This is a genomic window from Elioraea thermophila (ex Habib et al. 2022), from assembly GCF_003336755.1.
GTDB classification, from domain to species: domain Bacteria; phylum Pseudomonadota; class Alphaproteobacteria; order Acetobacterales; family Acetobacteraceae; genus Elioraea; species Elioraea thermophila.
The window spans coordinates 114,751-170,715 of sequence record NZ_QMDI01000005.1; the positions used below are offsets into that span (position 1 = coordinate 114,751).

Consider the following 55,965-nt stretch of genomic DNA (forward strand, 5'->3'; position numbering starts at 1 on the left):
GGCGTGCCGGGTGTCTTGTCGGCGCCTTGCCCGTCTCCGCGGGCACCCTGCCCTGCACGCCATGACGGGCCCCAGGGGCTGATGCGGCCCTCGCTTCACCCCATCTCCGCCGACGTGACCACGCACAAGCCTGCCCGGCGGCTCCATATCCAGACCTGGGGCTGCCAGATGAACGTTTATGACAGCGCCCGCATGGCGGATGCGCTCGCCCCCCTCGGCTACACCCCGCACCCCACGCCCGAGGGGGCGGACCTCGTCATCCTCAACACCTGCCACATCCGCGAGAAGGCGACCGAGAAGGTGTTCGCCGAACTCGGCCGGTTGAAGCGGCTGAAGGACGCGCGCGCCAAGGCGGGGGAGCGCATGCTGATCGCGGTCGCGGGCTGTGTCGCCCAGGCCGAAGGGGCGGAACTGCTGCGGCGGGCTCCGTTCGTCGACATCGTGCTCGGGCCGCAGACCACGCATCGCTTGCCCACCCTGGTGGCGCGCGCCGAAGCGGGTGAACGCGCCCTCCTCGACACCGAGTTCCCGCCCGAGGACAAGTTCGACCACCTGCCGGAGGAAGCGGCCCCGCAAGGCTTCACCGCCTTCCTCACCGTGCAGGAGGGGTGCGACCGCTTCTGCTCCTTCTGCGTGGTGCCGTACACCCGCGGGGCGGAATTCTCCCGCCCCGTCGCCGCCGTCCTCGCCGAAGCCCGCCGCCTCGTCGCCCAAGGCGCGCGCGAGATCACCCTGCTCGGGCAGAACGTGAACGCCTATCACGGCGAGGCGCCCGACGGGTCGGAGTGGGGGCTTGCGCGCCTGATCCGCGAACTCGCCGACCGGATCCCGGGGCTGGCGCGTCTGCGCTACACCACGTCCCACCCGGTCGACATGGACGAGGCGCTGATCACCGCCCATCGCGACGTGCCGATCCTGATGCCCTTCCTGCACCTGCCCGTGCAGTCGGGGTCCGATCGCGTGCTGAAGGCGATGAACCGCCGCCACACGCGCGAGGATTACCTCCGCCTCGTCGACCGCCTGCGCGCCGCACGGCCCGACCTCGCCCTCTCCTCGGATTTCATCGTCGGCCACCCCGGCGAGACGGAGGAGGATTTCGCCGCGACCCTCGACCTCGTGCAGCGGGTCGGCTTCGCTTCGGCCTTCTCCTTCAAGTATTCGCCCCGCCCCGGCACGCCGGCCGCCGACCGCCCCGACCAGGTGGACGAGGCGACGAAGGAACGCCGGCTCGCCGAACTGCAGGCGCTCCTGCGCGACCAGCAGGCCCGCTTCAACGCCTCCTTCCTCGGCCGCACGATCGAGGTGCTGTTCCTCGAGCCGGGCCGCCACCCCGGCCAGCTGGTCGGTCGAAGCCCTTGGCTGCAGCCGGTGCACGCCCAAGCCCCTGCCACCCTCGCCGGAGACCTCCGCCCCGTGACGATCACCGCCATCCATCCCAACTCGCTTGCCGGCCGGCTCGCCGAACCGGCGCTGGATGCCGCATGAACCACGTCCTGCCGGGCACCACCGCGCCCGCGCCGTCGGTGACCCTGCACGTCACCTTCCCCGACCACACCTTGCTTCCTCTCCTTTTCGGCGCGCACGACGCCCACCTTGCCCGCATCGAGCACCGGCTCGGGGTGCGGCTCGCCTCCCGCGGCAACCGGGTGGCGGTGACCGGCCCGGCCGAACAGGCGGAGTGCGCGCGCGACGCGCTGTTGGGGCTCTACGCCGCCCTTGGCCGCGGCGAGCGCATCGGCGGGGCCGAGGTGGATGCCGCGCTGCGCATGGCGCGCGCCGCCCGCGAGACGGTGGAGCCGGCCGAAGAGCCGCGCCTGCCGCTCTCCGACATCCCCTCCATCCGCACCCGCAAGGCGACGATCGCCGCGCGCTCGCCGGCGCAGGCGCGCTACATGGAGGCGCTCGCCTCGCACGAGCTCGTCTTCGCCCTCGGCCCCGCCGGCACGGGCAAGACCTACATCGCGGTCGCGCAAGCCGTGGCGATGCTGACTTCGGGCAAGGTGGAGCGGATCATCCTCTCCCGCCCCGCCGTCGAAGCGGGCGAACGCCTGGGCTTCCTGCCGGGGGATCTGCGCGACAAGGTCGACCCGTACCTACGCCCGCTCTACGACGCGCTCGCCGACATGCTGCCGGCCGATCAGGTGCAGCGGCGGATGAGTACGGGCGAGATCGAGGTGGCCCCGCTCGCCTTCATGCGCGGGCGCACGCTCTCGCACGCCTTCGTCATCCTCGACGAGGCGCAGAACACCACGCCGGTGCAGATGAAGATGGTGCTGACTCGGCTCGGCGAAGGCAGCCGGATGGTGGTGACGGGCGACCCGAGCCAGATCGACCTCCCGCCCGGCCAGGCTTCGGGCCTCGTCGACTCGCTCGCCACGCTGGAGGGCATGGCCGGGCTCGCCGTGGTGCGCTTCGACGAGCGCGACGTGGTGCGCCACCCGCTGGTCGCGCGCATCATCGAGGCCTATGGGCGGCGTGCGGCGGCGGAGCGCGAGGCGCGCCGCCGGGCAGCGGCCCCCGGAGGGGGCGATGCTCGCGCGAAGTAGCCTCCCCGCCCGGCACGCCGGAGCGGGGATCAGCATCACCGTCGCCGACCCTCAGTGGCGCGCCGCCGTCCCTGGGGTGGAAGCGCTGGTGCGCCGCGCGGCGCGGGCGGCGCAGCGTGCGGCGCGGACGCGGGGGCCGCTCACCGTCCTGCTCGCCGACGACGCCACCCTCGCCGATCTCAACGCGGCCTTCCGCGGCAAGACCTACCCCACCAACGTGCTGTCCTGGCCCCGGCCGGGCGGCGGCGGCGACATCGCCGTCGCGCTCCAGCGGGCGGCGCGCGAGGCGCGTGAGACCGGCCGCCCGCTCGCCCACCATCTCGCCCATCTCGTGGTGCACGGCACGCTGCACTGTGCGGGGCGCGACCACGAGGACCTGAAGGCGGCGCGCTGGATGGAGCGCGAGGAGGCCTTGGTGCTGCGCCGGCTCGGCCTGCCCGACCCCTATAGGAGGAAACGATGAGCGAGGGCGGGGGCGGCCTGCGCGCCCTCTTCCGGCGGCTCCTGCGCGGCCGGGGCGATGACGGTGCGCTGCGCGACAGCCTCGAGGAACTGATCGAGAGCCGGGTCGAGGAGGCGAAGGAAGCCGGCGAGAAACCGCCGCCGGCGCTTGATCCGCACGAGCGCGCGCTGATCGCCAACGTGCTGAAGCTGCGCCGCGTCACCGCCGACGACGCCATGGTGCCGCGTGCCGACATCGTCGCCGTACCCGAAACGATCACCCTCCCGGCGCTGATCGCGGTGATCAAGCGCGAAGGCCACTCGCGCATGCCGGTCTATCGCGAGAGCCTCGATGACATCGTCGGCATGATCCACATCCGCGACGTGTTCGCCCATCTCGAACGCGAGGGCGAGTTCCGCATCACCGACATCCTGCGCAAGCCGCTGTTCGTGCCGCCGTCGAAACCGGTGCTCGACCTCTTGCTCGAGATGCGGCAGGCGCGCACCCATCTCGCCATCGTGGTCGACGAGTACGGGGGCACGGACGGGCTCGTCACCATCGAGGACGTGATCGAGCAGATCGTCGGCGACATCGCGGACGAGCACGACGAACCGCTGGCCGCCCAGGTGATCACCCGCCCCGACGGCACGCTCGATGTCGATGCACGGCTGCCCGTCGAGGAGTTCGAACGCCATGTCGGCGCCGTGCTGTCGGAGGAGGAGCGGGAGGGCGAGATCGACACCGTGGGCGGCTTGATCCTGGCCATCGCCCATCGCATCCCGGCCCGCGGCGAGACCATCGCCCACCCGTCAGGGCTTGAATTCCGCATCCTGGAGGCGGACTCGCGCCGCATCCGCAAGGTGCGGGTGGTGCCGCCGCCGCGGGCGGAGGCGGCGTAGGCCGCAGCGCTTGCCCAAGAGCGGCCGGGCGTGGATAATCCGGTCGCGATCCGATCTCCTGCCGTTCCGAAGGCGGCAGCGGCAAAGGGCCAAAGGGGCAAAGGCGTAAACCGACGCAGGGGCGGGGCGCGCGGCGGCGGGGGGCGGGACCGCTCAGCCGCCGAGCAGCACGTCGCGCGCTTGGTTGATGCGTGCCGCCAGCCAATCCGACCCGCCGCGATCGGGGTGCGCGGTCTGCATCAGCCGCCGATGCGCCGCCCGGATCTCCTCCTCCGTCGCGCCCGGCTTGAGGCCGAGGATGGCGTAGGCCTCCTCGCGCGTCATCGGCCCCCCCGACGCGGCCTGCGACCGACGCGACGAGCCCCGCTCCTCTCCGGCCGCATCCTCCGCCGCATCGCGCCAAGCCTCGCCGAAGGCACGATCGAGCCAAGCCTCGAGCAGCGGCACGGACTCGGGGTCTTCGGCGCGGCAATCGAGCCACAGCGCGATCAGATCAGAGAGCGCGAGTTCGGCGAGCTCCCGCCCCTTGTAGGCGCCGCGCAGCACCGTGCCCGACATGGTGCCGGTGTCGTGATCGAGCCGCATGCGCAAGGTGGCGGTTTCCACCTCGCTCGATCGCGCCTCACGCTGCGAGCCCGCACCGAAGGTGCGCGAGGCCTGCCACTGGTTCCAGAAGCGGATCAGCACAGGGGCGAGCACCGCGCCAAGGAACAGGAGCTGGCCCCCCTTGCCGGTGAAGACGAGCAGGAGCCCAAGCGCGATGCCGAGCCCGATGGCGAGCCACTTCAGGATCGCCTTGATGGTCTCGATGCGCGCATTGGCGAAGGCGTGCGCCGACCACAGCAGCAGGCCGACGGCCGCCACCCCGGCGAGGAACCAAGTCATCGCCGGCCCGAAAGCTGGTGGGTGAGCAGGGCTGCGGCCCCCGTGCGCGAGGGCGGCAGGCGGGACAGCGCCTCCCGCCCGCCCGCGGCATAGACCGCGACGGCGGAGAGAAGGTCGCGCAGCATGTCGGGCGAGTTGAGGTCGAACGGCGCATAGGCCCCGCCCGAGAGGCGCGCGAAGTCGCGGAAGGCGCGACCCGCCAGCGCGTCCCCTCCTTCGTGGAAGAAGAAGCCCGGGCAGCCAAGCATGCCGAGCTCGCCGGCGCGATGGCAGAGCGGGTCGATCGGCTCCTCCATCGCATCCCCGATGAAGACGAGGGCGTTGACGCGCTCCTTGCGCGTCTCGCGGATCGCGTGCTCCAGCACCTTGCCGATCTGCGTCTGCCCGCCGAGGCAGGTGACGGTGGTCATGCGCCGGCGGATCTCGTCGACGTCGGAGAGCCACGGTGTGGCCATGAACTCCCCGTAGCCGCGGTAGTAGCAGAGGCTCATCGACAGCCCGCCGAGGCCCTTGGTCGCCTCGAACATGTGCCCCGTCAGCGCGCAGGCGCGATCCCAGGTCGGTTGGCGCGAGGCGGTGGCGTCGATCGCGAACAGGAGCCGGCCGCGCCGGCCGGAGCCCGCGCGCACCGCGGGCATCGCGCGCACCCGTTCGAGGAAGGCGGCGACTTGGGCGGAGGCGGGCGCCTCCGTCAGGCTCTTCTGGTCCCGGCTCATCGGCCCCTGGGAGATAGGGGCTCCGTCAGGCTTGGGAAAGCCGCGCCAGCCGTTCGGCGAGGTGGGCGAACAGCGCGTCCGCCTTCACCGCCACCACGAGGTCCAGCATCGGCGCTGCCGTGTCCTCGCGGCAGCGCCCGGCCTCGTCGACCGCGATGCGAGCGGGGCGCGTGGCGTAGAGGTCGGGCCGATCCAGGATGGCCACCGCGTGCAAGTCGGCGACCATCGCGCCGGCAAGCCCGTGGTGGAAGCGGTCCTGTTCGGCATAGCCCGCAAGCATCGGCGCGATCCGACGCCCGATCGGGCAGGCGCGGGCGAGGGCCTCGATGCGCTCGGGCGTGGCGAGGGCTTCGCGGGCAAGGTCGAGAGGGACGAGGGTGGGGCGTAGCCCGGCGGCCAGCACCGCGGCTGCGGCGGCCGGGTCGGCGGCGAAGTTGTATTCGGCGCCCGAGGGCGTGTTGCCGGGCCCGATCGCCCCGCCCATCACCACCAGCCGTCGCCAGCGCGCGCCCGGCGCGAGCGCGCGGGCGAGGTTGGTCAGCGGGCCGAGCGCGACCAGGATCCCGTCGAAGCCTGCAAGAGCCGCCGCGGCCTCGGTGCCGTCCGGCGGACGCGACGGCGGAGGAAGGTCGAGCCCCCGAAGCCCATCGGCGCCATGCACCACGGCGTCCGGCACCGCGCGGTCCTCGCCGGCAATGACGGGAACCTCCGCCCGGCCGGCGAGATCGAGCAGCCGGCGCGCGTTCGCCGCGCAGACGGAGGCCGGGGCATTGCCGGAGACGGTGGTGACGAGGCGGAGCGCGAGGCTAGGGGCGGCGCAGGCGAGCAGGAGGGCGAGCGCGTCGTCCACGCCCGGGTCGCAGTCGAGGGCGAGCGGAAGCGCAGCCGTCACGTCGCCGGATGGCGGTAGGGCGAAGGGTCAGGCGGGCTCCAGCCGGCCAGCGTCGCGGGGTCAGGGGCCAGGATCTCGACGGCAAGCGGAAAGCAACGCGCCGCGTCCGAGGAATGGGTAGCGGAACAATCCCCGCCCGGGCAGGCGGAAAGGGCACCCAGGAGGTCGATTTCGGCGAAGAACTCGAGGAAATCGCCCGGGCGCACCGGGCTCGCCTTCATGAAGTACTGGTGGGTGTCGCGGATGAAGCCGGTACACATGAACACGTTCAGCACGTCGTGCACGGCGAACTCGGCCTCCTCGAGGCGCGCGCCGGTCGCGGTCGCGAAGGCGCGGGCGAGGTTCGAGTGGCAGCACTGGTGATAGTCCTCGCCGCGCAAGAGGCGGTTCGTGTAGGGGTCGCAGCGCGTGCCGATGACGTCGTGCACGCCCGCCCCGTCGGCATCGAAGCCGTACCAGGCGAGGCTGTCGGCCGTGATGGTCGCCATCGGGTGGAGATACGGAAGCGTGCTCCACAGCCTGTCGCCTACCGTCAGGTGCGTGCGGTGCAGCGCCCGCGTCTTGCCGGAGAAGAAACGCTCGCGGGTGTCGTGCGCGTTCCAGAGGTTGAGGTCGCCGACCTGCGGGCCCTCGATGCAGACGATGCGGAACAGATGGCCGGCGGGGACGCGGAAGGCCCTGCCCTCGCGCGGCGGCACGAGCACGGTCTCCACAGGGCGGGCCGAGGCGCGGACGCGGTCGTAGAAGGCGTGATCGACGGCGGGAAGGCGATCCACTTCGTACACCACCACCGGTGGGGCGGCGCGGCGGGTCGCGGCGTCCGGGGGTTCGGGCGGGGTCGTCGTCATCGCTCCTCCTTGCGCGTCGCGGCACCGAGTGGGCGGCAGGCTTCCTTGGCGAGCACGCCGATGCGCGCGATGCGCTGCGCCGCGACACCGGCGATCCCGGCGTCCGCGAGGCCGGGGATGGCGCCGACCGCGCGCGCCGCCGCCGCCGCCACCGCATCCGCCGCCCCGATCGCCCCCGCCTCGCCGAGCACGCGCCGCGCGAGACGCCAAGTCGCCGCCGCCCCCGGCGCAAGGCCGTAGATCGCGGCGATGCGTCTGATCAGCCCGAGCCCCTGTACGGCGAACCAGAGCGTGTCGAGGAGAGCCGAGGGCAGGATCAACACGCCCCCCGCCATGCGCATCGACGCGCGGCGGATGGCACGCTCAGCCTCGGCATCGAGGGGGGCGAGCACGTGCCTCTCGAACAGGGCGGCGCGTCGGTCAGGGTCGTTCACCCCGCGCACGAGGCCACGCCAGACCGCGATCGGGCGCACGAGGCGAGGGTCCTTCTCCATCGCGGCCGCCGCCCGATCGGGGTCGCCGCGCACCGCCTCCACCGCGGCGAGGCGACGGATCCCCCGCCACTCGCGCCACGCGAGAAGGCCGAGGGCGGCGGCGAGGGCGAGGACGAGAACGAGCGCCGCCCAGCCCTGCACGGGGCTTGCGGCGAAGCGCGCCTCGACGAAGGCCCAAAGGTCGAGGGCGAGGAGTCCAACACCGGCCGCGGCGGCGAGCCCGATCAGCCAGCCGAGCCCCGCCCCCGTCTTCGGCGCGGGTGGCGGCGGCTCGGGCGGGAGGGCGGCGAGATCGTCCGCCACTCGCTCGGGCGGTGCTTCGAGCGGCCGACGCCGCGCCCCGGGAGCCTCTGCCGCCCCGCTCACCCGAACACCCCGGGCAGGGCGGCGGCCAGAGCGCGATCGAGGTTGACGTGGCGAAGCCCGCCGTCAGGCCCCGGCGTGGGGGGAAGGAAGCGCGGCACCTCGTAGCGGCGGTCGAACCACGCCTCCTCGGGGCTTTCCGCCGGCACCCCGCCCGCGAACCAGAACGCCTCGCGCCCCCCGCCCTCGACCACGCCTTCGACGGCGTCCTGCACCCGGCCGCGGTCGTCGGTCAGCGTGATGTCGCGCGTGCAGGCGACGGCGGCGAGCGCGATCGCCGCGCCGTTGCCCCCCACCAAGTGGCGCAACAGGGCGGCGAGCTGGCCGCGCTGGCTCGCCGGCACGTAGTCGGCCTTGGTGGCACAGAAGACGGGGCGCGGCGGCGCGCGCTCCAGGCCGAGGCGCGCGAGAAGCCCCGGTTCGGGCCGAAGGGCGGCGGCGATCGCGGCGAGGGCGGCTTGCGTGTCGGCGAAACTCGCCGCCCCCGAGGCGAGGGCGCGGAAGAGATCGACCAGCACGACCTGGGCATCGAAGCGCGCGAAGTGGGGGGCGAGGAACTCGGCCCGCGTGCGGCGGCGGTACTCGTCCCAGTGCGCCCGCATCCGCTCCCAGATCGACCCCGCCGTCGGCGATGCGCCGGGGGGCAGGGCGAGCGGGCAGAAGAGCAGGAAGGCCATGCCCTCCCAGGCGTCCGGATTGAGGAAGCGGCCCGGGGCGAGGTCGGCCAACGCCGCCTCGTCGCGGCAGCGGCGCAGATAGGCGGCGTAGGCCTCGGCCAGACGACGCATCACGCCTTCCTCCGCCGGCGCCTGCACGTCGAGCCCCCGGAGCAGGGCAAGCCAGGTTTCGGCGAAGCGGGCGCGCGGTTCGGCGCGGGCGCGCGCGAGTTCGCGGGCCGACCAGTCCTCGAAGGAAAGCCCGAGGAGGGGCAGATCCAGCAGCCACTCGCCGGGGTAATCGACGATCTCCAGCCGGATCGTGCGGCGGAGCGGCCCCACCAGTCGGCCGACATGGCCCGGCACGGGGGAGAGCACCTCGAGGTCGAGCGCGAGCTTGGCGAGACGCCGCGTCGGCTCCGGCCAGCGCGCCTCTCCGCCGAGGGCGGCAAGCGCCGCCTCGAGCGGGAACAGCGGGGCGTCGGTCACCGACAGCCCCGCCTCCTCGACCGACACGAGACGTCCTTCGGCGACGGCGGGAGCGGCGGGAAGCCGGCGCGGGTCGCGCAGCGCGGCGAGGAGGTTGGCCGCGAGAGCCGTGACGAACACCGTCTTGCCGGCCCGCGCGAGGCCGGTGACGGCGAGCCGCACCGTCTCCGTCGGGGCCCCGAGCAGAGACCGCCTGAGCCAGGAGGCGGCCGCCTCGAGTTCCACCCGTGGGTCGGGAAGGCGGATCAGGCCGCCTCCCGCATGCCGCGCGCCTTCAAGGCCGCCGGGCGGTTGAGGCAACGCTCGAGCCACGCCTTCGCCCGGGGATAAGGGCCGTAGTCGAAGCCGTTCGCCCAGGAGGTGTAGAGCACCGAGGAGACCTGCAGGTCGGCCGCCGACCAGGCTTCGCCGCAGAGATAAGGGCGGTCGGCCAAATGCTGATCGAGCACGGCGAGGCAGGCGCGCAGCTTCTCGGCCCCCTTCTCGGCCTGGGCCGGGTCGCGCTCCTCGGGTGGGAGGAACTTCGTGTTGTAGAACCAGGCTCCCTGCGCAGGTTCGGCCTCGGTCGCGGTCCAGAGCGTCCACTGGAACAGGCGGGCCTCGTCCTCGGGCGTCTTCGGCCACAGCGTGCCCGACTTGCGGAACAGGTAGAGGTTGATGGCGAGGCTCTCCCACAGGCAGAGGTCGCCATCGACCAGGACGGGGATCTTGGCGTTGGGGTTGAGCTTGCGGAACGCCTCCGTCTTGCAGCCCTCGCGGTAGTCGGTGGCGACGAGTTCGTAGGGAATGCCCGTCTCCTCGAGCGCAAGGAGGCAGCGGAAGGCGCGCGAGCGGGGGATGCCGTAGAGCTTCACCGGGGACATGGGTCTCTCGTGGTCGTCGGTCTCGGGTGTCGGGGATGCCGCAGAGACTACCCCGGCCCCGCCGCCCGCGTCAGGGGGTAGGGCGTTGCGCCCGGCCCCCACCTCGGCCATCTCCGGGGCGTGACCCTCGCCTCCTCCGGTTTCGCTCTCGATACGACTTCGGGCCGGCTGCGCGCCTGGGCGGACGCCCTGTTCGTCGATCACGGCGTGCTGCGGCTGGCTTGGCGCAACCGGGCGGTGGTCGAGGAGGGGCGTCTGTATCGGGCCAACCAACCACTGCCGTTCCAGCTCGCCGCCGAGGCCCGGCGCGGCATCCGCACCGTGATCAACCTCCGCGGCGTGCGCGACTGCGGCTCCGACGCGCTCGAGCGCGAGGCCTGCGCGAAGCTCGGGCTCGCCCTGATCGACGCACCGTTCGAGAGCCGTGGTGCCCCGCACAAGGACCGCCTGCTGCGGCTTGCCACGCTGTTCGAGACCATCGCCTATCCGGCACTGATCCACTGCAAGTCGGGGGCGGACCGGGCGGGGCTGGTCGCCGCCGTCTACCTGCTCCTGCGCGGGCGGCCCGTGGCGGAGGCCAAGGCGCAGCTCTCGGTCCGCTTCGGCCACATCCGGGCCGGCCGGACGGGGATCCTCGACGCCTTCCTCGAGGCCTACGAGCGGGCGCACGGCGAGAGCGGGATCGGCTTCCTCGACTGGGTGCGCGGGCCCTACGACGAGGAGGCGCTGCGGCGCTCCTTCCGCGCGACTCGCGCGGGCAGCTTCCTCACTGATCGGCTGCTGCGGCGGGAATAGGCTCATCGAGGAAGGCCTGGGCGGCGACCAGGCGGGCATAGGCCCCCCCGGAGGCGAGCAGAGTGCCGTGGCTGCCGTCCTCGACCACCCGGCCCCCTTCGAGGACGACGATGCGATCGGCCTCGCGCACGGTGGACAGCCGATGCGCGACGATCAGCGTGGTGCGGCCGCGGCGGATGCGCCCGAGGGCCTCGCGGATGCGCGCCTCCGTCTCGGCATCGAGCGCGCTCGTCGCCTCATCCAGCAGCAGGATGCGCGGGTCGCGCAACAGCGCCCGGGCGAGCGCGATGCGCTGCCTCTGCCCGCCCGAGAGGGCGAGGCCGCGATCGCCGACGCGGGTGGCGTAGCCCCGCGGCAGGGCGGCGATGAAGTGATGCGCCTCGGCGAGCCGCGCAGCGCGCTCGACCTCCGCGTCGGATGCGTCCAGGCGGCCGAAGCGGATGTTCGCCGCCACCGTGTCGTCGAACAGCACCACCTCCTGGCCGACGAAGCCGATGGCGGCGCGCAGCGAGGCGAGGGTGACGTCGCGGAGATCCTGCCCGTCGATCAGCACCGCCCCCTCGGTCGGGTCGGCGAAGCGGGGCACGAGGTTGAGCAAGGTCGTCTTGCCGGCCCCCGACGCCCCGACGAGCGCGACCGTGGTGCCCGGCTCGATGACGAGGTCGATGCCCCTGAGCGCAGGGCGGTCGTCGCCGTACGAGAAGGAAACGCCGCGGAATTCGATCCGCCCAGGGCCGGGAGCGAGCGCGCGGGCGCCGGGGCGATCGACCACCCGGGGCCGTTCGTCGATCAGGACGAAGGCGCGCGCGAGGGCGGCCGCGCCCTCCTGCAAGGCGACCGCGAGCGTGCCGAGGGCGCGCAAGGGCCGGGCGGCGATCAGCAAGGCGGCGACGAAGCCGGTGAACTGCCCGGCCGAGGCCGCGCCTGAAGCGATGCGCCAGCCGGCGAAGGCGATCACCGCCGCCACCGCCACCCCGCCCATCGCCTCGAGCAGCGGGTCGACCCGGGCGCGGTTGCGCACCACCCGCATCAGCCGCGCATACCAGGCGCGGAAGGCCTCGCCCGCCCGCCGACGCTCCACGCCCTCGAGCCCGTAGGCCTTCACCAGCCGCGCGCCGGCCAGGCTTTCCGTCAGCACCGCGGTCACCTCGCCGGCCTGCTCCTGCTGCGCCTTCGAGGCCTTGCGCATCCGCCGCCCGATCCGCTCGATCGGGATCACCGCGAGCGGGATGGCGAGGGCGGCGGCGAGCGTCATCACCCAATCGAGCCAGAGCATGGCGGCGACGAGGGCGATGACGGTCAACGCATCGACGACGCCGGACACCGCGCGGCCCAGGGCTTCGCGCACCACCGCCATGTCATTGGTGAAGCGCGAAGCGAGCCGCGCCGGCGGTTCCGCCTGCAACCGGGCGAGATCGGCTCCGAGCAGGCGGTCGAACATCGCGCCCTGCAGCGAGAGGATGACGCGCAGCACCACCCCCTGCATGGCCACCGTCTGCGCGTACTGCGCCACAGCCTTGACGCACACCACGGCGACCGCGACCAGCGGCACGAGCCAGACGACGCGCCCGTCGCGCGCCTCGAACAGGCGGTAGGCCCAGTCGATGACGAGCGGGTAGAGACCCGTCGCCCCCGACACCACCGCCATCAGGGCGAAGACGAGAAGGAGCGCGCGCCACTCGTCGTGCGCGTGCTCACGCCAAAGGCGGGCGCCGAGGGAAGCAAGGCGCGGTTCCGGCGCGGAACCATGACCGGCAGGATCGTTCATTCGCCCCGCTTCTAGCACCCCAGCGGCGGCGGGGCGCGAGGGGGGCTCAGGCGGTGCGGCCGACGGCGTCGCGGTTGCGCTGCCAGACCGCGAGGTTGAGCGCGGCGGCGAAGCTGACCCAGACGAGGTAGGGCGCCATCAAGGCCGCTGCGGTGAGCGAGATGGGCGCGAACAGCACGATGCAGGCGGCGATGGAAAGCCAGAGCCCGACCACCTCGACGAAGGCGAGGTCCATCCGGCGCAGGCCGAAGAAGAGCCAGCTCCAGGCCGCATTCAGCGCGAGCTGCACGCCCCAGACGGCGAGCGGGATCAGGCCACCCGCGAGCCCCGCCGCGCGCCACACCAGCCAGGCGGAGACCGCGATCATCACGTAGAGCACCGACCAGGCGACGGGGAACAGCCAGTCGGGCGGGGTCCAGGACGGTTTCGACAGCGAATCGTACCACGCCCCCGGCTTGAACACCGCGCCCGTGGTGGCGGCGGCGAAGCAGAGGAACAGGAACACCGCGAGCGAAACGAGATCGCCGACCATGGCCGCGAGGTGGGGGGCGGGTTGGTGGGGTGCAAGGGCGGGCCCGACCCTTGGCCCGATGCCGCGAGGGGCCATCTCCGACGTGTGACGGAGACCTCGCACCGCCCGATCGCCTACTGGGACAGCGCCTGCCCGGTCTGCGCCCGCGAAGTCGCTTGGCTGCGCGCCCGCCACGGGGGCGAGCGGCTCGCTTGGGTCGATCTCGCCACCTGCGACGAGGCGGCGCTGGGCGGCCTCGATCGCGACCGGGCGCTTGCGCGCATGCACGTGCGCCTGCCCGACGGCCGCGTGGTGGCGGGGGCGGCCGCCTTCGCCGTGATCTGGGGATCGATGGGGGGTTGGCTCGGCCGCCTGGGACGGCTGATCGGCCACCCGCTCGTCCGCCCCGTCGCCGATGTCGCCTACGCGGGGTTCCTCGCGCTCAGGCGGCTGTGGCGGCGGCCTCGGCGAGCCAACGCCTGAGCAAAGGCTCGTCCTCCGGGCAGCCCGCCTCCTTCCAGCGCCGTTCCACCGCGCCGAGCACCGCCCCCACCCGGGGCCCCGGCGGGATCCCCAAAGCGAGCACGTCCGCCCCGCGCAACGGAAACACAGGCCGCGGGGTCGCCGCGGCGATGGCGCGCACGGCCGCCCAATCCCCCGCGAGGCCGGCGGCCTCGGCCAGCCAAGCCAGGCCGATGATCGTCTCCGCCCCGGCTTCGGCGAGGGCGGCGCGCAAGGCGCGGGGCTCGGTCGGCGGTGCGGGGCCGAGGAAGGCGGCGAGACGCTCGGCCTCCGCGCCGGACAGGCGCAGGCGGGCGGCCAGACGCGCGACGTCGGCGCCAGGGGCGAGGGCGGCGAGGCGAAGCAGCGGGTCGGGCGGGGCGCCGATCGAAGCAAGCCGCGCCAGGCGCTCTGGGTCGGTGGCCTCGGGCAGCACGGCGGCGAGCACGCCCGTTTGCCGCATCAGCCGCACCGCGCCCGAGGGGTTGGGGGCGGCGAGGATCCGCTTCAGTTCCGACCACACGCGTTCGGCGGAGAGGCTGGCGAGGTTCGGCACATCCGCCGCGATCGCCGCCACCGCGGCAGGGTCGGGCTCGCCCCGCCCGAAGCGGGCGTGGAAGCGGAAAAAGCGCAGGCCCCTCAGGTGGTCTTCGGCGAGCCGCGTGGCGGGGTCGCCGATGAAGCGCACCACGCCGCGCGCAAGGTCTTCTTTGCCCCCGAACCAGTCCCAGACGTTGCCGGCGCGATCGAGGTAGAGCGCGTTGAAGGTGAAGTCGCGCCGGGCGGCATCCTCCCGCCAGTCCTCGGTGAAGGCCACCACGGCATGCCGCCCGTCGGTCGCGACGTCGCGGCGGAGCGAAGTGATTTCGATCGCCCGACCCTCGACCACCGCCGTCACCGTGCCGTGGTCGAGCCCCGTCGGCACCACCTTGATGCCGTGTTGCGCCAGGGTCCGCATCACCTCCTCGGGCCGGCGGGGAGTCGCAAGATCGACGTCGGCCACGGGCCTTCCGGCGATGGCGTCGCGCACGCAGCCCCCCACGGCGCGCGCCTCGGGCAGGGCATCGAGCACGCGCGCCACCGCCGGGTCGGCGAGGAAGGGAGGCGGGGCGATGCGGAAGGCGGGGGGGTCGCTCATCGGCCGGCTGTCATGCTTCGTGACATTTCGATGCATCCTCTCCCCTGCCGACTCGCCAGTCGAAGGCGTAGTATTCCTCTCGCAACGAGAGGAAGGGCCGATGCCGGACGCCGTCGTCGCCGAACGGGTGGTGAAACGCTACCGCGCGGGGGAGGTTGAGGTGACCGCGTTGCGGGGGGTCACCTTCACCCTGCCCGAACGCCGCTTCGCCGCCCTGATCGGGCCCTCGGGCTCGGGCAAGACGACGCTCCTCAACATGATCGGCGCGCTCGACCGCCCCTCGGAGGGCCGGCTCGTCGTGCTGGGCGAGGAGGTCGGCCACCTCTCGCGCCGCCAGGCCGCGCGCTTCCGCGCCGAGCGAATCGGCTTCGTCTTCCAGGACTTCAACCTGATCCCGGTGCTGACGGCAGCCGAGAACGTCGAATACCCGCTGGTGATGGTGCAGTCCTGGCCGGCGGAGAAGCGGCGCAAGCGGGTGGCCGAGCTTCTCGCCGCGGTCGACATGACGAGCGAGGCGAACAAGCGCCCCGACCAGCTCTCCGGCGGGCAGAAGCAGCGGGTGGCGATCGCGCGCGCGCTCGCGACCGGGGCGAAGCTCGTGCTCGCCGACGAACCGACCGCCAACCTCGATGGCGAGACGGCACAGCGCGTGATCGCGCTGATGCGCCGGATCCGCGACGAGGAGGGGGTGACCTTCCTCTTCTCGACCCACGACCCGCGCATCATCGGCGCGGTCGATACCATCCTGCGCATCGAGGACGGTGCAGTGCGCATGGAGGCCCCCAAGGAGGCAGCGCATGCCTAGGGTGATCCTGCTCGCCGCGCGCAACCTGACGCGGCTCTGGCGACGCAGCCTGCTGACGGGAGGGCTGGTCGCGATCGGCGTGGTCGCGGTGCTGCTGTTCGTCGCCGCCGCCGGCTCCTTCAAGGCGATGATGATCGGCCAGATCACGGACTCCTACCTGGGCCACCTACAGGTGCATCGCCGCGGCTACGTAGCGGCGGTGGAGACGCTGCCCTTGCACCTCAACATGTCGGCCCGTCAGGCGCGCACGGTGGAGGAGGTGGCGGGAACGATCCCGGAGATCGTCGCCATCGCGCCGCGCGTGAAGTTCGGCGCCCTGTTCTCCAACTTCAACGAGACGACCAACATCCGCATCAACGGCATCGACCCCGCGCGCGAGCTGCGCGTCGCCCCCGCCCTGCCCGACCGCTTCCTGCGCGGCGAACGCGAGGGCCTGCTCGAGCGCGGCGAGATCCTGGTTCCCGAACTGCTCGCGCGCGGCCTGAACGTGCAGGTCGGCGACAGCGTGGTGCTGATCGCGACCAACCGCGACGGGTCGGTGAACGGGCGCACGCTGAAGGTGCGCGCGATCATCGCCGGCGTGACCGGCCCGGGCGGGCGCGACGGGTACATCCACATCGACGATGCGCGCGCCATCCTGCGCAGCCCCGAGGCGGAGGTGAGCGAATTCGTGCTGCGCGCGCGCGACCTCGACGCCATCCCGCGCGCCGCCGCGGCGCTGGAAACCGCCTTCGCCGCCCGCGCGCCGGAGGGTCAGCGACCGCCCTTCGAGGTGCATCCGTGGGAGCGTCTCTCTCCCTTCGCCGCCATCGCCAACATGATCGACGTCATGGCTTTAGGGATCCGCGTGCTGCTGATTGCGATCGTCCTGGTGGCGGTGATGAACGTGATGATCATGGCCGTCTACGAGCGCATCCGCGAGATCGGCACCATTGCCGCCATGGGCACGCCGCCCGGCCGCATCCTCGGCCTCTTCCTCGCCGAAGGCTTCCTGTTGGGGGCGGTCGGGGTGGCGATCGGCATCGGGCTGGCTTACGGCGCGGTCGCCCTGCTCAACGTCTTCCCCGTCACCTTCTCCTTCGGCCAGCAGACGGGGCTCCTGCTTCGCCCCACCCTGCCGGCCGAGGAGGTGCTGCTGGTCGGCGGCATCGTGCTCGCGGTCGCGATCCTCGCCGCGCTGCAGCCGGCGTGGAAGGCGGCACGGCTCGACCCGATCCTGGCACTCCGCCACGTCTGACCGCACCCCGTGCCCGCCGCCCTCGATCCGGAGACGAACCGATGACCGAGCGGAACCTTTCCCGTCGCGCCCTGCTCGCCGGCCCCGCCTTCCTTGCGCTCGCTCCAGCCGGCGGCCTGTCCGCCTCCGAGGAGGCGCAGGCGCTGCTGCGCGAGGTCGACCGCAACCTCGAGCCCGCCTCCTACGAGATGTACCGCAAGATCATCAACATCGAGCCTTCGGGCGCGCGCAAGGAGTTCGTCCTCTACTCGGCGAAGAAGGGGCGCGATCGCGTGGTCGCGGTGTTCCTCTCGCCTGCCTCGGAGAAGGGCCGGTCCACCCTCCGCGTGGGCGAGAACATGTGGCTCTACATCCCCGAGGTCGGGCGGCCGGTGCGCATCACCTCGTTGCAGTCCGTCATCGGTGGTGTGTTCAACAACAGCGACATCCTGCGCGTCGATTACGACGAGGAGTATCGCGCCGAGCGGATGGAGCGCGACGGGGCGGAGATCCTGTTGCACCTGAAGGCGAAGACCGATCAGGTGGCGTATGATCGGCTGAAGATGTGGGTGGATCCGGCGCGGAAGTTGCCCACGCGCATCGACTGTCACGCCGCCGACGGCCTGCTGGTGAAGACGCTGAAGTTTTCGCAGGTGAAGAGTTTCGGCGGCGGCATCACTCGCCCCGCGCAGATCGACACCGAAAGCCCGCTCTTCCGCGGCCATCGCTCGGTTATGCTGTTCGACGGCATCCGCGCGCGCGACCTGCCGGACGAGGCCTTCACGCTCGCTTTCCTGCCGCGGGTCGAAAGTCTGCGCGGCGGGGCCTAATCGCCGCGTGCGGGCCCGCCTCGTTTTCGCCGCCGCCCTCCTCCTCGCTCCCCAAGCGGCGGCGCAGGAGGCCTTCACCTTCTCGATCGAGGAGGTGGCGCAGAAGCCCTTCGAGTGGGGCGGCTATGCGGAACTGAAGTCGGACTGGACGCGCTGGCGCACCGAAAGCCCGTTCCGACGTCTCGCCCGCCCCGGCGGCCAGCCCGCCACCTCGCTTCGCCTGCAGCCGGGGCTGACGCTGAACGGCATCCTCCGCCAGGGTCCCTTTCGCCTCGTCGCCTCCGGCAACATCACCTACCTCGCGGATTCGACCGATGTCGGGCGGGGAGATGCCCTGCTGTACGAGAGCTACGGGCTTGCCGAATGGGCGCCGGGCAACGCGGTCGCCTTCGGCAAGCGCGTGCTGCGCTGGTCGAAGTCCTATGCCTTCCAGCCGGTGGGCTTCGTCGAACGGGCGCGCGATCCGACCGACCCGGACGCGGCGCGCGAAGGTTACTGGATGGGCACCCTCGAACTCACGCGCAGCTTCGCCGAGGCGGGCCCTCTGCGCACGCTCGGCGCGACCGCCGTCTTGCTTCCCGTCAGCCCGGCCTTCAACCGGGAGTTCGCCGCCGATCGCGGACTGAACGCCGCGCTTCGCCTGACCGCCCTGGTCGCCGATACCGATCTCGACCTCTACGCCTTCACCGGGGATTCGCGGGCCAATCGGCTAGGCATCGGGGCGGGGCGCAACCTGCTGGCGGAACTCGTCGTCTACGGCGAGGCCGCCTGGACGGCGGAGGAACCGCGCCCGGTGGTGCTGGATCGCGCCACGGGGCGCATGGGGCGGATCACCACGGGCGGCATCGCCGGGTTCGTTGGCCTGCGCTGGCAGGCACCCACCGACACCACGGTGATCCTCGAATACCTGCACAACGGGACGGGGATCCGCCCGCAGGAGTTCGCCGACGCGCTCGCCCTGATCGACCGCGCGGGGGATCGGCTGGAGGCCGGGCTGCCGCCCGCACCGGGCGACGAGGTGGCGCGGCGCCTCGCCCGCGCCTACCAGCGCCCGCAGCCCCTGCGGGACTACCTCTATCTGCGCGTGTCGCACAAGGAGCCCTGGGGGCTCCTCTACGTCACGCCCGCCTTCACCGCGATCGTCGATGCGGCGAACGGGTCGGCCACGCTGCAGCCTGAGGTGTCCTATACCGGCTTCACCAATCTCGAGCTTCGCCTGCGCGCACAGGCGACCGTGGGTGAGCGGGAGAGCGACTTCGGTGCGCGTGCGGCGCGCGCGCGGGTGGAGTTCCGCCTCCGCGCCTTCTTCTGACCCCTCTATCGCGCCGGCCCGCCCGGCACGATCCGCCCGCCCTCGATTCGCGCGGGCGCATAGGTCTCGCCGGGCTTCATCGCGCGGAAGTCGGCGAACAGCATCAGCCCGACCGCGACCAGCACCACGCCGACGAAGGACAGCACCACCCACGGCACGTCGCGCCAGGCGATCGCGGACTCGCTCTCGCCGTTCGCCTCCGCCGCGCGGCGCACCAGGAACAGCCAGCCGAAATACAGCACGAAGGGAATGAGGAAGAGCAGCACCCCCTGGATGACGCCGCGCATGGAACCGGTCACACCTCCCGCAGGACGATGGCGAAGGAAGCAAGGATCGCGGCCGTCGCCCCCCAGATCACGTGGCGATCGTGCGGCACCACCCAAACGCGGGGGCGTCGGCTGCCGTAGGCCGCGCCGTCCTCGAGCCTGGGCCCCAGCGCGGGGTCGGTGAGCTGGGTGAGGGGCAATTCGAACACCTCCGCCACCTCGCGCGGGTCGGGCCGCGGCGAAAAGGGCGGCGTGACCAGCCCGACGACGGGAGTCACCCGAAACCCCGTGCCGGTGAACACGCCGGGCAGCCGGCCGATGATTTCGATCGTCTCGCGGGCGAGCCCGACCTCCTCCTCGGCCTCGCGCAGAGCGGCCGCTTCGGGCGAGGGGTCGTGCGCCTCGATCCGCCCGCCCGGCAGGCTCACCTGCCCCGCATGGGCGGAGAGGGTCGCCGTGCGCAGGGTGAGCAGGATGGTGGGTTCCGGGTGCAGGACGACGGGAACCAGCACCGCCGCCGCCCGCGCCGCGGACGGGTCGGCGCCCGGCGGTGGCTCGAGCACCGGGAGCGCCCGGCTCAAACACCCGGGCTCGGTGCGCAGCCGGGCGGCGATCGGATGGAGCGTCACGGCTCCCCCGCCGGGCCGAGCACGAAGAACCGACCGCAGGACCACACGCCGAGCACCCGCTCGCCGTGCACCGTCTCCGGCACGGCGAGGGCGACCAGCTCGTAATAGACCGCGCGCTCGATCCGCGCCTCGATCGGAAACCGGCCCTGTCCCTCCCGCACGCGGAGATACGGCGTGGGCAGGCAGGTGACGAGGTCGTGCGCAACCCGAATCGGGTGCGCGGGCCCCGCCTCGATCAGCTCGTCCACGTTGGTGCGGAACGACAGCACCTGGCGTTCGCCTTCCCCCGCGACGAAGAGTTCGACCGCGACGAAGGGCGCATCGTCCACCGTGATGCGCCCGCGCTCGGCCGGCGTCACCAGCCAGTATGAACCATCCGCCTCCCGCGTCAGGCAGGAGGCGAACAGGCAGACGAGCGCCTTGCGGCGGATGGGGCTGCCTTCGTAGAGCCAAGTGCCGTCGCGGCGGATGCGGATCGCGACATCGCCGCAGAAGACAGGCGCGCGTTCGCTGCGCGCGTGAGGCGGCGTCAGCCTGAGCCCCGGGATGGGCGAACGGTCGCCGCCGTCGGCCGATCGGTTCGGCTCCACGCGCTCATGCGCCGATCGCATCAGGAAAGACACCGCCGAAGCACCGCCCTGTTCCCGCTCGTCCTTCGCCATCGGCCGCGCGTCACGTCCGCGTGACCCTCGGAGCCGCGAGGTTCCGACACGACGGCATATAGGTAGCATCGCGGGTGCGCGTGTAGAGGCCAGGGAGAAACCGCGTGACCGAAGCATCCGCCATCGTCGAGCGTCCGCAGGCCGACGCGGGCGACCTCGTCGCCGAGGTCGAGCGCCTGACGGAGCGCATCGCGCGGGTGCGCGGCGCGATCGGTCAGGTGATCTTCGGCCAGCAGGAGGTCATCGACCAGACGTTGATCACGCTGCTCTCGGGCGGGCATGTGCTGCTGGTCGGCGTGCCGGGGCTCGGCAAGACGAAGCTCGTCGAGACGCTCGGCACCGTGCTCGGGCTTGCGGCCAAGCGCGTGCAGTTCACGCCCGACCTGATGCCGGCCGACATCCTCGGCTCCGAGGTGCTGGACGAAACGCCCGAGGGCAAGCGCAGCTTCCGCTTCATCAAGGGGCCGATCTTCTGCCAGCTCCTGATGGCGGACGAGATCAACCGCGCCTCGCCGCGCACGCAGTCCGCACTCCTGCAGGCGATGCAGGAGCTGAAGGTGGCGGTGGGCGGTGTGGAATATGCGCTGCCGCGGCCGTTCCACGTGCTCGCCACCCAGAACCCGATCGAGCAGGAGGGCACCTACCCGCTGCCCGAAGCCCAGCTCGACCGCTTCCTGCTCGAGATCGAGGTCTCCTACCCCGAACTCGAGGCGGAGAAGGCGATGCTGCTCGCCACCACCGGGGCGGCGGCGATCCGCCCGCAGCAGGCGATGAGCGCGGAGGAACTGCTCGCCGCCCAGACCACCATCCGGCGCATGCCCGTGGGGGAAAGCGTGGTCGAGGCGATCCTCACCGTCGTGCGCTCCGGCCGGCCCGAGACCTCGCCGATCGAGGCGGTGAAGCGTCATCTCGCCTGGGGCCCGGGGCCCCGCGCGGCGCAAGCCTTGATGCTCGCCACCCGCGCCCGTGCCGTGCTGGATGGCCGGTTCGCGCCCTCGGTCGATGACGTGATCGCGCTCGCTCCCGCCGTGCTGCGCCATCGCATGGCGCTCAATTTCGCCGCCCGCGCTGACGGCGTGCGATTGGCCGACGTGATCGCGAAACTGACGAGCCTGATCGAATGAAACATCCCGAGGCGCCGGCCGCCTCCGCGCGGCGCGCCGAACAGCTTGCCGCCCGTCTTCCTCCCCTTCTCGTCGCGGCGGAGCGGGTCGCCGCCACCGTCGCGCAGGGCGTGCATGGGCGGCGCCGGGTCGGGCAGGGCGACAGTTTCTGGCAGTTCCGCCCCTTCCTCGCCGGCGACCCCGTCTCGCGCATCGACTGGCGGCAATCGGCGAAGAGCGACCGCACCTTCGTGCGCGAGACGGAGTGGGAAGCCGCGCAGAGCGTGTGGCTGTGGCGCGACGCCTCGGCCGGGATGCGCTGGCGCTCGAGCCCCCGCCTGCCCGAGAAGGCGGAGCGGGCGGAACTCCTCCTGCTCGCCCTCGCCTCGCTGCTGTTGCGCGGCGGCGAACGCGTGGCGCTGCTCGGGCTCGGCATGCGGCCCGTGTCGGGGCGGGGCATGATCGAACTCCTCGCCCAGGCCGTCGCCCGGCGCGGTGATCCCGGCACGCTCTCGCCGCTTCCCCCCGCCGCGCCCCTGCCCGCCCATGCCCGGGTGGTGCTGATCGGCGACTTCCTCTCCCCGCTCGATGCGGTGCAGGCGGCGATCGGCCGCCTCGCCGCCATTCCGGTCTCGGGGCATCTCCTGCAGGTGCTCGACCCGGCGGAGGAGGTTCTCCCATTCCGCGGTCGGGTCCGGTTCGAGGGGCTCGCGCGCGAGGGGGCGGCGCTGATCGGCAAGGTCGAGGGGATCCGCGCGGACTATCAGGCGCGGCTCGCCGCCCATCAGGAGGGGCTGAAGGCGATCGCCGCCGCCGCCGGCTGGTCCTTCGCCACGCATCGCACCGACCATGCGCCGGAGACGGCCCTGATGGGCCTCTACCTGGCGCTGGCGCCGGACCGCGTCCGCGGCCGGGCGGCGTGAGAGCGGCGCGCGCATGATCGAGGCCCTCGCCGGCGTCACCTTCGCCTATCCCTGGCTGCTGGCGGCACTCGCCCTGTTGCCGGTGCTGATCTGGCTGCTGCGCGTCACCCCGCCCGCACCGAAGCAGCAGGTCTTTCCGGCGGTGCGGCTCCTGCTCGGGCTGGAGCGGCGTGAGGAAACCTCCGCCCGCACGCCGTGGTGGCTGCTGCTGTTGCGGATCCTCGCCGCGGCCTGCGTCATCCTCGGCCTCGCCCGACCGGTCCTTGACGGTGGCCGCTCGCTCGCGGGCTCAGGCCCCCTCCTGGTCGTGGTCGATGACGGCTGGGCCTCCGGCCCGCAGTGGGAAGCGCGGATGAGCGCGCTCGATGCCGCGCTCGGCGAGGCGGAGCGGGCGGGGCGTCCGGTCGCGCTGCTCACCACCGCGCCCTCCGAGCAGGGCGCTTCCCCGGCCGTCACCGCCGTCATGCCGGCGGCCGACCTGCGCGAGCGGGTCGCCGCGCTGCGCCCCCTGCCTTGGGCGCCCGATCGGGCGGCGGCGGCACGGGCGCTCGAGCGCGCCGAACTGCGCGGCGCCTCCGTGCTCTGGCTCGCCGACGGTCTCGTCCACGGCGAGGCTGAGGCCGAGCGCGACTTCGCTGCGCGCCTCGCCGCACTCGGTCCCGTCACCGTCGTCGCCCCGGCCGTGCCGGCGCCCGCCCTGCTCGCCCCACGCTCGGAGCCGGGAGGGATCATCGCCCGCGTCGCCGCCGTGCCGGCCGAGACGGAGCGGCGCGTCGCCGTGCTCGCCCGCACGGCAGACCAGCGCACCCTCGCCCGCGTCGAGCTCGTCATCCCGCCTGGGGCAGGCGACGCCGAAGCCGAGATCGCGCTGCCGCCCGAACAGCGCAACGCGCTCGCCGCCCTCGTCATCGAGGACGTCGCCTCGGCCGGCGCGGTCGCGCTGCTCGACGAGCGCTGGCGCCGCCGCCCCGTCGGCCTGATCGCGGGCTCGGCCGAGACCGCCGACCAACCGCTGATCGGCGAGCTCTATTACGTCGATCGCGCCCTCGTCCCGTTCGCGGAACTGCGCCGGGGCACGGTGCGCGATCTCCTCGCCCGCGAGATCGCGGCGATCGTGCTCGCCGACGTGGACACGCTCACCCCGGCCGACCAGGCCCTGCTCGCGCGCTGGATCGAGCAAGGCGGCGTGCTGATCCGTTTCGCCGGGCCACGCACGGCAGCCCGTCCCGACGACTTGCTTCCGGTGCGGCTGCGCGCGGGCGACCGCCAATTGGGCGGCGCCCTCTCCTGGCAGCAACCGGCTTCGCTCGCCCCCTTCCCCGAGGACAGCCCCTTCGCCGGCCTCGCCGTGCCGGACGACGTGCGCATCGCCCGCCAGGTGCTGGCCGAACCCGCGTTCGATCTAACGCGCAAGACCTGGGCCCGGCTCACCGACGGCACGCCGCTGGTCACGGGCGAACGGCGCGGGCGCGGCACGGTGGTGCTCTTTCACGTCACCGCCAACACCGATTGGTCGAACCTCCCCCTCTCCGGCCTGTTCGTCGCGATGCTGGAGCGTCTGATTCGCCTCGGGGTCGGGGTGGCGGCAACGGGAGACGCCGTGCTGCCGCCGCTCGAGACGCTGGACGGGTTCGGCCGGCTCGGCGCCCCGCCGCCCCTCGCCGCCGGACTCGCCGCCTCCGCCATCGCCAGCACCGCGCCCTCGCCGCGGCATCCGCCCGGCTTCTACGGTGCGGAGGCGGCGCGCACCGCGCTCAACCTTGGCGGCACGCTGGACCGTCTCGCCCCGCTCGCGCTTCCCGCCGGTGCTTCGGTGCAGCGACTGGGCGAAGCCCCGCTCGCCCGCGACCTTCGCCCCTGGCTGCTCGGCGCGGCACTTCTCTTGCTCAGCCTCGATCTCATCATCGCGCTCTGGCTGCGCGGCCTGCTGCGTGCCCCCGCACCTGCCCGCGCCGCCGCCCCGGCCGCGATCGCCCTCCTCCTCGTCGCCGCCGCCGCGCCGGCCTCGGCGCAGGTCGACCCGATGCGCGCCGCCCTCGAGACGCGGCTTGCTTTCGTCGTCACCGGCTCGCCGGAGGTCGATCGCGTCTCGCGCGCGGGCCTGATCGGCCTCACCGACTTCGTCAATCGGCGCACCGCGACCAACCTCGCCGAGCCGATGGGGGTGCGGCCCGGGCTCGACGAGCTCTCCTTCTTCCCCCTCCTCTACTGGCCGGTGACGGCCGACCAGCCCTCGCCCGACGAGCGTGCGATCGAGGCGCTCAACGCCTTCATGCGCGACGGCGGCATCATCGTGTTCGACACCCGCGACGCCGGGCTCGGGCGGGGGATGAACGCGGGGGCCTCGGCCGCCCTGCAGCGCCTGACACGGGGGCTCGCCATCCCCGAACTCCATCCCGTGCCGGCCGACCACGTGCTGACGCGCGCCTTCTACCTGCTGTCCGACTTCCCCGGCCGCTACATCGGCGGGCAGACCTGGGTGCAACGGCACGAGGACAGGGCGAACGACAGCGTGAGCCCGGTGGTGATCGGCGCCAACGACTGGGCGGCGGCCTGGGCGGTGGACGAGGCCGGGCGCAACCCCTACGCCACGGTGCCGGGCGGGGCACGGCAGCGCCTGCTCGCCTACCGCTTCGGGGTCAATCTCGTGATGTACGCGCTCACCGGCAACTACAAGGGCGACCAGGTGCACGTGCCGATCATCCTCGAGCGTCTCGGGCAGTAGCGCGATGGACGGCACCCGCACTCTCGCGGCGATCGCCTTCGACCCGCTGCTGCCGACCCCGCTGTTCGCCGCGCTGGCCGCTCTCGCCGGCCTCGCCGTGGGGCTTGCGCTGTGGCGTCGCGCGCGGGGGGCGTGGTTCCGCGCCTTCGCCGCCGCCGTGCTGCTGCTCGCCCTCGCCAACCCGCGGCTGGTGCAGGAGACGCGGCGGTCGCTCCCCGACATCGCCGTGCTGCTGGTGGATCAGACCGCCTCGCAGCGCGTGGGCGAACGGATGGCGTTGGCGGACGCCGCCCGACGCACGCTCGAGGAGAAGGCGCGCACTCTCGATGCGCTCGAACTCCGCACCGTGGTGGTACCCGAGGCGGGGGCGAACGGCACCCGGCTGTTCGAGGCGCTTGGCCGGGCTTTGGCCGAAGTGCCCCGCGGGCGGCTCGCCGGCACCATCGCCATCACCGACGGCCAGATCCACGACGTGCCGGAGGAGGCGGAAGCGATCGCGCGCGCCACCGGTGGTGCCCCCTTCCATTTGCTGCTGACCGGCCGGCGCGGCGAGACCGACCGTCGCGTGCGCATCCTCGAGGCCCCGCCCTTCGGCATCGTCGGCCGCAGCGTCGAGATCCGCCTGGTGGTGGAAGACCTCGGCACCGCGGGCGGGGCGGAGAGCGTGACCATCACGCAGCGGCGCGACGGCGAACCGCCGCGCCAGGCGCGGATCCGCCTCGGTGAGCCGCACACCATCCGCCTGCCGATCGAACGCGCCGGCCAGACCGTGCTGGAGATCGAGGCCGAGGCCCTGCCCGGCGAGGTGTCGCTGCTGAACAACCGTGCGGTGGTCGCGGTGAACGGCGTGCGGGACCGGCTGCGCGTCCTGCTGGTGTCCGGCGAACCGCATGCCGGCCAGCGCACCTGGCGGCGGTTGCTGAAGGCCGACCCGAACGTCGATCTCGTGCACTTCACCATCCTCCGCCCGCCGGAGAAGGACGACCTCACGCCGCTGTCGGAACTCGCGTTGATCGCCTTCCCGGTGCGCGAACTCTTTCAGGTGAAGCTGCGCGAGTTCGACCTCATCATCTTCGACCGCTTCGCCAATCGCGGCATCCTGCCGCCCTCCTATCTGCGCAACATCGCCGAGTATGTGCGGGGCGGCGGCGGGCTCTTCCTGTCGGTCGGGCCCGAGTACGTCGGTCCCGTGTCCCTGTTCAACACGCCGCTCGGCCAGGTGCTGCCGGCGAGCCCGACGGGGCGCATCGGCGAGGCGCCGTTCCGCGCCCGCGTCAGCGAGGTCGGCGCCCGCCACCCGATCACCGCCGCCCTGCCGGGGGCGAATGCTGGCGAGGCCGACGCCGCTTGGGGCCGCTGGTATAGGCGCATCGACGTCGCTTCGCCGCGCGGACAGGTGCTGATGACGGGTCCGGCCGGCGAGCCCCTCCTGATCGCCGACCGGGTGGGCGAGGGCCGGGTCGCGCTCCTGCTCACCGACCAGATCTGGCTGTGGAGCCGCAACCACGACGGCGGCGGGCCGCAGGCCGAAGTGCTGCGCCGTGCCGCGCACTGGCTGATGAAGGAGCCCGATCTCGAGGAGGAGGATCTGCGTGCCCGGGTCGAGGGCGAGCGGATCGTGGTCGAGCGCCGCAGCCTCGGCGAAGCACCGCCGCCCTCGCTGACCGTCACCGCTCCCTCCGGCGAGACGCGCACCCTCGCCCTCGAAACGCTGGCGCCCGGCCGCGCCGGGGCCGAAATGCTCGCCGACCAGCCGGGGGTGTGGCGCATCGCCGACGGCACGCGCCTCGCCTTCGCCGCGGTGGGTGCCGGCAACCCGCGCGAGTTCCTCGACCTGCGCGCCCTGGCCGAACCGGCCGCCGCCGTGGTGCAGCGGTCGGGCGGCGCGGTCGCCTGGCTTGCCGACCAAGTTCCCGACCTTCGCCGCGTGGCGGCCGGTCGCCCGGCGCGCGGCCCGGGGTGGATCGGGCTGAAGCGGAACCGCGACCACGTCGTCACCGGCGTGTCCGATCTGCCACTGATGCCGCCTTGGGCGGCGCTGGTGCTGATCCTCGGCGCCGCGGTGGTCGCCTGGCGGCGCGAGGGGCAGTGACCTCGGGCGGCGTCGGCTCTAGGGTCGCGCCATGCGCACCGTTTCTCGCCTGATCGCCCTGCTGTTTGCCCTCGCGGCCGCCATCGGCCCCGCCGCCGCCCAGCAACGGGCGGAACCGCACCAGGCGCCCACCAACCCGACGCAGGCGCTGTTCGATGCCATCAATCTCGGCGACCTCGACGAGGTGCGGGCCGCCGTCGCCGCCGGGGCCAACATCGCAGCGCGCAACGTGCTCGGCCTCACCCCGCTCGACTTGGCACTCGATCTCGGCCAGACGGACATCGCCTTCTTCCTCATGTCGCTCGGGCGGGCGCCGACCCGGGCGCAACCGCCCGAGCCCGCCGCGCCGCGCGCGCCGGCACCCATCCCGCCCGTGGCGGGACGTGGGCAGGCCCGGCCCGTGCCAGTGCCGGTGACCCCTGCGCCGGCCGCCGCCGTGCCCACCGCGCCGTTGTGGCGTGGCGATGGCGGTGCGCCCGTGCCCGAAGCCGGGTTCCTCGGTTTCGATGCCGGCCGCCCCGCGGGGGCGAGGCCGCCGGCAGCGGATCGGCCGCGCGGCTGAGCCGCAGCGCGTCGATCACTCCATCATCCCGCTGGCTCGGACGAATGGATCGCGTCTCGGCGATGCGAGCCGCCCTGAGGTCCCCGCTCAGCGGCAAGCGGCCCGGCCGCACTGGCTGCCGGCACTGACCCCAAGTCAGCGTGCCTTGGCCGGCCGCCCGGCGCGACGCTCCCGCGAAGGAACCCCTCCCTACCCCCGTGCGGCGAACCGCGCAGGACGCAGCAAGCGGGCGATGCCGCGCCTAGCGAGGCCGACCGCCCTCCTCGTCGCGGCCGCGCCGGCCATAGTCGGCGAAGCGGCGCAGCACCTCCGCCATCTCCGCCTCATCGAGCAGGACCGGCGCGCCGACGCTGCGCACGACAGCGTATTGTTTGGCGAGGATTTCCACCTCGTGCGCCCGCGCGACCGCCTCCTCGAGATCGCGCCCGAGCGCGACCACGCCGTGATTGGCGAGCAGGCACGCCATGCGTCCTTCGAGCGCGCGCAAAGCCGCCTGCGACAGCGCTTCGGTGCCGAAGGTGGCATACGTGGCGCACGGGATGTCGGTCCCACCTGCGATCGCCACCATGTAGTGGAAGGCCGGGATCGGGCTACGCAGGCAGGACAGCGCCGTCGCGTAGGTCGAGTGCGTGTGGACGACGGCGCCGATCTCCGGGCGCGCCGCCAGCAGGTCGCGGTGCAGGCGCCACTCCGTCGACGGCCGCGCCGCCCCTCGCCACGAGCCGTCCTCGCGCATCGCCACCACGTCGTCCTCGGCCAAGGCGCCGAGGGGGGCGCCGGAGGCGGTGATGAGCAGGCCGCCGTCGCGCCGTACCGACACGTTGCCCGAAGTGCCCTGTGTGAGCCCGAGTTCCGCCAGGCGATGGCAGGCGCGCACCAGCGCGCGCCGCAGGGCCTCCTCAGCTTCCCGTCGTTCCGACATGTGCGACGCGTTCCGCCTTCTGCCGATGCCGAAGTCCAGCAGGAGGGAGCCCGCCATCAGCGGACCTCCAGCACAGCCGGTCGCGCCTGCTGCGCGCTATCGATCCCGTCGATCACCACGCGATTCCGTCCTCCCGCCTTGGCGGCATAGGCCGCGCGATCGGCGGCGGCAAGCAGAGCCTTGGCATCGCCGAGGCTGGTCGGCACCGCGGCCGCGGCACCGACCGAAACGGTGACGACACCGTGCGGCGACCGCTCGTGCAGGATCATCAGGTCGGCGACGGCTGACCGCGCTCGCTCGCCGACCTTTGCCGCGCCTACGGCGTCCGCCCCCGGCAGAAGGATGGCGAATTCCTCGCCGCCGAGACGCGCGACCAGGTCGTTCGGGCGGAGCGGCAAGGCGGAGAGCGCGTGGGCGACACGGACGAGGCAGCGATCGCCCTCCAGGTGGCCGTAGGTGTCGTTGAACCACTTGAAGTGATCGACGTCGATGATGAGGAGGCCGAAGGGTTCCCCCGTCTGCCGCCCCCGCTCCCAGGCCTGGGCGAGGGCGGCGTCGAAAGCGCGACGGTTGGCGATGCCCGTCAGCGGGTCGCGCTGGGCGAGATCGGCGAGCCGGCGATTGATCTCGGAGAGCGACGCCTCACGGCGGAGGATCTCGTCCACCATGCGGGCGAAGGCGCGGCGCAACGTCTCGAGTTCGCCGAACAGGGGCCCGCGCGGCAGGGCGGTCGGTCGGCCTCCCTCCTCCACCTCCTCGGCCGAGCGCGCAAGGGCGAGCAGGGGCAGGACAACCACGCGCCGTGCGGCGAGAACGGACAACCCGGCGCCCAGGAGCGCGACGCCGATCATCAGCGCAAGCACATCGCGGAACCGGGCATTCGCCGGTTTCGTCACCACTTCGAGAGGCTCAGTGAGAACAATGCGGATCCCGCCCGTGAGCAGCGGAGTGAGACCGGCGATCAGGCTCGTGCCGCCCTCTTCCCGCATGATCTGAACCGGGGCGCCACCGTCGCGATGGGGCCGCAAAGCGATGGTCTGCCCTTTTCGCTTCCGGTCCGGCCACGCCGCCACGATGCGGTTGTCGCGATCGACGAGGAACACTTCGATGGTGGGGTCGTCCAGCGATGAGGGGTCGGTGACGATCTCCCCCAAGCGACGCGCCAGACCGTCGATGTCGAGGGCGGCGGCGATGATCGCGGGCTCGTCTCCCCGGCCGGGCAGAGCGGCGCTCGGGCCGAGGCGGCGTGCCACCGGCAGCACGAGCATGGCCGCGGTGCGCGCCACCAGGGGCTCGCCCACCGAGAGGGAGTCCTGTTCGCGCGCCCGTTGGATGTATGGCCGATCCGACAGGTCGATGCCGTGCCCGCGCCCGGAGGAGGAGCAGATCACCCGCCCGTCCCGCCCGAGCAGGAGAGAGCTCATGACGAAGGGATGGGAATCGACTTCGCGACGCAACAGCGCCTCGCACGAGGCCCGATCCCCGGACGCCAGGGACACGAGCGTCGGCTCGACGGCAAGGCTGCGTTCGACCGCGAGCAACATCTGGCCATAGAGGCCTGAGCCGAGCTGGGCCCCCTGCGCCAGCCGGTCGGCGGCGCGGGACACCACCTCGTCGCGCGAAGCGGCGGCGAACCACCACGCAAGCAGGAGGGTCGGCAACAGGGCGAGCAGAATGAGCCCCGCCACCGCCAACCCGACGCCGCCCAGACGGCCTGAACCCCGTGCGTCGATCACGCCCTTCTCCCCGACCGAGTCGGGAGAATGAAACGACCCTCCGGTTAACGATCGGCGAAGGCCGCTCCGTGCCGCCGCCCCGGCGGCGCTAATACCGCGTCAGCCACCCGTCCGCACGCGCTCGCGGGCAAGGAGGCCCTGCGCGATCAACGCCTCGGCGATCTGCACCGCGTTCAGCGCCGCCCCCTTGCGCAGGTTGTCGGCCACACACCAGAAGGCGAGGCCATTCGGCACGGTCGGGTCCTTGCGCAGGCGCGAGACGAAGACGTCGTCCTCGCCGGCCGCCTCGATGGGGGTGACGTAGCCGCCGTCCTCGCGGCGATCCACCACGCTCACCCCCGGGGCGCGCCGCAGCGCCTCGCGCGCCTCCGCCACCGTGATCGGGCGCTCGAACTCGACATGCACCGCCTCGGCATGGCCGACGAAGACGGGAACGCGCACGCAGGTGGCGATCACCGCGATGTCGGGATCCAGGATCTTCCGCGTCTCCACCGCCATCTTCCACTCCTCCTTGGTCGCGCCGTCGTCGAGGAAGCGGTCGATGTGCGGGATGACGTTGAACGCGATCGGCTTGGTGAACTGCTGCGGCGTCGCGGGGTCGTTGACGAAGACACCCTTGGTCTGGGCGTAGAGCTCGTCCATCGCCTCCTTGCCCGCACCCGAGACCGACTGGTAGGTCGCCACCGACACCCGCTTGACCCGCGCGAGGTCGTGCAGGGGCTTCAGCGCCACCACCATCTGGATGGTGGAGCAGTTCGGGTTGGCGATGATGTTGCGCTTGCGGAAGCCGGCGAGCGCTTGAGGGTTCACTTCCGGCACCACGAGCGGCACGTCGGGCTCCATGCGGAAGTGGCTGGTGTTGTCGATCACCACGCAGCCGGCGGCCGCGGCACGGGGCGCATGTTCGGCCGAGACCGCAGCACCTGGGCTGAACAGGCCGATGTCGATGCCGCGGAAGTCGAAGGTCTCGAGGTTGCGTACCGTCAGCGTGCGATGCTCGCCGTAGCTCACCGGCTGCCCGGCGGAGCGGCCGGAGGCGAGCGCGACCACCTCGTCGGCCGGAAAGTTGCGCTCGGCGAGGGTCTTCAGCATCTCGCGCCCGACCGCGCCCGTCGCCCCGACCACAGCGACCCGATAGCCCATCGCCCGCTCCTCCGTCCCACCCGGCCGAAACCGCGCGACTGTTAGGGGCGGGGCGGGGCCGGTGCAAGCGGCCGAGCCTGCGCCGGCGGCAGGGCGGAGGCGAGGATGACGCCGAGGGTGAGGATCGCGATGCCGGCGGTCTCCATCAGCGACGGCACCTCGCCGAGGGCGATGATGCCGAACACCGCGGTCAAGGTCGGAGTCAGGGCGCCGACCGCCGCCGCCCGCGTCGCCCCGACCAGAACCAAGCCCCGGTTGAACAGGATCACCGAGACGGTCGCGCCGAGCACGCCGTGCAGCAGGCCCTGCACCGCCACCTCCCAAGGCGGCGCGGCAAGAAAACGGGGGCCGACGAGGAGGAGATAGGGTAGCGAAAACGCGACGGCCGAACCGACGACGGAGAGCGTGACCGCATCGAGCACGCCGACGCGCGCACCCCGCACGGCCACCGTGTAGGCCGCCCAGAGAAGCCCTGCCGCCGTGAACAGCAAGTGGCCGATCCAGGCCTGCAGCCCCCAAATCCCATCCAGGCTCGCCAGCACGATCGCCGCCGCCCCCGCCGCGATCAGCGCGAGCCCGGCGAGGCGGCGTCGCGGCAGCGGCTCGCCGATCAGCGCCCAGGCGAGGAAACCGGTGAACACGGCGCCGAGCGGGCTCGTCATCGCTCCCCCGTGCGCGGCAGGGGCGAAGGCGAGCCCGCCCGTGTTGCACAGCGAGAAAGCAAAACCGGAGCCGAGCACCACGCCGGCGAGAGCCACGGGCTTGACCCGCCACAGGGCCAGCCCCCGCCGCAGCGCGTGCGGGGCCATCAGCCCTGCCGCGACCAGGAAGCGCAGCGCGACGATGTCGGCCGTGCCGAGGCTCGCCTCGAGGAAAAGGAACCGGGTGCCGACCGCCCAGCCGGCCCAGATCGCCACCGCGGCGACGAGCGCGGCCCAGCCGAGGATCGCCTCGCGGGACGAGGCCCCGGCTTGGCGGGGCACGAAACCGGACACGCCGGGGAAAAGGGGCCAGCCCGAGCGCGACCGGCCCCGAACCCGATCAGGCGGCGACCAGGTTGTCCGGGATGCGGTGGCCGTTCTCGCGGAACCAGCGCGCCGCCCCGGGGTGGAAGGGCAGGAAGCTGTTCTTGCCCACGTTCTCCGGCACCGTCTCGCGCGCCGCCGCCACCGCCTGCACCATCGCCGCGTTCTGCGTCATCACCGCCTTGACGATCTCGTAGACGAGATCCTCCGGCAGAGAGCGGTGGCAGACCGCGAAGTTGAACATGCCGACGATGGTCATCGGCCCCGGAACCGAACGGTAGGTGCCGGCCGGGATCGTGCCCTTGGAGAGCTCCGGCATCGCCTTGGTGATGGTTTCGGCCTGAGCGTCGGTGAAGCCGAAGATGCGCACCTGCTGGCTCGTTTCGATCTCGCTGAAGGACGGGATCGGCGCGCCGGCGGCGAAGCAGAAGCAGTCGAGCAGCCCGTCGGCGAGCTGCCCGGTGAGGTCGGAGGCGGAAGCGAACCGGATCGCGGAGGGTGTGACGCCGAGAGTGCGCAGGATCAGCGGATAATAGGTGCCCGGCGTGCCGCCGCGCGGCCCCACACCGACGGAGCGGCCGTTCAGCTGGCTGTGGTCGGAGATGCCCGACCGCGCCAGGGCGACCGCATGGAACGGCGTGTCGTACATCGGAAAGAGGGCGCGGATGTCGCGGAAGCGGTTGCCCTGCGTCCACTCGCCCGTGCCTTCCCAGGCCTGCAGGGCGACCCCCATGGTGACCATGCCGAGCTCGATCTGCCGCGTCTGCAGCAGCACGATGTTCTGGTTCGGGCCCTGGGTGGTGCGGTAGCTGATGTTCACCCCCGTCGCCGCCTGGACGAGCTGGCCCCAGGCCGGGCCGTAGATGGCGTAGGTGCCGCCCGGCGCGGCCGTGCCCATGGTGAGGGCCCGCGGCCAGGTGGGGTTGCGCGGCTGGCCCCACACGGCAGGGGCGGCGAGCCCCGAACCGAGCAGGCCGGACGAGACGAGCAGCGTGCGGCGGTTGATCGCCATGGCGTGACCTCCCTCGAGAGAGCGGCGGGCGGTGCGCCGCCGGATCGTGTTTCCCAGCGCACAGATTGGGCGAACCGAGCCGCCCGGGAAAGGGGGCTCACGCATCCGGCAGCCTCCAGGGCGCAGGTGGCACGGCGGAAAGCCGGACCACGTCGCCCGGCCGAGGAGAGGCGCCGGTCGTCTCCAGCGTGATCGGGCCCGCCGCCGCCCCCGCGACCACGACGCGGACGCGATCGCCGAGGAAGAACGCCGCCTCGACCCGCCCCGTGAGCGTGCCCTCGGGGTCGAGGCGGAGCTCCTCGGGGCGGGCGGCGGCAAGGACGGGACCCGGCGCGAGCCCGTTCGCAGGCAGGCTGCCGCCGTGGAGATGCAGCTTTCCGTCGCGCACCTCGCCCGCCAGCACGTTCAGCGTGCCGACGAATTCGGCGACAAAGCGCGTGGCGGGGCGGCGGTAGATCTCCTCGGGCGCGCCCACCTGCTCCACCCGCCCCGCGCGCATCACCGCCACCCGATCGCCGAGCGCCATCGCCTCCGCCTGGTCATGGGTGACGAAGACCGCGGTGATGCCGAGCTCGCGCAACAGGCCGGCGAGTTCGACGCGCAACTCCTCGCGCAGCTTGGCATCCAGCGCCGTAAGCGGTTCGTCGAGCAGCAGCACCGCGGGTTCGACCGCGAGGGCGCGGGCGAGTGCCACGCGCTGCCGCTGGCCGCCCGAGAGCTGATCGACCCTGCGGTGCGCGAGTTCGGGGATGCGCATCATCGCAAGCCAGCGGGAGACGCGCGCCTCCCGTTCCGCGCGGGGAACGTTGCGCAGCCTGAGGCCGTAGCCGACGTTGCCGGCGACGTCGAGGTTCGGAAAGAGGGCGTAGGACTGGAACACCATCCCGACGTTGCGCCGCTCGATCGGGGTGTCCGTCACGTCGCGGCCGTCGAACAGCACGCGCCCGGGGCGATCGGGCCGGACAAGGCCCGCGATGAGGCGCAACAGCGTGGTCTTGCCGCAGCCAGAAGGGCCGAGCACGGCGAGCGTCTCGCCCGGGTTGATGGCGAGATCGGTGGGAAGCAGCGCCCGCGTGCCGTCGGCGTGGGTGAAGGCGCAGGCGCGAAGGTCGACGGCGATACTCATCGCGTCGGCGCGAGACCGAAGGCGCGGTCGGAGGCCCACTGGAGGGCGACGAGCAGGGGAATGAGGAGGATGAGGAAGACGAGGGTGAAGGCCGAGCCGATTTCGAGCCGCATCGAGGCGTAGGAGTCCGCGAGCCCCACGGGCAGAGTCATGGTGAAGGGCGTGTGCAGCATCAGCGTCATGTTGAACTCGCCCAAGGAGAGGGTGAGGACCATCAGGCTGCCCGCCAGGATGCCGGGGGCGGCGTTCGGCAACACGACGGTGCGGAACCGGGCGAGAAGCCCGGCGCCGAGCGAGCGCGCCGCCTCCTCGAGCGTCGGGAGATCGACTGCCAGCATCACGGCCAGGGTCGATCGCACCATGAAGGGGAGCGTGAACAACACGTGCCCGACCAGGATGAAACTCCAATGCGTGCGGAAATCCCCCACCGCCCCCCAGGCGAGGATGAGCGCGAGGCCGGTCGCGATGCCGGGGATGGCCACGGGGATCACCAACGCCTCCTCGGCGAGCCGCGCGACCCGCCCCGAATGACGCGCCAGCGCGTAGGCGACCGGCACGCCGAGCAGAAGGGTCGAGACCAGCGTGGCGAGCGCGATGCCGACCGAAAGCCCGATGGTGTGGGCGTAAAGGTCGAGCACGCGCTCGACCCAGACGAGAGTGACGCCGCTCGCGATGATGCCGCGCTGATAGTTCACCGTGACGCCCGCGAGCACGGAGAGCACGACGGGAAAGATGAGGAAGACCGCGACGAGGACCGTGAACGCGAGGCCCGCCGCGAACCCCGCGCCGCGACGACGCGTCATCCCGCCGCCGCCACCGCACCACCCGCAGCCGTGCGCGCGGCCGCGAGCACGGCCCAGGTGATGGCGCCGAGCAGGAAGGAAAGCGCGGCGGCGACCGCGATGTTCGCCCCCACGGTGAACTCGGCGTAGATCACCATCGGCAGCACGTCGATGCGCGTCGCCAGGGTGAAGGCGGTGCCGAACGCACCCATGGCGGTGGCGAAACAGATCGCGCCGGCGGCGAGGAAGGCGCCCTTGAGCCCAGGCAAGATCACGTCGCGCACGACGGCCCACGGCGAGGCGCCGAGCGAGCGTGCCGCCTCCTCGAGCGCGGGGTCGAGCTTCTCGGCCGCCGCCATCACGGTCAGCACCGTGCGCGGGATGGAGAAGTAGAGATAGCCCACGAACAACCCGGCGAGCGAGTAGGCGAAGACGAGACGCTCGCCGGTGAGCGCGAGCGTCACTTCGCCGATCACGCCCTGCCGGCCGGCGAGCAGGATCACCATGAAGCCGATGACCACACCGGGGAAGGCGAGCGGCAGGGTGAGGAAGGCGGTGAGCAGCCTCCGGCCGCGGAACCGGTTCCGCGCCAGGAACACGCCGGCGATGCCGGAGATGACGAGGGTGGCCGCGGTGACCGAGGCCGCGAGCGCCACCGTCTTCCAGAGGCTCGCGAGGTAGCGGTCGTCGGTGAGGATGATCGCGTAGGTCGCCCAGCCCTCGGGCCCCGTCGCGCCGGTGCGCAGCATCAGCGCGAGGGGCAGGAGGAAGAAGGCGGCGAGGAAGGCGATCGCCGGGGCGACCAGGAGAGCGAGGGCGAGCCGGTCGCGGCCCATCGCGGGGGCTCAGCGACGGCGGCGGAAGCGGGCGGAAAGCCTGCGCAGGAACGGACGACGCCGGCGAACGGGCGGCAGGGGGGGCAGTTCGTCGAACAACGCGATCATGCCGGAACGGGAGCGTGGCGATGGCGCAACGGTGTGGTCGGGGAACGGTTCAGGCGCCGACTTCCGCGCGGTAGCGCGCGACCGCCGCATCTTGGGTGGCGACCATGCGCGCGATGTCCACGGGCTTGGCGCGGGCGTACTCGGAGGCCGGCAGGAAGCGCGCGGCGACCTCCGCCGGCAGGGCGACGTTCGGGCGCGCGGGCCGGAGATAGGCGTTCGCCCAAATCCGCTGCCCCTCGTCGGAGAGGGTGAAGTCGAGCACGCGCTTGCCATTCTCGGGGTTCGGGCCGTTCGCGACCAGGCCCATGATGTAGGGGAAGCTGATCGTGCCTTCCTTCGGCAGCACGAAACGGCAAGGGGCACGGTCGGTGAACTGCGCGCGCATGGCGTTGAAGTCGTAGTCGAACAGGATCGGGATCTCGCCGGACACGACGCGAGCGTAGGCCGTCTGAGTGGGGATGATCGGATTGTTCGCCTTCAGTTGCGCGAAGAAGCGGATGCCGGGGCTGAAGTCGTCGTAGGAGCCGCCGAGGGCGAGGTTGACGGCGAAGAGACCCACCTGGCCGACGGCGGCCGAGACCGGGTTCAGGTAGCCCACCTTGCCGCGATAGCGGGGGTCGAGCAGGTCCTGCCAGCCGGACGGGACCGGAACGTTCCGCCCGAGCGCCTCGGTGTTGACGAAGAGGCCCAGGGTGCCGGAGTGGATGGCGAACCAGTACCCTTGAGGGTCCTTCATCCCCTCGGGCACCTCCTCGATCAGCTTCGGGAAGTAGGGCGCAAGCACCCCCGCCTCGACCGCACGCGGACCGAAATTGCCGCCAAAATACGCGACATCGGCGACGGGCTTCGCCTTCTCCGCGATCAGCGCGGCCAGCGTCTGGCCCGAGTTCTTGTTGTCGTGCGGCATGATGATGCCGAGCCGGTCGCGGATTGCGCGGAGCGCCGAGGCCCAGTCGGCCCATTCGGGCGGGCAGTTGTAGCAGACGGCGCGATTGCCCTGCGCAGCAGCGGGCGTGCGCAGGGCCGAGGCAGCGGCGAGCACGGCGGGGGCGGCGAGCAGCGCGCGGCGACGCATGGGGCATCTCCTGTGGCGACGCCGCATGCCTAGCCGGCGAGCGCGACAGCCGCGTTGCGCTTTCGTGACGGAATGATGAAGTCGCGCGAGCGCGAATGTCTCGGCGCGGATGTCAGCGTCTCGTCATCGGCCCTTCATCGGCGGTCAACGCTTGGTGTTGCACAACCGGGGCGTGTCAGCGGAGTTCGCCATGACCTTCGTTCACCGCCCGCTCGCCGAGACCTTGGCCGCCACGCTGCTCGGCGCGCCGTATCGGCTGCCGCAGCGGACCACGGTGATTCATGGCGCCACGGCTTCACCCGCGCAGGATGACGCGGCGACGTGCGCCTCGGCGGCCGAGCCGGGATCGGCAAGTGCCAGCCGCACGGAGCCGAAGGCGGAGCCGACCGCAGCGCGCTGAACCCCACGAGGCCTCTTACGCTGCCGCCCGCGCGCGGTTTTTTCGCGCCTTGGGTCAGATCCTGCCGTGGCAGTGCTTGTACTTCTTGCCCGACCCGCAGGGGCACGGCGCATTGCGCGGCGTGGCGTGCCAAGTCGAGGGGTCGGCGGGATCGACCCGCGTCTGCCGCGCTCGCGCGGGCCGCGTCAGCACCGCCGTGCCGCCATTGCCCTCCGCTGGTTCGAGCGCGCCCGCCTCACCCGGATCGAGCCTGGTCTCGTGCACGCCGCGCGAGAACAGGATCGGCTCGGGTGGTGGGGCGGGCGGGGCGAGTTCGACTCGCGCGAGCAGGGCGGTCACGCGCTCGCGCAGATGCGCCAGCATCTGGTTGAACAGCACGAAGGCTTCCTGCTTGTACTCGTTCAGGGGGTCGCGCTGGCCGTAGGCGCGAAGCCCGATCCCCTGGCGCAGATGATCGAGCAGAAGGAGGTGCTCCTTCCACACCTGATCGAGCATCTGCAGCAGCACCGACTTCTCGATCTGGCGCATCAGGTCGGGGCCGAACTCGGCCGTTTTGCGCGCCATCAGCGTATCGGCCGCCTTGACGATGCGGTCGCGGATGTCGGCGTCGTCGATGCCTTCCTCCTTCGCCCAGTCCTCGACCGGCAGGTCGAGGTTGAACAGTCGCTGCACGTCGGCCTTCAGCCCGGCGGCATCCCACTGTTCGGGCATCGCGTTCTCGGGGATGCGCTTGGCGACGATGTCCTCGATCACCTCGTGGCGCATCTCGACGATGGTGGCGGAGACGTCGTTCGCCTTCATGAACTCGCGCCGCTGCGCGTACACCTCGCGGCGCTGGTCGTTCATCACGTTGTCGTACTTGAGAAGGTTCTTGCGCATGTCGAAGTTGCGCGCTTCGACCTTCTTCTGCGCCTTCTCGAGCGCCTTGTTGATCCAGGGGTGGACGATCGCCTCGCCCTCCTTCAGCCCGAGCCGCTCGAGCATGCCGCCCATGCGGTCCGAGCCGAAGATGCGCATCAGGTCGTCCTCGAGCGAGAGGAAGAACTTCGACTCGCCCGGATCGCCTTGGCGGCCAGAGCGGCCGCGCAGCTGGTTGTCGATGCGTCGGCTCTCGTGGCGTTCCGTACCGACGACATAGAGACCGCCGGCCTGCTTCACGATCTCGCGGTTGCGCGCCACCTCTTCGCGGATGGCGGCCGCCCGCGCCTCCTTCTCGGGCCCGTCCGGCATGTTCGCGAGCTCGAGGCGGATGCGCATCTCGGCATTGCCGCCGAGCTGGATGTCCGTGCCTCGGCCGGCCATGTTGGTCGCCACCGTCACCGCGCCGGGGGCGCCGGCCTGGGCGATGATGTAGGCCTCCTGCTCGTGGAAGCGCGCATTCAGCACCTGGTGCGGAATGTTCCGCTTTTTCAAGAGCGCGCTCACCTGCTCGCTCTTCTCGATCGAGGTCGTGCCCATCAGCACCGGCTGGTTCCTCGCCCGGCACTCCTCGATCAGCCTGATCACCGCCTCGTACTTCTCGCGCGCGGTCTTGTAGACCTCATCGTCGTGGTCCTTGCGGATCACCGGCAGGTTGGTCGGGATCTCGACCACGGCGAGGTTGTAGATCTCGAGGAACTCGTCGGCCTCGGTCGCCGCCGTGCCGGTCATGCCGGCGAGCTTGGGATAGAGACGGAAGTAGTTCTGGAAGGTGATCGAGGCGAGGGTCTGGTTCTCGGGCTGGACCGGCACGCCTTCCTTCGCCTCGAGCGCCTGGTGCAGACCGTCCGAGTAGCGGCGGCCCTCCATCATGCGCCCGGTGAACTCGTCGATCAGCACGATCTTGTCGACCCCGTCGCGCGGGTCGCGTCGCACCACGTAATCGACGTCGCGGCGGAACAGCGTGTGCGCGCGCAACGACTGGTTGAGATGGTGCACGATGGTGATGTTGGCCGCGTCGTAGAGGTTGCCCTCACGCAGGATGCCCGCCTCGCGCAGCATGCGCTCGGCGCGTTCGGTGCCGTCCTCCGTCAGCGTCACCGTGCGGAACTTCTCGTCCTTCTCGTAAGTGCCCGCATCGCGCACGAGCTCGCGCACCACCGCGTCGACCTGGCGGTAGAGTTCGGAGGAGTCGTCGGCGGGCCCGGAGATGATGAGCGGCGTGCGCGCCTCGTCGATGAGGATGGAGTCGACCTCGTCCACGATCGCGTAGTGGAAGTCCCGCTGCACCATGTCCTCGAAGCGGTACTTCATGTTGTCGCGGAGGTAGTCGAAGCCGAACTCGTTGTTGGTGCCGTAGGTGATGTCGCAGGCGTAGGCCGCGCGGCGCTCCTCGTCGGTCAGTCCGTGCACAATGACGCCGACCGAGAGGCCGAGGAAGCGGTAGATCTGGCCCATCCACTCGGCGTCGCGACGGGCGAGGTAGTCGTTGACGGTGACGACGTGCACGCCCTTGCCGGTGAGCGCGTTGAGGTAGGCCGGTAGCGTGGCGACCAGCGTCTTGCCTTCGCCGGTCTTCATCTCGGCGATCTTGCCCTCGTGCAGCACCATGCCGCCGATCAGCTGCACGTCGAAGTGGCGCTGGCCGAGGGTGCGCTTGGCCGCCTCGCGCACGGTGGCGAAGGCCTCGGGCAGCAGGTCGTCGAGCGTCTCGCCCTGTGCGAGCCGCTCGCGGAAGCGGACGGTCTGCGCGGCGAGTTCGGCGTCGCTCAGCGCCGCCATCTTGGGTTCGAGCGCGTTGATGGCGGGAACGCGCTTGCGATAGGCCTTCAGCGCGCGATCGTTCTGGGTGCCGAGGATGGCGCGGGCGAGACGGGCGAACATGCGATCAGGCGTCCTCGGGTTGCGTGCGGTCTCATCCGCCGTCGGGCCGGCGATGGCAATCACGTCGCGGCGGCCCCGACGATCGCCATTCGGGCGTCGGGCCGAGCGGCACGTCGGGTGCTTAGTCGCGCTTCCCCGGCAGCGTCAATGCACGGCTCCGCTACGCCGCGGCGAAGACGGACGGCGACCGGAATGGGCGACACCGCCATCGCCATTCGGGCGCGCCACAATCACGGACGACTGTAGGCGCCCTGCCCACCAATCTGCTTTACCAGAGCGAAAGTAAGATGCTCATTGTTTTTCGTCCCGTCCCCTTCTTAAAGGTTGCTTAGCAGGTCAGCGTGCATAGGGCACCTCGCAAGTGACGAGTTATGATTGGGATTCTCGCGGCATGGTTGCAGGCGCATTATCGCTCGCGAAAGGGAGGCCGGACGAAGTCGAACCTTCGGCCGTACCGCTCACCAACGCCGTATGCCTCCCGCTCTGTGTCGATCTCGACGGCACGCTGCTGCGCACGAATATCCTCGTCGAGGGGCTGGTCCGCCTTGGTCTCGGCCGGCGCCTCGCCCAGGCGGCGTTGGCGCTGGCACGCGGGCGCGCCGCGTTCAAGGCGGCGGTGGCGGAGCGTGCGCCGGTCCACCGGTCGCGCCTGCCGTACCACCAGTCACTCCTCGCCTAGCTCGCGGAGCAGAAGCGGGGCGGCCGTCGGCTCGTGCTGGCGACGGCGGCGAACGAACGGGTCGCGCATGCGATCGCCGACCATCTCGGCCTGTTCGACGAGGTGATCGCGTCCGGCACGGAGCACAACCTCGAGGGTTCGGCGAAGGCGGCCGCCGTGGTCGCCCGGTTCGGCGAAAGGGGCTTCTCCTATGCCGGGGACAGCGCCGCGGGCGCCGCGGTCTGGCGGCAGGCAGGAGCCGCCGTGCTGGTTGGCCCGGCGGCGCGCCGGCCGCCTCCCCTTCGCCCTCGGTTGCTGTCGAGGCTCGGTTCGACGATGGTCGCGGCGAAGCGTTGCGCCATGCAGTGCGCGCGCTCCGGCGACACCAGTGGTCGAAGAACCTGCTCGTCTTCGTGCCGCTGATCGCTGCCGGCCAGTTCGACGACTGTTCTGGCTGGCTGCCATCGGCGCCTTCCTCGCCTTCTGTGCCGCCGCTTCGGCAGTCTACTTGGTCAACGACCTCACCGACCTCGACGCCGACCGGTCGCATGCGACGAAGCGCCATCGCCCGTTCGCCTCCGGCGCGCTGCCGCTGTCCTGGGGCGTAGCGCTCGCGCCCGTCCTCGGCCTGGTCGCCATCCTCGTCGCGGCCCTGCTCGACGTCCTGCCGCACCTCGTCCTCTATGGCGCCGCCTCGAGCCTCTCTTCCGCCGTGTTGAAGACGTTGCCGCTGGTCGACGTCTTCACCCTCTCCGCCGTCTACGGCCTGCGCATGATCGCGGGCGGGGCGGCCAGCGGCCATCCGGTGTCGAAGTGGCTGTTCGCCTTCTCCGGCTTCCTCTTCCTGGGCCTCGCCCTGATGAAGCGCGTCGCCGAACTGGGGGCCCGGCAGGGCAACGGATACGTCGCGCGACGCGGCTACATGGGCGGTGATCGTGAGATGCTCGCCCTGTTTGGGGTGGCGTCCGCGTTCTCGGCCGCGATCGTGCTTGCCCTGTTCATGCAGTCCGCCACCGCCGAGGAGCGCTTTCCCTCTCCTCTCCTCCTGTTTGGTCTTGGTCCACTCGCGCTGTTCTGGCTCTGCCGGATGTGGCTCTCCACCGCCCGCGGCCACATGCTGGAAGATCCGATCGTCTACGCGGCGAAGGACTGGGTGAGTTGGCTGGTGGTCGCGGCGGCCGTGGTCCTGCTCCTTTCTGCCCGGTCGGGCCTGACGAGCGCATCGACGATCGCCGTCTGAGCGTAGGCTTTCCGCCAAGATCTCGGCTGCCGGATTCGATCTCCTACCGCAAGCCAGCGTTCAGCATGCGATCTGGTCTTGTCCCGCAGCATCGAAGTGAGCGGAGCACCGAATGCAAACAGGAAGAATTGGCCTGAACTCCCTGTTCAATGTCTTTTCCTTTGCCACATCCGCGCTCGTGGCGGTCCTCGTTTGGCTACTCTCCGGATCGATGCGTGATACTTCACTCTCGGCGGAGTTGACATCCGTCAATGTCTATTTCGAGTCGGACATACCCTTCACCCTTCGATTTTGGGTCGTGGGGTCCGTCCCGGCTGCCACGAGCAACGTGGTCCACCCCCTGTACGGGGCGGTCACGTGGTTCGGAGGCGCCGTATCCCGCCACGCGGGCCTTCCGATCGGGTTGTCGCTCAGAGCCTTGCTCAGCGCTTCGGCTACGCTTTCGGCCGTGCTCATGGCATGGACGGCACGTGGGGTCGGTGCGTCTCCGTTTGCCGCCGCCCTGACTGTCGCGACGGCCGCAGCGACGGCGGCGTTCACGCATTGGGCGAGCGCCATCGAACATTTTGCATTGTCCATACCGACAATTGCTCTGCCTTTCTCTGTGTTAGCAATTACGGGCTCAAATAACTTTGTGACATGGGTCCTCATAGATTGTCTTTCTGGCAGCATGACAATCACCAACGCCGTCAGTGGCGGGATTTCTGCGCTCCTTCGGCTCGGCTGGAGCCGTGCGATCGTAGTAACATTTGGTGGCATCTCCCTTCTTGCCACCTTGAATTTCTTTTGGACTGCGCAATTGACATCACTCGCTGCGTCTTCGCTGCTCAAAAATTTTTTTCTTGATCAAAGAACACCTGCTTGTGTTCACACACGACCTTGGAGCTGCCGGAAGCAGCCCCCGAGCATGGAACAAGCCTTATCCCTTTTCGCTATCTGATCGTATCGCAGCCCTCCTGATCTACACGGTCGTCGCGCCGCCCCCCAACTTCGCAACAACAATTATTTGCCGCCATACTCTCCGGCCATCGTCGACTATGATTCGGCGCCGCTCCTGTCGCTCGGCGTCAGCGGCATGCTCGCCGCGGCGTGCTTCGGCGCTCTCGCTGTGCTCGGTGTCGTCTCCGCGGCCCGCTCGCCACGCCGCGACGTTGCCGTCGCCGCGATCGGCTTTCTGCTCTTCCACACGGCATTCCATTTGGTCTGGGGCGAGATCGTCCTCCTCTACGTGGCGCATGCCGTGCCCTCCCTCGCCGCCATCGTCGCCTTCGCCCTCGCCGGGCCCTGGCGCCGCGCCGCCACTGCCCTCGCCCTCGCCTTCGTCCTGGTCGGCGGCCCACACAACATCGCCCGGTTCCGCGAGGCCGCCGACCTCGCCACCCTCATCGCCCGCATCAACCGCGTCGGCGCCGAACCATAAGCCCCGCCTCCGAGGCGTCCTCTGCCGCGCTTGCGGCGTGCCCCGCGCGGGCCCATGATCCCGCCGCTGCGCCGCAACCCGAGAGCCGTTCCCATGCCCCGACACGCCGCGCTCGCCGCCCTGGTGGCGACGATCCTCCTCGCTGCCGGAAGCCCCGCCCCGGCCCAACTGCAGCCCACCGCCTCCGACCCCGTCGTCGCGCGCGTGGACGGGACCGAAATCCGACTTTCCGACGTCACCGAAGCCGCCCGCCGCTTGCCCGAACAGTTCCAGGGCATGCCGCCGCAGATCCTCTACCCTCTCTTGATCGACCAGCTGATCAGCGAAACGGTCGTCACCCAGGCGGGGCGGCGCGAACGCCTGCACGAGGCGCCGGAACTGCGCCGCCAACTCGCCCGGCTGGAGGATCGGCTGATCCAGCAGGCCCTGATCGCGCGCGAGATCGACGCCAAGGTCACCGACGAGGTGCTGCGCGAACGCTACCGCCGCGAGATCGCCGACAAGCCGGCTGAGGCCGAGGTGCGCGCCCGCCACATCCTGCTCGCCACCGAAACGGAAGCGCGCGCCGTGCTGGCCGAACTCGCCCGCGGAGCGGACTTCGCCGCCCTTGCCCGGGAGAGGAGCCGCGGCCCCGGCGCGGCGGAAGGTGGCGATTTGGGCTTCTTCAAGCGCGACGAGATGCCCGAGGCCTTCGCCGAGGCCGCCTTCGCCCTCGCCCCCGGCCAGGTCTCGCCCGCCCCGGTGCGCACGCAGTTCGGTTGGCACGTGATCAAGGTCGAGGAACGGCGCGAACAGCCCCGCCCCAGCTTCGAGGAGGCGCGGGAGGACCTCCGTCGCGCCGCCGCCGAAGAGGCGGCCGAGGCGTTGATCGAACGCCTGCGCGCCGCCGCCCGCATCGAACGCTTCGGCCTGGACGGCTCGCCGCTGCGCTGACCCCGCGCCCACTTCGCCCGCCTGCCCCCGATGGCAAACGCCGTCTCGCCCCTCGCCGTCCCGCTCCCCCCCCTGCCGCCGATCGCCGGCGTCACCCTCGGCGCCACCGCCGCCGGCATCCGCTACCGCGGGCGGGACGACGTGATGATGATGGCCTTCGCCCCGGGCACCGCGGTCGCCGGCGTGTTCACGCGCAACCGCTGCCCCGGCGCGCCGATCGACTGGTGCCGCGCCGCCCTCGCCGCGGGCCGCGCGCGGGCTCTCGTCGTCAATGCCGGCAACGCCAACGTCTTCACCGGCCGGCTCGGCCGCGAAGCGTGCGACCGCACCGCCCGCGCCGCCGCCGACCTTCTCGGCTGCCGCCCGCGCGAGGTGTTCCTCGCCTCCACCGGCGTCATCGGCCAGCTCTTGCCGGTCGAGAAGATCGAGGCCGTCCTGCCCGACCTGGCGCGAAGTCTGACGGCGGATGCTTGGGAGCGTGCCGCGCGGGCGATCATGACCACCGATACCTTCCCGAAAGGAGCGGTGCGCACGGCGCGCATCGGCGACACGGCCGTCACCATCGCCGGCATCGCCAAGGGCAGCGGCATGATCGCGCCCGATCTCGCCACCATGCTCTGTTTCCTCGCCACCGACGCGAAGATTCCCGCCCCCGCCTTGCAGCGCCTGCTCGCGCGCGGGGTGGAGCGCTCGTTCAACCGCACCACGGTCGATTCCGACACCTCGACCTCGGATACGGTGCTGCTGTTCGCCACCGGCCAGGCGAAACACCCGCGCGTGCCGGCGCAAGGGGGCCCTCTCCTGCGCGATTTCGCCCGCGCCCTGAACGAGGTGCTGCAGGATCTCGCCCTCGCCGTGGTGCGCGACGGCGAAGGGGCACAGAAGCTGATCCGCATCGACGTCTCAGGCGCAACCTCGCCGCGCTCGGCCAAGCGCGTGGCTCTTGCCATCGCCAACTCGCCCCTGGTGAAGACGGCGATCGCCGGCGAGGATGCGAACTGGGGCCGCATCGTGATGGCGGTGGGCAAGGCGGGGGAACCCGCCGATCGCGACCGGCTTTCGGTCGCCATCGGCGGGGTGTGGATGGCGCGCGACGGCTCGGTCGTGCCCGACTATGACGAGACGCCGGTGGTTGCGCACATGAAGGGGCGCGAGATCGCGATCGCGGTCGATCTCGGCCTCGGCCGCGGCCGCGCCACCGTCTGGACCTGCGATCTGACGCACGGCTACATCGACATCAATGGCAGCTACCGGAGCTGACGTGCTGCAGCCGCGGGCGGAGCAAGGGGCGGCGCTCGTCAGCGACCGTCTCCGCTTGCGCCCGATCCGCGCCGACGATGCTGCCCTCCTGCACCGCCTGATCAACGACTGGGACGTCGCACGCCACCTCGGCGCCGTTCCCTTTCCCTATCCGCGCGCCGAGCTCGAGGCGTGGATCGCGCGCACGGCGGAGGATCGCGCGGCGGGACGCGCCTGGCATCTCGCCATTGCCACGCGCGAGGACGATCGACCGATCGGGGTGGCGGCGCTCACGCGCGAGGAGGCGCGAACGGCGCGGCTCGGCTACTGGATCGGGCGCCCATTCTGGCGCCAGGGCTATGCCCGCGAGGCCGCGGGGCGTCTCGTTCGCCACGCCTTCGATGATCTCGGCTTCGAAACACTCGTCGCCTACGTCGCCGACGACAACGACGCCTCCGTGCGCGTGCTGGAACGGCTCGGCTTTCGCTTCACCCACGAGGCGGAACACGACTTCCTCTCCCGCGGCGGCGCCTTCCCGGTGCGCTGGTTCCGCCTCACCCGCGCGGACGCCCTGCGTGCCGCGGGCTTCGGCGCCGGCGCACCCGGCGTGGCGCGCCCGCTCGTACTCGTCGCCGCCGTTGCCCTGATCGATGCCGACGGCCGCGTCCTCCTCGCCCGCCGCCCGCAGGGCAAGGCGCTCGCCGGACTTTGGGAATTTCCGGGCGGCAAGCTGCGCGAAGGCGAGACGCCCGAGGCCGCGCTGATCCGCGAACTCGCCGAGGAGCTCGGCATCGACGTCGCCGCCTCGTGCCTCGCCCCCTTCGCCTTCGCAAGCCACGCCTACGAAACGTTCCACCTCCTGATGCCGCTCTATCTCTGCCGGCGCTGGCGCGGTGTGGTGAAGCCGCTCGAGGGGCAGGAGCTCGCCTGGGTGAAGCCGAACAGGCTCGCCGAATATCCCATGCCGCCAGCCGACGTGCCGCTCGTCGCCATGTTGAGGGATTACCTGTGACCACGCCCGACCCGCGCCCGACCGCGGCGATCATCATCATCGGCGACGAGGTGCTGTCGGGCCGAACGCACGACTCGAATCTCCCCTATCTCGCGCGACGCCTGGGCGAATTGGGCATTCGCCTGGTCGAAGCGCGCGTGGTGCCGGATCAGCGGGAGGCGATCGTGCGCGCGGTGAACGAGCTGCGCGCACGCAACGATTACGTCTTCACCACGGGTGGCATCGGCCCCACCCACGACGACATCACCGCGGAAAGCATCGCGGCGGCCTTCGGCGTGCCGTGGGAGCGCAACGAGGAGGCTTGGCGCATTCTTGCCGAGGACTACGCCAAGCGCGGCGTGGAGTTCAACGAAGCCCGCCAGCGGATGGCGATGATGCCGCGCGGGGCAACGCTCGTGCGTTGCGAGGCGGTGGCGGCGCCCGGGTTCCGCATCGGCAACGTGTTCGTCTTCGCCGGCGTGCCGCGCATCATGCAGTCGATGTTCGAGGCGGTGGCACCGACGCTGGCGGGCGGGCCGCCCACGGTGAGCCGCACGGTACACGCCATCGGCGCGCTTGAGGGACAGATCGCAAAGCGCCTTGCCGCCATTCAGGCCGAGCACCCGACGGTCGCCATCGGCAGTTATCCGTTCTACCGCGACCCGGGTGGGGTCGCGATCGTCGCGCGCGGCACCGACCGCGCGGCGGTGGATGCCGCGATCGCTGCCGTCAGCGCGATGTTCCGCGACTTCGGCTTCGAACCCCGAGAGGGCGAACCGCCACCTGCATGAAGGGGGGCACGCTCCCGCGCCGCCCTCGCCCCCTCGCTTCTCGCTCAGTCGCCGGCCGCGGCGAGCTCCCGCTCGGTGGCGAGCGGCACCGGCAAGTACCGCACGAAGTCCTTCGGCACGACCTGCCAGAACCGGTCGCGCTCGCGCTCCCAGTCGTTGAGCAAGGACGCGGCGAAGCGGCTGTTCGTCTCCGTCACGTGGCGGGCGATCAGGTCGCGCAGCACCCCCTCCCAGTGCGGATGCGTAAGCCGCTGCCACAGCACGTGCTCGGGGTTGATCCGCTTCGGCAACACGTCCTCGGGGTCGTAGACGAAGGCCATGCCGCCGGTCATGCCGGCGGCGAAATTGTCGCCGACCGCCCCGAGGATGACGCAGGTGCCGCCCGTCATGTACTCGCAGCCGTTCGCCCCGCAGCCTTCGACAACGGCGATCGCCCCCGAGTTGCGCACGGCGAAGCGCTCGCCCGCTTGGCCAGCGGCAAACAGGTAGCCCGCGGTCGCGCCGTACAGCACGGTGTTGCCGATGATGGTGTTCTCGTTCGACCGCAGGGTGGAGGACGGAGCTTGGCGGACGACGATGGTGGCACCCGACAGTCCCTTGCCCACATAGTCGTTGGCGTCGCCGAACACCTCGAGCTTCAGCCCCTGCACGGCGAAGGCGCCGAGCGATTGCCCCGCCGACCCGCGCAGCCGCACCGTAATGTGGCCGGGTGCCAACCCCTTCATGCCGAAGCGACGCACGATCTTGGAGGAGAGCTTGGCACCGATCGCGCGGTAGGTGTTCCGGATGTTGTACTGCAGCTGCATCTTCTCGCCGTCCTGGAAGAGCGGGGCGGCGTCGGCGATCATCTGGGCATCCAGGGTCTCCGGCACCTCGTTTCGTCCCTGTAGCGTGCAGTACGGCGCGTAGGGCCCCGGGTCGGCCTGCACGAGGAGGGGGTTGAGGTCGAGGTCGTCGAGATGTTCGCCCCCGCGCGACACCTGCTTCAGCAGGTCCGTGCGGCCGACCACCTCCTCGAGGCGGCGGAAGCCCAAGGAGGCGAGGATCTCGCGGACCTCCTCGGCGATGAAGGAGAAGAGGTTGATCACCTTCTCCGGCGTGCCCTCGAACTTGGCGCGCAGCCGTTCGTCCTGCGTGCAGATGCCGACGGGGCAGGTGTTGGAGTGGCACTGCCGCACCATGATGCAGCCCATGGCGATCAGCGAGGCGGTGCCGATGCCGAATTCCTCCGCCCCCAGCATCGCCGCAATCACCACGTCGCGTCCGGTCTTGATGCCGCCATCCGTGCGCAGCTTCACGCGATGGCGAAGCCGGTTCAGCATCAGCACCTGGTGCGTCTCGGACAGACCCATCTCCCACGGCGAGCCCGCGTACTTGATGGAACTCTGCGGGCTCGCGCCGGTGCCGCCGACATGGCCGGAGATCAGGATCACGTCGGCCATCGCCTTCGCCACCCCGGCGGCGATGGTGCCGATCCCCGATCGCGCCACCAGCTTCACGCAGACCTGGGCATCCGGGTTGATCTGCTTGAGGTCGTAGATGAGCTGGGCGAGGTCCTCGATCGAGTAGATGTCGTGGTGCGGTGGGGGCGAAATGAGCGCGATCCCCGGCGTCGAGTGCCGAAGCCGGGCGATCACCTCGCTCACCTTGAACCCCGGCAGCTGGCCCCCTTCGCCGGGCTTGGCACCTTGCGCGATCTTGATCTCGATCTCGCGGCAGTTGTTCAGGTACTCGGCGGTGACGCCGAAGCGTCCCGAGGCCACCTGCTTGATCGCCGAGTTCGCGTTGTCGCCGTTCGGCCGCGGCTTGGCGCGCGCAGGGTCCTCACCGCCTTCGCCCGAATCCGACTTCGCACCGATCCGGTTCATCGCGATCGACAGCGTCTCGTGCGCCTCGGGGCTGAGCGCGCCGAAGGAGATGCCGGGCGAGACGAGGCGGCGGCGGAGTTCCGTCACCGATTCGACTTCCTCCACCGGGATCGGCTTGCGGCCCTCGGTCTTGAAGTCGAGCAGGTCGCGCAGCGCGATGGGCGGAAGTTTGCGGACGGCCTCGGTGTAGCGCTTGTAGGTCTGGTAGCTGTCCGTGGCCACCGCCTGCTGAAGCAGATGGATCAGGTTGCCGGCGAAGGCGTGCGCCTCGCCGGAGCGGCGAAGCTTGTAGAGCCCGCCGACAGGGAGCGTGACCGCCTCCTCCGCCCAGGCCTTGCGGTGCAGCGCGATGACCTTGCGCGCGATCCCGGAGAGGCCGATGCCCGAGATCCGGCTCTGCATGCCGGGGAAGAACTCGGCAACGAGGGCGCGCGACAGCCCGATCGCCTCGAAATTGTACCCACCGCGATACGACGACAGCACGCCGATGCCCATCTTGCTCATGATCTTGAGCAGGCCCTTGTCGAGCGCCTTCTTGTAGCGGGCGAGCGCCGTCTTGAGCGGCATGTCGCCGAACAGGCCGCGGCGATGGCGATCCGCGATGCACTCCTGCGCGAGCCACGGATTGACCGTGGTCGCCCCAACACCGATCAGCACGGCCACGGAATGAACATCGAGGGCTTCGGAGGAGCGCACGTTGAGCGACGTGAAGGTGCGCAAGGACTGGCGCACGAGGTGCGTGTGCACGCCACCCGCAGCCAGCACCATCGGGATCGCGCAGCGATCGCGCCCCACGCGCTCGTCGGTGAGGATGACGTGGGCGGCGCCGGCGCGCACGCCCTCCTCGGCCTCGCGACGGATGCGGTCGATGGCGCGGCGAAGCCCGGCCTCGCCCTCGGCGGGGTCGAAGGTGCAGTCGACCTCGACCGCGGAGGCACCCATGTAGGCGCGCATCGCCTCGAACTCGGCGTTCGTCAGCACGGGGCTCTCGAGGGCGAGCATGTCGCACTGCGAGGGGTCCTCATCCAGAATGTTGCCGAGATTGCCGAGGCGCGTCTTCAGCGTCATCACCCGCGTCTCGCGCAAGGAATCGATCGGCGGGTTGGTGACTTGGCTGAACATCTGCCGGAAATAGTGCGACAGCGGCCGGTACTGATCCGACAGCACGGCGAGCGGCGTGTCGTCGCCCATCGAGCCGACCGCCTCGTCGGCGTTCTCCACCATCGGGTGGAGGATCATCTCGAGCTCCTCGAGCGAGAGCCCGGCCGAGACCTGATGGCGGCGCAGGGTTTCGCCGGAGAGGCGAACGGGTTCCTGTGCTTCCGCCTTGATCAGCGCATCGAGGTGGGTGGTGCGCTTGACCCAAGCGCGGAAGTCCCGCCGCGCGGCGAGCATGTCCTTGAGCGCGGTGTCGTCGTAGAACTTGCCTTCGTCGAGATCGACCGCGATGCACTGGCCGGGGCCGACCCGTCCCTTGCGGACGATCTCGTCCTCACGCAGCTTCACCATGCCGGTCTCGGAACCGACGACCAGCAGCCCGTCCTGCGTGATGGTGTAACGCATGGGACGAAGCCCGTTGCGGTCCATGCCGGCGATCACCCACCGCCCGTCGGTGCCGCAGATCGCCGCCGGGCCGTCCCACGGCTCCATCACGGCGTTGCAGTAGAGGAACAATGCCCGGTGCGCCTCCGGCATGGTGGCGTTGTTGCCGATGCTCTCCGGAATCATCAGCGCCTTCGCCATCGGCGCGTCGCGCCCCGCGCGCACCAGGAGCTCGAACACGTTGTCGAGGATCGCGGTGTCGGACCCGCCGGCCTGGATCACCGGCTTGATGTCGTCGAGATAGGGGTCGAGCAGAGGCGAGGCGAGCCGCGTCTCGTGGCTCTTCATCCAGTTCACGTTGCCGGCGAGCGTGTTGATCTCGCCGTTGTGCGCGATCATGCGGAAGGGCTGCGCGAGACGCCAGGTGGGGAAGGTGTTGGTCGAATAGCGCTGGTGATAGATCGCGAAGCGCGAGACGAAGCGCGGATCGAGCAGGTCCGGGTAGAACTCGGTCAGCGCCTGGGCGAGGAACATGCCCTTGTAGATGACCGAGCGGGCCGAGAGGCTGCAGATGTAGAGATCGGGCACCTGAGCGGCGATCGCCGCCTTCTCGATACGCCGGCGGATCACGTACAGATCGCGCTCGATGGTGTCGATCGCACGCTGCTGCGGGTCGAACAGCAGGATCTGCTCGATCTCGGGCCGTGTCGCGTTCGCCTTCTCGCCGATGCAGGAGACGTCGATCGGCACCTGGCGCCAGCCGTAGATGCCGTAGCCGAAGGCGAGCACCTCCGTCTCGACGATCTGCCGGCACCGTTCCTGTGCCGAGAGGTCCGTCTTCGGCAGGAACACCTGACCGACGATGATCGGCCCGGGCTTCAGCCGGTCGCCGCCGCGCACCACGGCCTCGGCGAAGAAGTCGTGCGGAATCTCGACGTGGATGCCTGCGCCGTCGCCGGTCTTGCCGTCGGCATCCACCGCGCCGCGGTGCCACAGCGCCTTCAGCGCATCGATGCCGGCCTGCACCACCGCGCGCGAGGGCTTGCCGTCGATGGCGGCGATCAGTCCGACACCGCAGGAATCGTGTTCGGTGAGATCAACACCGGCGCGCGCCAGGCGCGCCGCATTGTCCGACCAGGCGGAGACGAAGTCGTCACCCGTTTCGCGGATCATGCCGTCCATGGTCGTCGTTCCTCTCAGTAGCGCAGCCCGCGCAGCCGCGCATCGCGCGACTGGGCGAGGGTCTCTTCAGCCACTTTCCGCACCCAGCCCGGGCTTTCCCGCTCGATCTCGAAGGCGACGAGCTGGAGCGCGCCCTCCAGCCGCTGATCGAGCCGCAATTCGAGGAAACGGCGGATCAGCGACAGCTCCTCCGCCGTGAAGCCGCGCAACAGGGGTTGCGCCGCCAGCTGCAGGAGCTCGTCGAGCCTCCGCCCGATCGCCGGCATGATCGCGGCCTCCACCGCATGGCGGATGTCGGCCTCGCGCCCGGGGTTGCGCTCGCGCAAGTAGGCCTGAAGCTGTTCGGCGAGCTGGGGCGCACCGTCGCGGATCTGATCGACGAGGCCGGTGATGGCGAGGATGCGCTTCGCCTCCTCCTCGGCATTCGGCGTCTGGGCGGCGAGCGGTTGCGCGAGCGCGACGCTCAACGCGATCGCGGCGAGGAGCCAGCGCGATCCGTTCCGGAATGGGATCATTCCGCCGCAACCGCGAGGGCGGGACGCGCGCCGGCGTGGGCCGCGATCCAGGCGTGCATCTCGGCCGCCGCGTCGCGCCCGTCGCGGATGGCCCACACCACGAGCGAGGCGCCGCGCACGATGTCGCCGGCGGCGAACACGCCCGGGAGGGAGGTCATCATCGTGCGGTGATCGACCTTGATCGTGCCCCAGCGCGTGACCGCGAGCGATGGTTCGTTGAACAGGGTCGGCAGATCCTCGGGGTCGAAGCCGAGAGCCTTGATCACGAGATCGGCCTCCAGGGTGAAGGAGGAGCCGGGAATGGGCTCGACCTGCTGCCGCCCGGTGGCGTCGGGCAAGCCGAGGTGCATGCGCACGGCACGCACCGCGCGCACATGGCCGTCGCCGAGGAAGGCCTCCGGCGAGGCGAGCCAGACGAAGCGCACGCCCTCTTCCTCGGCGTGGTTCACCTCGCGCACCGAGCCAGGCATGTTGGCGCGATCGCGGCGATAGAGACAGGTCACGGACGCCGCGCCTTGGCGGATGGCGGTGCGCACGCAGTCCATCGCGGTGTCGCCGCCGCCGATCACCACCACGCGCTTGCCGGCCGCGTTCAGCCGCCCGTCATCGAAGCCCGGCGCGGTGTCGCCGAGCCCCTTGCGGTTGGAGGCCGTGAGGTACTCGAGCGCCGGCACGATGCCGGCGAGCCCAGCACCGGGCCCGCCGATGTCGCGCGCCTTGTAAACCCCGGTCGCGATCAGCACCGCGTCATGGCGGGCGCGCAGTTCGGCCAGCGAAACGTCCTTGCCGACCGTGCAGCCGAGGTGGAACACGATCCCGCCGTCCTCGAACTGGCGCCAGCGCCGCAGCACCACCGCCTTCTCCAGCTTGAAGTTGGGAATGCCGTAGATCATCAGCCCACCGACGCGGTCGTAGCGGTCGTAGACGTGCACCGCGTAGCCCTTGCGCCGCAGCCGTTCGGCGGCGGCGAGGCCGGCCGGCCCCGCGCCGATGATGCCGACGGAGTAGGGGAGTTCACGGGAGGGTTTCGGCGGCTTGACCCAGCCCTTCTCCCAGGCGGTGTCGGTGATGTAGCGCTCGACCGCGCCGATGGTCACGCTCGCGAAGCCCTTTTCGATCACGCAATGGCCTTCGCAGAGCCTGTCCTGCGGGCAGACCCGGCCGCAGATTTCGGGGAAGGTGTTGGTGGCGGCGGCGACCTCGTAGGCCTCCTCGAGCCGGCCTTCGGCGGTCAGCTTCAGCCAGTCGGGGATGTTGTTGCCGAGCGGGCAATGCACCTGGCAGAAGGGCACGCCGCACTGGCTGCAGCGCGAGGCCTGTTCGGCCGCACGCTCGGCCGAAAACGCGCGGTAGATTTCGTCCCAGTCATGCGCCCGCGCTTCCGCCGGCCGCTTGTCCGGCGTGCGCTGCGGCGTGGAGACGAACTTCAGCATCCGTTCGGCCATGCCCGTTCCCTCGCTCGATCCGCGTCGGCGGGGCGGACGGCCGGAGCCGGCCCCGTCGGGCGGGAGGCCCGGTCTCGCCGGGGCCAGCGTCTTATATGTCCTCAAGCTGGCCTGGACGAGACAGAATCGAACAATCAGGTCCGATCCGGACCCTCATGGCAGGGTCGCGCCCGAGTTCTGACACAGTGTGGGCCGCCCAGCCACCGGCGCCTCGGGTGATCGGGCCGAATTGGACCTTTCAGGCCGCCGCCGGCGCCCGCGGCCCCCCGCGGCGAAAGCGCGCGAGATAGGTGGGCACGATCGCCTCCACCGCCTTCGGTGTGATGCCGAGATCGGCGAGTGTCAGCGCGCCGGGCGAGACCACATTGTCGCGCTGCAGCAGGATCAGCTGATCGCGCGTCAACAAGGGCTTGGGCAGGAGTTCGAACAGCCGCGCCTGCAGCGCACCGACCGAATAGGGGATGGAGATCAGGAAGCGCTTCCGCCCCGTCGTGCGCAGGATGAACTCGAGGATCTCCCGGAAGGTGTAGATCCTCGGCCCACCGAGTTCGTAGGTGTTGCCGGCGGCTTCGGCGCGATCGAGCGCGGCCATCGCCGCCTCCGCCACGTCGCCGACATAGACGGGTTGGAACCGGGTGGTGCCGCCGCCGAACAGCGGCAGGGCAGGCAGGACCTGGGCGAGGGCGGCGAACTGGTTGAAGAAGTCGTCCTCGGGGCCGAACACGATCGAGGGGCGCAGCACGACCGCGGCGGGGTAGGCAGCCCGCAGCGCCGCCTCGCCTTCCGCCTTGGTGCGGGCGTAGACCGAGGGGCTGGCCGGATCCGCCCCGATGGCCGAGACATGCACGACGTGCTTGGCCCCGGCCGTCGCCGCCGCCCGGCCGATGCGGCCCGGCGCCTCGGCATGCAGCGCCCGGAAGGTCTGGCTCCCGGTCTCGTAGAGGATGCCTACGCAGTTGACGACGACCTCGGCCCCCGCCACCAGGGCGGCAACGGCGGCGGCGTCGCGCACCGAGGCCGCCATCGGCACGATCTGACCCAAATTGCCCATCGGCTTGAGGAAGTTGGCGCGATCGGGGTCGCGCACGCCGACGCGCACGATGTAGCCCCGCTGCGCGAGCCGCTTGACGATGTAGCGCCCGACGAAGCCGGAGCCGCCGAACACCGTCGCCACCTTGCGCTCCTCGGCCACCATCCCGCGTTCCTCCTCAGCCGTTCGCGCGGTGCATAAGGGGGTCGCAGC

At 71.3% G+C, this 55,965-nt stretch carries 51 protein-coding genes; 24 read left to right on the forward strand and 27 right to left on the reverse strand.

The features are described from left to right. Positions 1 to 81: 81 nt before the first annotated feature. Genes miaB through DWB05_RS08715 form a run of 4 tightly spaced genes read left to right on the forward strand, consistent with a single transcriptional unit; the run spans position 82 to position 3,887 of the window. On the forward strand, positions 82 to 1,485 hold the full coding sequence (miaB, locus tag DWB05_RS08700; protein ID WP_114376813.1) for a tRNA (N6-isopentenyl adenosine(37)-C2)-methylthiotransferase MiaB: 1,404 nt from the start codon (positions 82 to 84) through the stop codon (positions 1,483 to 1,485). Next, positions 1,482 to 2,546: a PhoH family protein gene (locus DWB05_RS08705; RefSeq protein WP_114376814.1), complete on the forward strand. Its 1,065-nt coding sequence runs from the start codon at positions 1,482 to 1,484 to the stop codon at positions 2,544 to 2,546. Before miaB ends, DWB05_RS08705 begins: the two co-directional genes overlap by 4 nt. Further along, positions 2,530 to 3,009: an rRNA maturation RNase YbeY gene (gene ybeY / locus DWB05_RS08710; RefSeq protein ID WP_114377002.1), complete on the forward strand. Its 480-nt coding sequence runs from the start codon at positions 2,530 to 2,532 to the stop codon at positions 3,007 to 3,009. Before DWB05_RS08705 ends, ybeY begins: the two co-directional genes overlap by 17 nt. Continuing rightward, a complete protein-coding gene (locus tag DWB05_RS08715; RefSeq protein ID WP_114376815.1) occupies positions 3,006 to 3,887 on the forward strand; it encodes a hemolysin family protein in 882 nt (293 codons plus the stop codon). The genes ybeY and DWB05_RS08715 overlap by 4 nt, the downstream gene beginning before the upstream one ends. Positions 3,888 to 4,040: 153 nt before the next feature. Here the strand turns inward: DWB05_RS08715 and DWB05_RS15065 are convergent, their stop codons facing one another. The 7 genes from DWB05_RS15065 to DWB05_RS08750 are packed head-to-tail and all read right to left on the reverse strand — an operon-like array spanning position 4,041 to position 10,093. After that, positions 4,041 to 4,772, reverse strand: a complete 732-nt coding sequence (locus tag DWB05_RS15065) for a DnaJ domain-containing protein (protein WP_114376816.1) — start codon at positions 4,770 to 4,772, stop codon at positions 4,041 to 4,043. Next, complete coding sequence (locus DWB05_RS08725; RefSeq protein ID WP_114376817.1) at positions 4,769 to 5,488, reverse strand: VWA domain-containing protein; 720 nt, start codon at positions 5,486 to 5,488, stop codon at positions 4,769 to 4,771. Before DWB05_RS08725 ends, DWB05_RS15065 begins: the two co-directional genes overlap by 4 nt. Before the next feature lie 25 nt (positions 5,489 to 5,513). After that, positions 5,514 to 6,380, reverse strand: a complete 867-nt coding sequence (locus DWB05_RS08730) for a nucleoside hydrolase (RefSeq protein WP_114376818.1) — start codon at positions 6,378 to 6,380, stop codon at positions 5,514 to 5,516. Next, positions 6,377 to 7,228, reverse strand: coding sequence for an urea carboxylase-associated family protein (locus DWB05_RS08735; protein ID WP_114376819.1), 852 nt, complete (start codon positions 7,226 to 7,228; stop codon positions 6,377 to 6,379). Before DWB05_RS08735 ends, DWB05_RS08730 begins: the two co-directional genes overlap by 4 nt. Then, the gene (locus DWB05_RS08740) at positions 7,225 to 8,088 is read right to left on the reverse strand and encodes a DUF697 domain-containing protein (RefSeq protein ID WP_157967139.1); all 864 of its coding nucleotides are present in this window, start codon (positions 8,086 to 8,088) and stop codon (positions 7,225 to 7,227) included. The genes DWB05_RS08735 and DWB05_RS08740 overlap by 4 nt, the downstream gene beginning before the upstream one ends. After that, entirely contained in the window at positions 8,085 to 9,455 is a 1,371-nt protein-coding gene (locus DWB05_RS08745) for a YcjX family protein (protein WP_157967140.1), read from the reverse strand. Before DWB05_RS08745 ends, DWB05_RS08740 begins: the two co-directional genes overlap by 4 nt. Positions 9,456 to 9,475: 20 nt before the next feature. Continuing rightward, on the reverse strand, positions 9,476 to 10,093 hold the full coding sequence (locus tag DWB05_RS08750; protein WP_198669117.1) for a glutathione S-transferase family protein: 618 nt from the start codon (positions 10,091 to 10,093) through the stop codon (positions 9,476 to 9,478). Between the two features lie 120 nt (positions 10,094 to 10,213). Here DWB05_RS08750 and DWB05_RS08755 point away from each other — a divergent pair, with 120 nt between their 5' ends. Beyond that, positions 10,214 to 10,888, forward strand: a complete 675-nt coding sequence (locus DWB05_RS08755) for a tyrosine-protein phosphatase (RefSeq protein WP_114376823.1) — start codon at positions 10,214 to 10,216, stop codon at positions 10,886 to 10,888. Here DWB05_RS08755 and DWB05_RS08760 read toward each other — a convergent pair. Both DWB05_RS08760 and DWB05_RS08765 read right to left on the reverse strand, forming a co-directional pair. Then, positions 10,860 to 12,656, reverse strand: a complete 1,797-nt coding sequence (locus tag DWB05_RS08760; RefSeq protein WP_114376824.1) for an ABC transporter ATP-binding protein — start codon at positions 12,654 to 12,656, stop codon at positions 10,860 to 10,862. The genes DWB05_RS08755 and DWB05_RS08760 overlap by 29 nt on opposite strands. A 46-nt stretch (positions 12,657 to 12,702) precedes the next feature. Next, positions 12,703 to 13,188: a TspO/MBR family protein gene (locus tag DWB05_RS08765; protein ID WP_114376825.1), complete on the reverse strand. Its 486-nt coding sequence runs from the start codon at positions 13,186 to 13,188 to the stop codon at positions 12,703 to 12,705. An 84-nt stretch (positions 13,189 to 13,272) separates the two neighbouring features. On the opposite strand from DWB05_RS08765, the gene DWB05_RS08770 reads away from it, so the two are divergent. Further along, positions 13,273 to 13,650, forward strand: a complete 378-nt coding sequence (locus tag DWB05_RS08770) for a thiol-disulfide oxidoreductase DCC family protein (RefSeq protein ID WP_114376826.1) — start codon at positions 13,273 to 13,275, stop codon at positions 13,648 to 13,650. Here the strand turns inward: DWB05_RS08770 and DWB05_RS08775 are convergent. After that, positions 13,610 to 14,806, reverse strand: coding sequence for a CCA tRNA nucleotidyltransferase (locus tag DWB05_RS08775; RefSeq protein WP_114376827.1), 1,197 nt, complete (start codon positions 14,804 to 14,806; stop codon positions 13,610 to 13,612). The genes DWB05_RS08770 and DWB05_RS08775 overlap by 41 nt on opposite strands. A gap of 100 nt (positions 14,807 to 14,906) precedes the next feature. Between DWB05_RS08775 and DWB05_RS08780 the strand changes: the two genes are divergently transcribed. From DWB05_RS08780 to DWB05_RS08795, 4 genes are read left to right on the forward strand one after another with little or no spacing between them, the layout of a single operon-like run. Beyond that, positions 14,907 to 15,611, forward strand: coding sequence for an ABC transporter ATP-binding protein (locus DWB05_RS08780; RefSeq protein ID WP_114376828.1), 705 nt, complete (start codon positions 14,907 to 14,909; stop codon positions 15,609 to 15,611). Beyond that, on the forward strand, positions 15,604 to 16,848 hold the full coding sequence (locus tag DWB05_RS08785; protein ID WP_114376829.1) for an ABC transporter permease: 1,245 nt from the start codon (positions 15,604 to 15,606) through the stop codon (positions 16,846 to 16,848). Before DWB05_RS08780 ends, DWB05_RS08785 begins: the two co-directional genes overlap by 8 nt. Positions 16,849 to 16,889: 41 nt before the next feature. Further along, entirely contained in the window at positions 16,890 to 17,657 is a 768-nt protein-coding gene (locus DWB05_RS08790) for an outer membrane lipoprotein-sorting protein (RefSeq protein ID WP_114376830.1), read from the forward strand. 7 nt (positions 17,658 to 17,664) lie between these two features. After that, positions 17,665 to 18,969, forward strand: coding sequence for a hypothetical protein (locus DWB05_RS08795; RefSeq protein WP_114376831.1), 1,305 nt, complete (start codon positions 17,665 to 17,667; stop codon positions 18,967 to 18,969). Positions 18,970 to 18,974: 5 nt separating this feature from the next. Here the strand turns inward: DWB05_RS08795 and DWB05_RS08800 are convergent, their stop codons facing one another. From DWB05_RS08800 to DWB05_RS08810, 3 genes are read right to left on the reverse strand one after another with little or no spacing between them, the layout of a single operon-like run. After that, on the reverse strand, positions 18,975 to 19,256 hold the full coding sequence (locus DWB05_RS08800; protein ID WP_114376832.1) for a DUF6111 family protein: 282 nt from the start codon (positions 19,254 to 19,256) through the stop codon (positions 18,975 to 18,977). An 8-nt stretch (positions 19,257 to 19,264) separates the two neighbouring features. Continuing rightward, positions 19,265 to 19,864, reverse strand: coding sequence for a CoA pyrophosphatase (locus tag DWB05_RS08805; RefSeq protein WP_232818474.1), 600 nt, complete (start codon positions 19,862 to 19,864; stop codon positions 19,265 to 19,267). After that, positions 19,861 to 20,526 carry a DUF1285 domain-containing protein gene (locus DWB05_RS08810; RefSeq protein WP_232818475.1) on the reverse strand — a complete coding sequence of 222 codons (666 nt, stop codon included), beginning with the start codon at positions 20,524 to 20,526 and terminating at the stop codon, positions 19,861 to 19,863. The genes DWB05_RS08805 and DWB05_RS08810 overlap by 4 nt, the downstream gene beginning before the upstream one ends. Before the next feature lie 104 nt (positions 20,527 to 20,630). Between DWB05_RS08810 and DWB05_RS08815 the strand changes: the two genes are divergently transcribed. The 5 genes from DWB05_RS08815 to DWB05_RS08835 are packed head-to-tail and all read left to right on the forward strand — an operon-like array spanning position 20,631 to position 27,931. After that, positions 20,631 to 21,650, forward strand: coding sequence for an AAA family ATPase (locus DWB05_RS08815; RefSeq protein WP_198669118.1), 1,020 nt, complete (start codon positions 20,631 to 20,633; stop codon positions 21,648 to 21,650). Further along, positions 21,647 to 22,552 (forward strand): DUF58 domain-containing protein, encoded by a 906-nt coding sequence (locus DWB05_RS08820; protein ID WP_114376833.1) that lies wholly within the window; start codon positions 21,647 to 21,649, stop codon positions 22,550 to 22,552. Before DWB05_RS08815 ends, DWB05_RS08820 begins: the two co-directional genes overlap by 4 nt. Positions 22,553 to 22,565: 13 nt before the next feature. Further along, positions 22,566 to 25,277, forward strand: coding sequence for a DUF4159 domain-containing protein (locus tag DWB05_RS08825; protein WP_114376834.1), 2,712 nt, complete (start codon positions 22,566 to 22,568; stop codon positions 25,275 to 25,277). Between the two features lie 4 nt (positions 25,278 to 25,281). After that, positions 25,282 to 27,369: a hypothetical protein gene (locus DWB05_RS08830; RefSeq protein WP_114376835.1), complete on the forward strand. Its 2,088-nt coding sequence runs from the start codon at positions 25,282 to 25,284 to the stop codon at positions 27,367 to 27,369. 31 nt (positions 27,370 to 27,400) lie between these two features. Further along, a complete protein-coding gene (locus DWB05_RS08835; RefSeq protein ID WP_114376836.1) occupies positions 27,401 to 27,931 on the forward strand; it encodes an ankyrin repeat domain-containing protein in 531 nt (176 codons plus the stop codon). A 241-nt stretch (positions 27,932 to 28,172) separates the two neighbouring features. On the opposite strand, the gene DWB05_RS08840 is transcribed toward DWB05_RS08835, so the two are convergent. The 9 genes from DWB05_RS08840 to DWB05_RS08880 all read right to left on the reverse strand — a co-directional run bounded on the left by DWB05_RS08840 (position 28,173) and on the right by DWB05_RS08880 (position 37,696). Next, positions 28,173 to 28,910 carry a class II aldolase/adducin family protein gene (locus tag DWB05_RS08840; RefSeq protein ID WP_232818476.1) on the reverse strand — a complete coding sequence of 246 codons (738 nt, stop codon included), beginning with the start codon at positions 28,908 to 28,910 and terminating at the stop codon, positions 28,173 to 28,175. After that, a complete protein-coding gene (locus tag DWB05_RS08845) occupies positions 28,910 to 30,589 on the reverse strand; it encodes a diguanylate cyclase domain-containing protein (RefSeq protein ID WP_114376837.1) in 1,680 nt (559 codons plus the stop codon). The genes DWB05_RS08840 and DWB05_RS08845 overlap by 1 nt, the downstream gene beginning before the upstream one ends. 99 nt (positions 30,590 to 30,688) lie before the next feature. Beyond that, entirely contained in the window at positions 30,689 to 31,732 is a 1,044-nt protein-coding gene (locus DWB05_RS08850; protein ID WP_114376838.1) for an aspartate-semialdehyde dehydrogenase, read from the reverse strand. A 41-nt stretch (positions 31,733 to 31,773) separates the two neighbouring features. Then, positions 31,774 to 32,715, reverse strand: coding sequence for a DMT family transporter (locus DWB05_RS08855; RefSeq protein ID WP_198669119.1), 942 nt, complete (start codon positions 32,713 to 32,715; stop codon positions 31,774 to 31,776). A 58-nt stretch (positions 32,716 to 32,773) separates the two neighbouring features. Then, positions 32,774 to 33,769: a TAXI family TRAP transporter solute-binding subunit gene (locus DWB05_RS08860; RefSeq protein WP_114376840.1), complete on the reverse strand. Its 996-nt coding sequence runs from the start codon at positions 33,767 to 33,769 to the stop codon at positions 32,774 to 32,776. A gap of 97 nt (positions 33,770 to 33,866) precedes the next feature. After that, positions 33,867 to 34,895: an ABC transporter ATP-binding protein gene (locus DWB05_RS08865; protein ID WP_114376841.1), complete on the reverse strand. Its 1,029-nt coding sequence runs from the start codon at positions 34,893 to 34,895 to the stop codon at positions 33,867 to 33,869. Beyond that, entirely contained in the window at positions 34,892 to 35,698 is an 807-nt protein-coding gene (locus DWB05_RS08870; protein WP_114376842.1) for an ABC transporter permease, read from the reverse strand. The genes DWB05_RS08865 and DWB05_RS08870 overlap by 4 nt, the downstream gene beginning before the upstream one ends. Next, positions 35,695 to 36,513 (reverse strand): ABC transporter permease, encoded by an 819-nt coding sequence (locus DWB05_RS08875; protein ID WP_114376843.1) that lies wholly within the window; start codon positions 36,511 to 36,513, stop codon positions 35,695 to 35,697. The genes DWB05_RS08870 and DWB05_RS08875 overlap by 4 nt, the downstream gene beginning before the upstream one ends. A gap of 157 nt (positions 36,514 to 36,670) precedes the next feature. Beyond that, entirely contained in the window at positions 36,671 to 37,696 is a 1,026-nt protein-coding gene (locus DWB05_RS08880) for an extracellular solute-binding protein (RefSeq protein WP_114376844.1), read from the reverse strand. Positions 37,697 to 37,886: 190 nt separating this feature from the next. On the opposite strand from DWB05_RS08880, the gene DWB05_RS08885 reads away from it, so the two are divergent. After that, positions 37,887 to 38,096: a hypothetical protein gene (locus DWB05_RS08885; protein WP_114376845.1), complete on the forward strand. Its 210-nt coding sequence runs from the start codon at positions 37,887 to 37,889 to the stop codon at positions 38,094 to 38,096. A gap of 54 nt (positions 38,097 to 38,150) precedes the next feature. Here the strand turns inward: DWB05_RS08885 and secA are convergent, their stop codons facing one another. After that, positions 38,151 to 40,898: a preprotein translocase subunit SecA gene (gene secA / locus DWB05_RS08890; RefSeq protein WP_114376846.1), complete on the reverse strand. Its 2,748-nt coding sequence runs from the start codon at positions 40,896 to 40,898 to the stop codon at positions 38,151 to 38,153. Positions 40,899 to 41,289: 391 nt separating this feature from the next. Between secA and DWB05_RS08895 the strand changes: the two genes are divergently transcribed. The 8 genes from DWB05_RS08895 to DWB05_RS08925 all read left to right on the forward strand — a co-directional run bounded on the left by DWB05_RS08895 (position 41,290) and on the right by DWB05_RS08925 (position 48,170). Beyond that, entirely contained in the window at positions 41,290 to 41,577 is a 288-nt protein-coding gene (locus DWB05_RS08895; protein ID WP_114376847.1) for a hypothetical protein, read from the forward strand. A 33-nt stretch (positions 41,578 to 41,610) separates the two neighbouring features. Next, positions 41,611 to 41,979 carry a hypothetical protein gene (locus tag DWB05_RS14670; RefSeq protein WP_157967141.1) on the forward strand — a complete coding sequence of 123 codons (369 nt, stop codon included), beginning with the start codon at positions 41,611 to 41,613 and terminating at the stop codon, positions 41,977 to 41,979. Continuing rightward, complete coding sequence (locus tag DWB05_RS08900) at positions 41,945 to 42,796, forward strand: UbiA family prenyltransferase (protein ID WP_157967142.1); 852 nt, start codon at positions 41,945 to 41,947, stop codon at positions 42,794 to 42,796. Before DWB05_RS14670 ends, DWB05_RS08900 begins: the two co-directional genes overlap by 35 nt. Positions 42,797 to 43,802: 1,006 nt before the next feature. Continuing rightward, complete coding sequence (locus DWB05_RS08905) at positions 43,803 to 44,216, forward strand: hypothetical protein (protein ID WP_114376849.1); 414 nt, start codon at positions 43,803 to 43,805, stop codon at positions 44,214 to 44,216. 93 nt (positions 44,217 to 44,309) lie between these two features. Further along, positions 44,310 to 45,149, forward strand: a complete 840-nt coding sequence (locus DWB05_RS08910) for a peptidylprolyl isomerase (RefSeq protein WP_114376850.1) — start codon at positions 44,310 to 44,312, stop codon at positions 45,147 to 45,149. Between the two features lie 30 nt (positions 45,150 to 45,179). Further along, positions 45,180 to 46,409: a bifunctional glutamate N-acetyltransferase/amino-acid acetyltransferase ArgJ gene (argJ, locus tag DWB05_RS08915; protein ID WP_114376851.1), complete on the forward strand. Its 1,230-nt coding sequence runs from the start codon at positions 45,180 to 45,182 to the stop codon at positions 46,407 to 46,409. Then, on the forward strand, positions 46,390 to 47,400 hold the full coding sequence (locus DWB05_RS15225; protein ID WP_114376852.1) for a bifunctional GNAT family N-acetyltransferase/(deoxy)nucleoside triphosphate pyrophosphohydrolase: 1,011 nt from the start codon (positions 46,390 to 46,392) through the stop codon (positions 47,398 to 47,400). Before argJ ends, DWB05_RS15225 begins: the two co-directional genes overlap by 20 nt. Beyond that, positions 47,397 to 48,170 carry a competence/damage-inducible protein A gene (locus DWB05_RS08925; RefSeq protein ID WP_114376853.1) on the forward strand — a complete coding sequence of 258 codons (774 nt, stop codon included), beginning with the start codon at positions 47,397 to 47,399 and terminating at the stop codon, positions 48,168 to 48,170. The genes DWB05_RS15225 and DWB05_RS08925 overlap by 4 nt, the downstream gene beginning before the upstream one ends. A gap of 44 nt (positions 48,171 to 48,214) precedes the next feature. Here the strand turns inward: DWB05_RS08925 and gltB are convergent, their stop codons facing one another. The 4 genes from gltB to DWB05_RS08945 all read right to left on the reverse strand — a co-directional run bounded on the left by gltB (position 48,215) and on the right by DWB05_RS08945 (position 55,917). Continuing rightward, positions 48,215 to 52,753 (reverse strand): glutamate synthase large subunit, encoded by a 4,539-nt coding sequence (gltB, locus tag DWB05_RS08930; protein ID WP_114377007.1) that lies wholly within the window; start codon positions 52,751 to 52,753, stop codon positions 48,215 to 48,217. A gap of 23 nt (positions 52,754 to 52,776) precedes the next feature. Then, a complete protein-coding gene (locus tag DWB05_RS08935; RefSeq protein ID WP_114376854.1) occupies positions 52,777 to 53,277 on the reverse strand; it encodes a DUF2059 domain-containing protein in 501 nt (166 codons plus the stop codon). After that, positions 53,274 to 54,722, reverse strand: a complete 1,449-nt coding sequence (locus DWB05_RS08940) for an NAD(P)-dependent oxidoreductase (protein WP_114376855.1) — start codon at positions 54,720 to 54,722, stop codon at positions 53,274 to 53,276. Before DWB05_RS08940 ends, DWB05_RS08935 begins: the two co-directional genes overlap by 4 nt. A gap of 238 nt (positions 54,723 to 54,960) precedes the next feature. Beyond that, the gene (locus tag DWB05_RS08945) at positions 54,961 to 55,917 is read right to left on the reverse strand and encodes a complex I NDUFA9 subunit family protein (protein WP_114376856.1); all 957 of its coding nucleotides are present in this window, start codon (positions 55,915 to 55,917) and stop codon (positions 54,961 to 54,963) included. Positions 55,918 to 55,965 lie beyond the last annotated feature (48 nt).

Bases quoted from the DNA above. Each gene is read 5' to 3' on its own strand.
- miaB (WP_114376813.1), top strand. From the start codon at position 82: ATGCGGCCCTCGCTTCACCCCATCTCCGCCGACGTGACCACGCACAAG.
- DWB05_RS08705 (WP_114376814.1), top strand. From the start codon at position 1,482: ATGAACCACGTCCTGCCGGGCACCACCGCGCCCGCGCCGTCGGTGACC.
- ybeY (WP_114377002.1), top strand. From the start codon at position 2,530: ATGCTCGCGCGAAGTAGCCTCCCCGCCCGGCACGCCGGAGCGGGGATC.
- DWB05_RS08715 (WP_114376815.1), top strand. From the start codon at position 3,006: ATGAGCGAGGGCGGGGGCGGCCTGCGCGCCCTCTTCCGGCGGCTCCTG.
- DWB05_RS15065 (WP_114376816.1), bottom strand. From the start codon at position 4,772: ATGACTTGGTTCCTCGCCGGGGTGGCGGCCGTCGGCCTGCTGCTGTGG.
- DWB05_RS08725 (WP_114376817.1), bottom strand. From the start codon at position 5,488: ATGAGCCGGGACCAGAAGAGCCTGACGGAGGCGCCCGCCTCCGCCCAA.
- DWB05_RS08735 (WP_114376819.1), bottom strand. From the start codon at position 7,228: ATGACGACGACCCCGCCCGAACCCCCGGACGCCGCGACCCGCCGCGCC.
- DWB05_RS08750 (WP_198669117.1), bottom strand. From the start codon at position 10,093: ATGTCCCCGGTGAAGCTCTACGGCATCCCCCGCTCGCGCGCCTTCCGC.
- DWB05_RS08760 (WP_114376824.1), bottom strand. From the start codon at position 12,656: ATGAACGATCCTGCCGGTCATGGTTCCGCGCCGGAACCGCGCCTTGCT.
- DWB05_RS08765 (WP_114376825.1), bottom strand. From the start codon at position 13,188: ATGGTCGGCGATCTCGTTTCGCTCGCGGTGTTCCTGTTCCTCTGCTTC.
- DWB05_RS08775 (WP_114376827.1), bottom strand. From the start codon at position 14,806: ATGAGCGACCCCCCCGCCTTCCGCATCGCCCCGCCTCCCTTCCTCGCC.
- DWB05_RS08780 (WP_114376828.1), top strand. From the start codon at position 14,907: ATGCCGGACGCCGTCGTCGCCGAACGGGTGGTGAAACGCTACCGCGCG.
- DWB05_RS08785 (WP_114376829.1), top strand. From the start codon at position 15,604: ATGCCTAGGGTGATCCTGCTCGCCGCGCGCAACCTGACGCGGCTCTGG.
- DWB05_RS08790 (WP_114376830.1), top strand. From the start codon at position 16,890: ATGACCGAGCGGAACCTTTCCCGTCGCGCCCTGCTCGCCGGCCCCGCC.
- DWB05_RS08800 (WP_114376832.1), bottom strand. From the start codon at position 19,256: ATGCGCGGCGTCATCCAGGGGGTGCTGCTCTTCCTCATTCCCTTCGTG.
- DWB05_RS08810 (WP_232818475.1), bottom strand. From the start codon at position 20,526: ATGGCGAAGGACGAGCGGGAACAGGGCGGTGCTTCGGCGGTGTCTTTC.
- DWB05_RS08820 (WP_114376833.1), top strand. From the start codon at position 21,647: ATGAAACATCCCGAGGCGCCGGCCGCCTCCGCGCGGCGCGCCGAACAG.
- DWB05_RS08825 (WP_114376834.1), top strand. From the start codon at position 22,566: ATGATCGAGGCCCTCGCCGGCGTCACCTTCGCCTATCCCTGGCTGCTG.
- DWB05_RS08830 (WP_114376835.1), top strand. From the start codon at position 25,282: ATGGACGGCACCCGCACTCTCGCGGCGATCGCCTTCGACCCGCTGCTG.
- DWB05_RS08835 (WP_114376836.1), top strand. From the start codon at position 27,401: ATGCGCACCGTTTCTCGCCTGATCGCCCTGCTGTTTGCCCTCGCGGCC.
- DWB05_RS08840 (WP_232818476.1), bottom strand. From the start codon at position 28,910: ATGGCGGGCTCCCTCCTGCTGGACTTCGGCATCGGCAGAAGGCGGAAC.
- DWB05_RS08850 (WP_114376838.1), bottom strand. From the start codon at position 31,732: ATGGGCTATCGGGTCGCTGTGGTCGGGGCGACGGGCGCGGTCGGGCGC.
- DWB05_RS08860 (WP_114376840.1), bottom strand. From the start codon at position 33,769: ATGGCGATCAACCGCCGCACGCTGCTCGTCTCGTCCGGCCTGCTCGGT.
- DWB05_RS08865 (WP_114376841.1), bottom strand. From the start codon at position 34,895: ATGAGTATCGCCGTCGACCTTCGCGCCTGCGCCTTCACCCACGCCGAC.
- DWB05_RS08870 (WP_114376842.1), bottom strand. From the start codon at position 35,698: ATGACGCGTCGTCGCGGCGCGGGGTTCGCGGCGGGCCTCGCGTTCACG.
- DWB05_RS08875 (WP_114376843.1), bottom strand. From the start codon at position 36,513: ATGGGCCGCGACCGGCTCGCCCTCGCTCTCCTGGTCGCCCCGGCGATC.
- DWB05_RS08880 (WP_114376844.1), bottom strand. From the start codon at position 37,696: ATGCGTCGCCGCGCGCTGCTCGCCGCCCCCGCCGTGCTCGCCGCTGCC.
- DWB05_RS08885 (WP_114376845.1), top strand. From the start codon at position 37,887: ATGACCTTCGTTCACCGCCCGCTCGCCGAGACCTTGGCCGCCACGCTG.
- secA (WP_114376846.1), bottom strand. From the start codon at position 40,898: ATGTTCGCCCGTCTCGCCCGCGCCATCCTCGGCACCCAGAACGATCGC.
- DWB05_RS08895 (WP_114376847.1), top strand. From the start codon at position 41,290: ATGGTTGCAGGCGCATTATCGCTCGCGAAAGGGAGGCCGGACGAAGTC.
- DWB05_RS08910 (WP_114376850.1), top strand. From the start codon at position 44,310: ATGCCCCGACACGCCGCGCTCGCCGCCCTGGTGGCGACGATCCTCCTC.
- argJ (WP_114376851.1), top strand. From the start codon at position 45,180: ATGGCAAACGCCGTCTCGCCCCTCGCCGTCCCGCTCCCCCCCCTGCCG.
- DWB05_RS15225 (WP_114376852.1), top strand. From the start codon at position 46,390: ATGGCAGCTACCGGAGCTGACGTGCTGCAGCCGCGGGCGGAGCAAGGG.
- gltB (WP_114377007.1), bottom strand. From the start codon at position 52,753: ATGATCCGCGAAACGGGTGACGACTTCGTCTCCGCCTGGTCGGACAAT.
- DWB05_RS08935 (WP_114376854.1), bottom strand. From the start codon at position 53,277: ATGATCCCATTCCGGAACGGATCGCGCTGGCTCCTCGCCGCGATCGCG.
- DWB05_RS08940 (WP_114376855.1), bottom strand. From the start codon at position 54,722: ATGGCCGAACGGATGCTGAAGTTCGTCTCCACGCCGCAGCGCACGCCG.
- DWB05_RS08945 (WP_114376856.1), bottom strand. From the start codon at position 55,917: ATGGTGGCCGAGGAGCGCAAGGTGGCGACGGTGTTCGGCGGCTCCGGC.